Annotated in this window: 33 protein-coding genes and 1 tRNA gene (1 of these 34 running past the window's edge); 19 read left to right on the top strand and 15 right to left on the bottom strand. The window is 53.9% G+C overall.

What is annotated here, in order from left to right; translation table 11 throughout:
• The 5 genes from G506_RS0105225 to G506_RS18890 all read left to right on the top strand — a co-directional run.
• Positions 1 to 1,009, top strand: the 3' portion of a protein-coding gene (locus G506_RS0105225) for an HAL/PAL/TAL family ammonia-lyase (protein WP_028115944.1). The gene continues 638 nt to the left of window position 1, outside the view; the window shows 1,009 of its 1,647 coding nt (coding positions 639–1,647); its start codon lies beyond the left edge, outside the window; the stop codon is at positions 1,007 to 1,009.
• Positions 1,010 to 1,384: 375 nt separating this feature from the next.
• Complete coding sequence (locus G506_RS0105230) at positions 1,385 to 3,040, top strand: HAL/PAL/TAL family ammonia-lyase (protein WP_028115945.1); 1,656 nt, start codon at positions 1,385 to 1,387, stop codon at positions 3,038 to 3,040.
• 353 nt (positions 3,041 to 3,393) lie between these two features.
• Positions 3,394 to 4,953 carry a flavocytochrome c gene (locus tag G506_RS0105235; RefSeq protein ID WP_028115946.1) on the top strand — a complete coding sequence of 520 codons (1,560 nt, stop codon included), beginning with the start codon at positions 3,394 to 3,396 and terminating at the stop codon, positions 4,951 to 4,953.
• A 15-nt stretch (positions 4,954 to 4,968) separates the two neighbouring features.
• Entirely contained in the window at positions 4,969 to 5,364 is a 396-nt protein-coding gene (locus tag G506_RS0105240) for a cytochrome c3 family protein (RefSeq protein ID WP_028115947.1), read from the top strand.
• A 329-nt stretch (positions 5,365 to 5,693) separates the two neighbouring features.
• Positions 5,694 to 6,803: a porin gene (locus G506_RS18890; protein ID WP_051201916.1), complete on the top strand. Its 1,110-nt coding sequence runs from the start codon at positions 5,694 to 5,696 to the stop codon at positions 6,801 to 6,803.
• Positions 6,804 to 6,905: 102 nt separating this feature from the next.
• On the opposite strand, the gene recJ is transcribed toward G506_RS18890, so the two are convergent.
• The 3 genes from recJ to xerD form a co-directional block, all read right to left on the bottom strand.
• Positions 6,906 to 8,627, bottom strand: coding sequence for a single-stranded-DNA-specific exonuclease RecJ (gene recJ / locus G506_RS0105250; RefSeq protein WP_028115948.1), 1,722 nt, complete (start codon positions 8,625 to 8,627; stop codon positions 6,906 to 6,908).
• 122 nt (positions 8,628 to 8,749) lie between these two features.
• A complete protein-coding gene (gene dsbC / locus G506_RS0105255; RefSeq protein WP_028115949.1) occupies positions 8,750 to 9,472 on the bottom strand; it encodes a bifunctional protein-disulfide isomerase/oxidoreductase DsbC in 723 nt (240 codons plus the stop codon).
• A gap of 151 nt (positions 9,473 to 9,623) precedes the next feature.
• Positions 9,624 to 10,511, bottom strand: a complete 888-nt coding sequence (gene xerD, locus G506_RS0105260; protein ID WP_028115950.1) for a site-specific tyrosine recombinase XerD — start codon at positions 10,509 to 10,511, stop codon at positions 9,624 to 9,626.
• 159 nt (positions 10,512 to 10,670) lie between these two features.
• Here xerD and G506_RS0105265 point away from each other — a divergent pair, with 159 nt between their 5' ends.
• Complete coding sequence (locus G506_RS0105265; protein WP_028115951.1) at positions 10,671 to 11,867, top strand: efflux RND transporter periplasmic adaptor subunit; 1,197 nt, start codon at positions 10,671 to 10,673, stop codon at positions 11,865 to 11,867.
• Positions 11,867 to 15,046 (top strand): efflux RND transporter permease subunit, encoded by a 3,180-nt coding sequence (locus tag G506_RS18895; protein ID WP_035387015.1) that lies wholly within the window; start codon positions 11,867 to 11,869, stop codon positions 15,044 to 15,046. The genes G506_RS0105265 and G506_RS18895 overlap by 1 nt, the downstream gene beginning before the upstream one ends.
• Before the next feature lie 93 nt (positions 15,047 to 15,139).
• Here the strand turns inward: G506_RS18895 and G506_RS0105275 are convergent, their stop codons facing one another.
• Positions 15,140 to 16,381 carry an alginate lyase family protein gene (locus G506_RS0105275; RefSeq protein ID WP_051201917.1) on the bottom strand — a complete coding sequence of 414 codons (1,242 nt, stop codon included), beginning with the start codon at positions 16,379 to 16,381 and terminating at the stop codon, positions 15,140 to 15,142.
• Between the two features lie 270 nt (positions 16,382 to 16,651).
• Between G506_RS0105275 and G506_RS0105280 the strand changes: the two genes are divergently transcribed.
• Positions 16,652 to 18,805: a heparinase II/III domain-containing protein gene (locus G506_RS0105280; RefSeq protein ID WP_035387016.1), complete on the top strand. Its 2,154-nt coding sequence runs from the start codon at positions 16,652 to 16,654 to the stop codon at positions 18,803 to 18,805.
• A gap of 23 nt (positions 18,806 to 18,828) precedes the next feature.
• Positions 18,829 to 20,265, top strand: coding sequence for a pyruvate kinase (gene pyk / locus G506_RS0105285; protein WP_028115954.1), 1,437 nt, complete (start codon positions 18,829 to 18,831; stop codon positions 20,263 to 20,265).
• 207 nt (positions 20,266 to 20,472) lie between these two features.
• On the opposite strand, the gene G506_RS0105290 is transcribed toward pyk, so the two are convergent.
• From G506_RS0105290 to G506_RS0105300, 3 genes are all read right to left on the bottom strand, one after another.
• A complete protein-coding gene (locus G506_RS0105290; RefSeq protein ID WP_084631176.1) occupies positions 20,473 to 21,795 on the bottom strand; it encodes an MATE family efflux transporter in 1,323 nt (440 codons plus the stop codon).
• Positions 21,796 to 21,828: 33 nt separating this feature from the next.
• Positions 21,829 to 23,982, bottom strand: coding sequence for a heparinase II/III domain-containing protein (locus tag G506_RS0105295; protein ID WP_028115956.1), 2,154 nt, complete (start codon positions 23,980 to 23,982; stop codon positions 21,829 to 21,831).
• Between the two features lie 81 nt (positions 23,983 to 24,063).
• Positions 24,064 to 25,062: a hypothetical protein gene (locus tag G506_RS0105300; protein WP_156904805.1), complete on the bottom strand. Its 999-nt coding sequence runs from the start codon at positions 25,060 to 25,062 to the stop codon at positions 24,064 to 24,066.
• Between the two features lie 251 nt (positions 25,063 to 25,313).
• Between G506_RS0105300 and kdgR the strand changes: the two genes are divergently transcribed.
• A complete protein-coding gene (kdgR, locus tag G506_RS0105305; RefSeq protein ID WP_028115958.1) occupies positions 25,314 to 26,099 on the top strand; it encodes a DNA-binding transcriptional regulator KdgR in 786 nt (261 codons plus the stop codon).
• A 61-nt stretch (positions 26,100 to 26,160) separates the two neighbouring features.
• Here the strand turns inward: kdgR and kdgK are convergent, their stop codons facing one another.
• Both kdgK and G506_RS0105315 read right to left on the bottom strand, forming a co-directional pair.
• A complete protein-coding gene (gene kdgK / locus G506_RS0105310; protein WP_028115959.1) occupies positions 26,161 to 27,117 on the bottom strand; it encodes a 2-dehydro-3-deoxygluconokinase in 957 nt (318 codons plus the stop codon).
• A 183-nt stretch (positions 27,118 to 27,300) separates the two neighbouring features.
• Positions 27,301 to 28,092, bottom strand: coding sequence for an SDR family NAD(P)-dependent oxidoreductase (locus tag G506_RS0105315; RefSeq protein WP_035387017.1), 792 nt, complete (start codon positions 28,090 to 28,092; stop codon positions 27,301 to 27,303).
• Between the two features lie 143 nt (positions 28,093 to 28,235).
• Between G506_RS0105315 and G506_RS0105320 the strand changes: the two genes are divergently transcribed.
• From G506_RS0105320 to G506_RS18905, 7 genes are all read left to right on the top strand, one after another.
• Positions 28,236 to 28,586 (top strand): cupin domain-containing protein, encoded by a 351-nt coding sequence (locus tag G506_RS0105320; protein ID WP_028115961.1) that lies wholly within the window; start codon positions 28,236 to 28,238, stop codon positions 28,584 to 28,586.
• Positions 28,587 to 28,835: 249 nt separating this feature from the next.
• Entirely contained in the window at positions 28,836 to 30,179 is a 1,344-nt protein-coding gene (locus tag G506_RS20345; protein WP_028115962.1) for an Ig-like domain-containing protein, read from the top strand.
• A gap of 70 nt (positions 30,180 to 30,249) precedes the next feature.
• Positions 30,250 to 31,758 (top strand): polysaccharide lyase 6 family protein, encoded by a 1,509-nt coding sequence (locus G506_RS0105330; protein ID WP_028115963.1) that lies wholly within the window; start codon positions 30,250 to 30,252, stop codon positions 31,756 to 31,758.
• 189 nt (positions 31,759 to 31,947) lie between these two features.
• Positions 31,948 to 33,741: a sodium:solute symporter family transporter gene (locus G506_RS0105335; RefSeq protein WP_028115964.1), complete on the top strand. Its 1,794-nt coding sequence runs from the start codon at positions 31,948 to 31,950 to the stop codon at positions 33,739 to 33,741.
• An 80-nt stretch (positions 33,742 to 33,821) separates the two neighbouring features.
• Complete coding sequence (gene eda, locus G506_RS0105340; protein ID WP_028115965.1) at positions 33,822 to 34,445, top strand: bifunctional 4-hydroxy-2-oxoglutarate aldolase/2-dehydro-3-deoxy-phosphogluconate aldolase; 624 nt, start codon at positions 33,822 to 33,824, stop codon at positions 34,443 to 34,445.
• Positions 34,446 to 34,465: 20 nt separating this feature from the next.
• On the top strand, positions 34,466 to 36,328 hold the full coding sequence (locus tag G506_RS0105345; RefSeq protein ID WP_028115966.1) for a DUF294 nucleotidyltransferase-like domain-containing protein: 1,863 nt from the start codon (positions 34,466 to 34,468) through the stop codon (positions 36,326 to 36,328).
• Between the two features lie 4 nt (positions 36,329 to 36,332).
• On the top strand, positions 36,333 to 37,082 hold the full coding sequence (locus G506_RS18905; RefSeq protein WP_051201918.1) for an exonuclease domain-containing protein: 750 nt from the start codon (positions 36,333 to 36,335) through the stop codon (positions 37,080 to 37,082).
• A 195-nt stretch (positions 37,083 to 37,277) separates the two neighbouring features.
• Here G506_RS18905 and eno read toward each other — a convergent pair whose 3' ends face one another.
• From eno to rlmD, 5 genes are all read right to left on the bottom strand, one after another.
• Complete coding sequence (gene eno, locus G506_RS0105355; protein WP_028115967.1) at positions 37,278 to 38,573, bottom strand: phosphopyruvate hydratase; 1,296 nt, start codon at positions 38,571 to 38,573, stop codon at positions 37,278 to 37,280.
• Between the two features lie 70 nt (positions 38,574 to 38,643).
• Positions 38,644 to 40,281, bottom strand: a complete 1,638-nt coding sequence (locus tag G506_RS0105360; RefSeq protein ID WP_028115968.1) for a CTP synthase — start codon at positions 40,279 to 40,281, stop codon at positions 38,644 to 38,646.
• A gap of 198 nt (positions 40,282 to 40,479) precedes the next feature.
• Positions 40,480 to 41,298: a nucleoside triphosphate pyrophosphohydrolase gene (gene mazG, locus G506_RS0105365; RefSeq protein WP_084631178.1), complete on the bottom strand. Its 819-nt coding sequence runs from the start codon at positions 41,296 to 41,298 to the stop codon at positions 40,480 to 40,482.
• 151 nt (positions 41,299 to 41,449) lie between these two features.
• Entirely contained in the window at positions 41,450 to 43,642 is a 2,193-nt protein-coding gene (gene relA / locus G506_RS0105370) for a GTP diphosphokinase (protein WP_028115970.1), read from the bottom strand.
• A gap of 60 nt (positions 43,643 to 43,702) precedes the next feature.
• Entirely contained in the window at positions 43,703 to 45,034 is a 1,332-nt protein-coding gene (rlmD, locus tag G506_RS0105375; RefSeq protein ID WP_028115971.1) for a 23S rRNA (uracil(1939)-C(5))-methyltransferase RlmD, read from the bottom strand.
• Between the two features lie 95 nt (positions 45,035 to 45,129).
• Here rlmD and barA point away from each other — a divergent pair, with 95 nt between their 5' ends.
• Both barA and G506_RS0105385 read left to right on the top strand, forming a co-directional pair.
• Positions 45,130 to 47,865, top strand: a complete 2,736-nt coding sequence (gene barA, locus G506_RS0105380) for a two-component sensor histidine kinase BarA (RefSeq protein ID WP_028115972.1) — start codon at positions 45,130 to 45,132, stop codon at positions 47,863 to 47,865.
• An 11-nt stretch (positions 47,866 to 47,876) separates the two neighbouring features.
• Entirely contained in the window at positions 47,877 to 48,479 is a 603-nt protein-coding gene (locus tag G506_RS0105385; protein WP_028115973.1) for a YjaG family protein, read from the top strand.
• Between the two features lie 123 nt (positions 48,480 to 48,602).
• Here G506_RS0105385 and G506_RS0105390 read toward each other — a convergent pair.
• A tRNA-Glu gene (locus G506_RS0105390) sits at positions 48,603 to 48,678 on the bottom strand.
• Between the last annotated feature and the right edge of the window lie 13 nt (positions 48,679 to 48,691).

A 48,691-nucleotide genomic window follows, 5' to 3' on the forward strand; every position in this document is an offset into this window, starting at 1 on the left:
CAAGCCACTGAACCCAATCGGTAAAGATGCGCTGTCTATCCTGTCTAACAACGCTTTCTCTACCGCTTACACCATGAAAGGCTTTAAGCAGGCAGAACAGCTGCTGGAAGTGGCACCAACCACGTTCGCCCTGTCGCTGGAAGCGCTGAACGGCAACGTTTCACCGTACCTGCCACAAACCAACGACGTGCGCCCATTCCCTTCCGTACAAGCGATGTCTGAAACCATTCTGGAGCAGCTGGACGGTTCTTACCTATGGGATGCCAACGCTGAGCGTTCACTGCAGGATCCACTGTCCTACCGTACCTCTGGCTACACCTTCGCCATGGCCCAAAAAGCCGCTGACGAACTGGAAAAGATGCTGCTGATCCAAGTCAACGCATCCGATGACAACCCAGCGGTAGTGCTGGAGCCATCCAAGAAGTACCTGAAAGAATCTCAGCTGCAGCAATACTTGGTGGAAGGTAAAGGTGGCGTGTTCCCAACCGCTAACTTCAACCCTCTGCCAGTGGCGATGGCCGCGCAGCAGTTGAACATCGCCTTGGCTCAGGTATCTCACAACACTGCGATGCGTACTCTGCGTCTGTCTGATGATCAGTTCACCAAACTGCCACGCTTCCTAAGCGCTCCAGGTAACCCAGGCCACGCTTTTGGTGCCGTACAGAAGACCTTTGCTGATCTGCACACCCGCAACAAGCAACTGGCTCAGCCGGTAACCTTCGAAGGTCTGTCTATCGCTGGCAACATCGAAGACACCTTTACCAACCTGAAGCTGGTATCTGACAACCTGATCCAGATCACCGACAACATGTACACCATGTTCGGTGTGGAACTGCTGCACAGCACCCAAGCGATCGACCTGCGTCGCGCTAAAAACCCAGATCTGAAACTGGGTGAAGCGACCGAAGAGCTGTACGACGCTTACCGCGCTAAAGTACCGTTCGTGAAAGTTGACCGTCCATACACCCCAGATATCGCTGCGGGTAAACTGGTGGTAGAACAGTTCTAATACTGCTCTGAGCCCGCTAACTCTCTGGACTTAGCGACTCAATCAAAAATCCCCCTCGGGCAAAGCCCAAGGGGGATTTTGTTTTATGGGCGATTTACTGCCCCTATCGAATACAGCTTATTGCTCATCACGCTTTATTTAATCCGGATAATAAAGTTATTTCCCAATCAGCAAAAAACATTAAACAAAACACCAAATCACTTTATTTAAGAGAACTTCATTCAATAGCCGAAATATCGCAATATAAATTACGAAATACAGTTAATCGAACAACGATATCGCAATTAACCCATAAAGTGTCGGCAGCAACCTGGTTATTTAGCGTTGGCACAGCGATTGCTCTTTATTCATGGTCTACTAATCAGGAGTATTACCATGAATTGCATTTCCAAAATCGCCGTTGCCGTTGCCGGCCTGTTGGCTTCCAATTACAGCCTGGCTGCTGATGCCATTGAACTGAATGGCAAAAACATCACCCCAGAACAAATCGTTGCCATCGGCTATCAGGGCGAACAGGTTAGCTTATCGAAAGCTGGCGTAGAGCGGATGGAGCGCGGCCACCAAGTACTGCTGGCCAGTGCCGCTCAAGGTATGGGCGTGTACGGTCTGACCGTTGGCGTGGGCTGGAACAAAGACCAACCGGTATTTGGCAAAGACGGCAAGATGAGCCCAGAACTGCGCGGCAAATCAGAGTTATTTAACCGCGATCTAACCTACACCCATACTGCAGCGATTGGTCCATACGTCAGCGATGACATCGTGCGTATGGCAATGGCAATTCGATTAAATCAATTGATGACCGGCCATATCGGTATTCAGCCAGCTGTGGCTCAAATGTACGTAGATTTTCTTAACCACGACATCGTTCCACGTGTTCCTGCTCGTGGTTCTGTGGGCACTGCTGACATTCTGCCATCAGCGCACATCGCACTGGCGATGATGGGCGAGTGGGACGTAACCTATAAAGGCAAAGTAATGCCCGCGGCCGATGCGATGAAGCAGGCGGGCTTAACCCCGGTAAAACTGTACGCCAAAGACGCGCTGTCCATTTTCTCTAACTCTTCTATGGCTGTCGCCTACGCGGTTGATGTGGCCAACAAGACCGAACACCTGCTGGAAGCGGCACCAAAGGTTGTCGCGATGAGCTTAGAGGCTCTGAACGGCAACGTTTCCCCATACTTAGCGCAAACCGTAGAACTGCGCCCAATGCCTTACGTCGCTGAAGTCTCTGCCGACATCACTGCGCAACTGGATGGCTCGTACCTGTGGCAAGTTGACGACAAACGCGCGCTGCAAGATCCGCTGGCCTTCCGTGGCTCACAATGGTCACTGGCGTCGGCGTGGGATGAACTGCACGATCTGAAATCGATGATCAACACCCACCTAAACAGCTCTGACGATAACCCAGCTATCGTCCTGAACAGCAAAGACGCCCGCCAAACCTACGCCGATGCGCCACAGGTGCAAAAGTACTTCGTTGACGGCGAATACAGTGGTGCCGTGTTCTCTGCCTCTAACTTCGAGCCAGTACAATTGGCGGTTAAGATGCAAGGTCTAAGCATCGCCCTTGGCCACGTTAGCCGCGACTCGGTATTCCGTACTCTAAAACTGGCAGACCCTGCGTTTACCCACCTGACCCGCTTTATGAATGCACCGGAAAATCACGGCCACGGCTTCGGTGCCATCCAAAAGACCTTCGTAAACTTGTTCGCCGAGAGCAAAGCCCTGATCGATCCTGTCTCTTTGGAAGGGGTAGCGGTTGCTGGTTACATCGAAGATACCTTCACCCACATGATGCTGGTTGGCCAGCGCATGGATACGGTACTGGATAACCTCAGCTACATGTACGGCCTAGAGATGATGCACTCGGCACAAGGTATCGACATCCGTATGCGCGATGAAAAACGCGGCATCGGCGCCGGCACCTTAGAAGTCCACCAAAACTTCCGTAAACAGGTACCTTTCGTTGCCCAAGACCGCCCATTTACTAAAGATATCGAAGCCGCCAAACAATATATCGACCAACTCTAACTAATTAGTGTAAACATTTAACAAAAGCGCCCTTGAGCAACCCATTCAAGGGCGCTTTTTTATTGAGTTTTTGAAAAATAAAATTTCCATTCGCGGTAATTTAATACAGCCATTCACGACATTTCGTTAAGGGCGCTGCCAGATCCCTTTTAAAAGCAACAAAAACCAAGCGATCCGCTCAATAAAACCACACTACAAATCGGCAACACGAGGTTTCGTAGCGACATTCACGAAATCCCGTAATAGCTTTGTTGGCATCATAGTTTCACGGCATTTTACCCCTAAATTGGTAGTTGGCACGCCCCCTGCTCTTAGCTTGGCATAGTTCATCAAAACCCTAGTGGAGTAACTCCATGTCAAACGATATGCCAATGAATGTGTCGCGCCGCGCGATGCTGAAAAAGACCGCCGCTCTGGCTGCGGGCAGCGCGACCCTGATGGTTGCCGCACCAAGCCAAGCGGCTGAGTGCAAACCAGCTACCCCTAAATTCGACGAAATCTACGACATCATCGTGGTAGGTTCCGGCTTCGCTGGCATGGCTGCGGCCGTACAAGCAGCCGAAGACGGTGCCAAAGTACTGGTTATCGACAAGATGCCAGTATTCGGTGGTAACTCCACCATCAACGGTGGCGCAATGGCGGTTGCCGGCTCTAGCCTGCAAGCCAAAGAAGGCATCAAAGACAGCGTTGCTGTGATGGTTGAAGACATGCTGGCCGCTGGCCGTGGCATGAACGACAAGAAGATGCTGGAACTGGTATGTAACGGCACCGCTGAATCCGCCAAATGGCTGGAAGAGCGCGGCACCGAATGGAAGCCGTTCGTACAGCACTTCGGTGGTCACTCTATCCCTCGCGTACTGCAAACCAAGCAAAGCTCTGGCGCTGGCATCATTCGCCCACTGATCAAAGTGGCGAAAGAGAACGGCGTAACCATGTACACCCAGAACGATCTGCGTGGTTTCATCAAAGATGAAGCGGGCCGCGTAATCGGTATCGAAGTGCAAGCGGACTACTTCTGGCCGAAGAAGCGCTCTGGTACTCCGAAGCAGTACGGCGCTCGCAAAGGCGTGATCATGGCCACCGGTGGCTTCGGTCAAGATCTGGAGTTCCGTACCATCCAGCAGCCAAGCCTGACGGCTGATGTTGACTCCACCAACCACGGCGGCGCGACCGCTGATGCACTGAAACTGATGCTGCTGGCCGGCGCCAACCCAGTGCACCTGAACGAAATCCAGCTGGGCCCATGGGCGTCTCCAGACGAGAAAGGTTTCGGTACTGCATCGCAGTTCAACACCATCGGTACCTACATCAATGGTCTGGTAGTAGACGTGCGCACCGGTAAGCGTTTCTTCAACGAACTGGCTGACCGTAAAGCCCGTGCTGACGCGATCATGACCCGTCGTGATGAAAACGGCGCACCGGTATACCCAATTGGCTTTGTTAACCACAAAGGCGCTGAGCGTGCTCAGACTCTGGAGTGGGGCATGAAGTACAACGTAATCAAGAAAGCCGACACCTTGGAAGAACTGGCGGCGCTGTACGGCATGCCAGCCGACGCGCTGAAACAGACCGTAGCGGACTGGAACGAAGCGGTTCGCACCGGCGAAGACAAAGAGTTTGGCCGTCCACTGATGCAAGCGTTCGAGCTGACTGAAGGCCCATGGTACGCCGCACGCATGTGGCCAAAAGTACACTACTGCATGGGTGGCGTTCGCGTGAACACCAACTCTGAAGTACTGCACTTGGTTACCAACAAGCCAATCGATGGCCTGTACGCGGCTGGCGAAGCCACCGGTGGTATCCACGGCGCGTCTCGTCTGGGTGCCTGTGCGGTAGCGGAAGGCGTAGTAACTGGTCGTAACGCGGCGAAACACGCGGCAACCAGCACCCCTGTGTCTCTTGAACTGGCTTAATTAGGTATAACGATAATGATCAAACGTAATCTGACTGTACTGGCCGGTGTGGTTCTGGCTCTGGGCATGGCAAACGTAGCAGTCGCTGCAAAAATGCCGCTGAAATCCTACCACCAAGAGATGTTCACCGAAGCCGATGGCAGCGTTGACTGTTCCGGTTGTCATGGTGACCAGAAGAAGTACACCGCACCAGCGGTAGAAAACTGCACCACCTGTCACGGCAGCGTAGAAGAGTTGGCCGAGAGCACCGCTCGCCCAGATCACAGCCACAAGTACGAGCCGAACCCACACGACTCGCTGCACTACGGCACCGATCTGAACTGCTCTTACTGCCATGCTGAGCACAAGAAGCCAAAGGTTTACTGCAACCAGTGCCACGAGTTCGAATACCCAGAGATGCAGCGTAAGTAACAGCGCCGTCCATCGTGCGCTTTACCATCATCATCGATAAGGGGCCATTTGGCCCCTTAATTTCAGCTCGTCAGCGACCACGTAGCGCGATAACTGCCGCAGCCATTAATTTCACTATTTTTGGCACTTCCCCCCAACTTTGCGGCAGATCACTTTCCTTTCGCGCTATTTCGTAACCATTAACGACATTCCGTTAATGGTTACTACGCCATTTCGTTATTGCCACTGACGCTTCAAACAAATCCCCATATACGCCCCAATATCGGCCGTTGGCACGCCCTTCGCTCTGTCTTAGCCATCTAACCCAGAGTATTTTTAGGGAAATCCCAATGAAAAAATCGATTCTGTTCCTGTCCGTCGCGGCAGCACTGACCACCCAAGCGCAAGCCATTGAACTGCACAACGACGGCGTTAACAAAGTGACCCTCGGTGGCCACCTGACCGCGCAAATTGGCAACGTTGAGTGGTACCAAGGCGTGGATAAGAACACCCAACTGCGTGCTAACTCACCGCGTATCAACCTGAACCTGACCCGCGACATGGGCAACGGTTTTACCGCCGATGCCACCATCGAAAGCGGCTACAACATGATGAACGAAGGTAACTCTTGGAACACCCGTTTGGGTTTCATTGGTGTTAGCCACGCCGACTACGGCCGCATTTCGTTCGGTAAAGAGTGGTCAACCTACTATGACGCCGCGTGGTGGACCGATATGCCAGTGGTATTCAGCTCAGACCAACTGGGCATCTACACCGGCGACACTTCCGGCGAAGCGTCAGGCATGGGCCGTGCAGACCAAGCGGTTCAGTACCGTAAAGGTTTTGAACTGGGTGACTTCGGTAGCTTGAAAGTGGGCCTGCAGTGGCAGGGCGAAACCGCAAACCTAGCCGAACGTCTTGGTGGTAGCCTGATCTACCAGATCGCCGATTTCAAACTGGGCACCTCCTACGTGGGCGGCGACATCCTAAACGCTGATTACTTCACTGCAGCAAAACCAGCCGAATATGAAGATAAACTGGAATCTTGGCAGGTAAGCGCCGCCTACGGTCAATGGGGTCAAGGCTTGTACGTTGCGGCTTCTTACCAGCTGGGCACCAACACCGAAGCCAACATGCGCTTTATTGGTGACTCCAAAGGTTTTGAAGCGATCACCGCTTATGGCCTAGAGTGCGACACCACCGTATTTGTCTCCTACCGTCAGCTGGAAAGCGATGGTGAGATGATCGCCTCCTACCAAGGTAAAGACGACAAGGCTCCGAACTACCGCCCAGGCTTTGAAGGCAACGGTGACGACCAGTGGGAAGAGTCGTTTGTCTCTTTCGGCGCTCAGCACCAGCTGACCGAAAACGTAATGGTGTTTGCTGAATACAACCTCAGCACCGGCGAAGACCGTGATGGCGACAACCAGTACGCCATGGGTGTACGTCTGTTCCTGTAATCCGGACATACGCCGCAGGATGCAGACCGCCTAACCCTGCAGCTTGCAAACCATAAAAAATCGCCGCAATTGCGGCGATTTATCTATCTGCGAACCTTGCGGTTACGCCGAGGCTAAGTGCTCCACCATCAGTTGAACACTATCGCGACCGCGCCAATGGTTAACGTCTAGTTTGTAGACCAAGTTCAACCACTGCACGCTGGCGTCCGGCCACTGCTTGCGATCGACGTTAAAGGCGATGGCGTCAAATTGCTTGCTGCCACACTCGGTCTCAACCGTCATCTTTAAGTGTTTATCCGCCAGCAGTCGCTGATCCAATAACTTAAAGTGGCCATCAAACAGCGGCTCTGGGAAGTGCTGCCCCCACGGACCGGCGTTACGCAGCAGCTGGGCGGTTTCCAAACTCATCTGCTCGGCACGCAGTTCGCCATCGGATAACAGCTCGCCAGTTAACTGATGCTCCTCGATGGTGCTGCGCACTTCGTTATCGTACAACTCGGCAAAGCGGTCGTAGTCGGCCTCTTTCAGTGACAAGCCCGCCGCCATCGCGTGGCCGCCGAATTTCAAGATCAGCCCCGGATGCTGGGTATCGATCCGCTCCAGCAGATCACGCATATGCAGCCCTTCAATGGAACGCGCCGAGCCTTTGATTTCACCACCGCCCGCTTCAGCAAAGGCGATCACCGGGCGGTGGTATTGCTCTTTAATCCGCGACGCCAAAATGCCAATCACCCCTTGGTGCCAATCACTTTGATAGAGCGCCAATCCCCACGGCAGTTGCTGACCGCCAAGGTTTAACCTGGTTAACGCCGCTTGCGCCTCCTGTTGCATCCCTTGCTCAATCTCGCGTCGTTCGCGGTTCAAGCCGTCAAGGCTGGCGGCAATTTGCCGCGCTTCGTTGATGTCATCGGTGAGCAAACAGGCGATCCCCAACGCCATATCATCCAGACGGCCAGCGGCGTTCAGCCTTGGGCCAACGGTAAAGCCCAAGTCCGAAGCCACAATCCGTGGCAACTCTTTGTTGGCTACCTCCAGCAGCGCCTGGATCCCCGGACGACAACGACCAGCGCGAATGCGGCGCAGTCCTTGATGCACTAACACTCGATTGTTGTGATCCAGTGGCACCACATCGGCGACGGTGCCAAGCGCAACGATATCGAGCCAATCCGCTAAGTTGGGCATGGCGATCTGTTGCTGGGCAAACCAGTCGCGCTGGCGCAATTCTGCCCGCAGCGCCGACATTAAATAAAACGCCACACCAACGCCCGCCAGCGCCCGCGAGCCAAAACCGCACTCATCGCGGTTGGGGTTCACAATCACATCGGCGTCCGGCACGGTGCTGCCCGGTAAATGGTGATCGGTAACCAATACCTGCATCCCAGCGGCTTTAGCGGCATCAACCCCAGCGTGCGCCGAAATACCGTTATCGACGGTGATCAACACCTCGGCGCCACCCTGCTGCGCCAGAGCCACCAGCGGTGGACTGAGGCCGTAACCGTAGTCGAAACGGTTCGGCACGATGTAATCAACGAATCGCGCCCCCATCGAGCGCAGCGCCAGCATCACCACCGCGCTGGAGGTCGCGCCATCGGCATCGAAGTCACCAACAATCACCAGCCGCTTTTGTGCGGCAATGGCATCGGCCAGCAGCGTGGCGCCTTCGCGCAGCCCAAGCATCGAACTGGGGCTTAATATGTCGCTAAGTTCCAGCCCCAATTGATTGCTGTCGCTGATGCCACGGCGGGCATAAATCTGCGCCAGTAACGGATCTAAATGGGTCAAAGCGGAGGTGTCAGCGTCAGCGCGACGGGTAATGCGAACCATAGCGGGGGCCTATCAAGATGCAAGTCGGTTGATGGTAACGCGCCTGCCAACAAAAAGGCACCGCTGCCGCGATGCCTTGAAGCAAATCTGCACAACCATCTGACGATTGCGGAGATCGAAATTTAGCTGCGTTTAAGCGCTTCCAGCAGTTGCTGCGGCGGCATGTAACCTGGGATAAGATCGCCGTTTTGGGTAACAATCGCTGGCGTACCCGTTACCCCAAGGCCACCACCAACTTGGTAGTGGGTGGCAACGTGCTTAGCGGCAGCACAGTCGGTTTTCGACAGGCGCTGGCTGGTGGTCTTGCCATCGGTCATCGCCTGCTGCTGATCGGCGGCACACCAGATCGCTTCCATCTCGTCCCAAGTACCGGCGTTTTGGCCGTTACGCGGGAACGCTAAATAGCGCACGGTGATCCCCAGCTTGTTGTACTCGGCAATGTCGTCGTGCAGCTTACGGCAGTAGCCGCAGCTGATGTCGGTAAAGACCGAGATCACGTACTTTTCATTGTCTGCTGGAAAATCGATGGTGGTGCCATCCAACTTCGCCAGCTGATCACGACGAACTTCGGTCAACGCCGCATCGGTTAAGTTGGCCATGCGGTTATCAAGATCGTACAGGTTGCCGTGGAACAGGGTTTTACCATCCTCGCTGATGTAAAAAATCCCCTTATCGGTGTGCAGTTGCAACATCCCCGCCACCGGCGATGGCACCACTTTATCTACTTGTACACCTAAGGTGCTTTTCACTTTGGCTGCGATGGCGGCACTGTCGGTAACAGTGGCGGCGCTGACCGAGAACGCCATTAGCGCGCTCACCAGTACCGAGGCGACTGACTTTTTCATACTGCGAGGATCCAAATAATTGCTACGTCGGGCCAGTAGACCCATCAAATCGACAAAAAGTTGCCGCAATTGGCGATTAATTGCCAGCGACCAGTGCGTGATCAGTGAGTGATCGCGCTTTTTATGTGATTCAGCCAACACTTAGGTTCACTTAACCGCGGGGATGATGTTGCTGATGCAGCTGCTGCAAGCGCGCATTAGCTACATGGGTATAGATTTGCGTAGTGGATAAGTCACTGTGACCTAACAACAATTGCACCACTCGCAGATCCGCGCCGTGGTTAAGCAAATGAGTAGCAAACGCGTGCCGTAGGGTGTGCGGTGACAATGGCTTAGTGATCCCCGCAAGCACAGCATAATGCTTGATTCGATGCCAAAAAGTCTGCCGCGTCATCTGAGTACCACGCTTAGAGGGAAACACCACATCAGAGCGCCCAAGCCCCAACAATTCGCCACGGCCATGGCGCAGGTATTGCTCTAGCCGCTGCTGCGCGGCCTCGCCCATCGGTACTAACCGTTCTTTGCCACCTTTACCAACTACCCGGACAACCCCCTGCACTAAGCCAATCTGCTCCAACCGTAAACTCACCAATTCGGTGACCCGCAGACCGGTGGCGTACAACAGTTCCAACATCGCGCTGTCGCGAAGTTCTATCAATAGATCAAGGTTTGGCGCTGCCAGCAGCGCCTCAACATCGGCTTCGGATAGAGTATCCGGCAGATCTCGCGGCAATTTCGGTCGCACCAACTTGATGGTGGGATCGGCCTCAATCTGTTTGGTTGCACAGGCGTGACCATAAAACCGCTTTAAACTGGTTAACGCCCGCGCATTCGACGACGCCGCCAAGCCTTGTTGCTTGCGCAGACTGAAGTAGTGATCCAGATCGCTGGCGCTAAGCGTTAGCAGGCCACGCTCGCCGGCAAAGGCGCGATCCAGATGCAGCAGATCGTGGCGATAGGCGGCTAAGGTATTATCTGACAAACCACGCTGCGACCACAGTTGGTCACAAAACTGCTCGATAAGTTGTTCATTGCTCATGGCGTTTCAATCACAGTTAAGACGGCGCAGTTTTGGCATAGCTTGAAGATGATGGCAAACCCTGCCACAGCTTTTTACAATTAGTTAACCAAGCCCATCCGCCACCGTGTTAGCTTAAGCCCACTCATCGTAGGGCTTTAAATTAAAGGAATAAAAACAATGGGATTATGGCTTCGTCGGCTGCTGCCGATCCTTACCATCGTGATCACTATCATCGTCCTGTCTGCGGTGTTGGCTAAGTTTGCCCCCGAGCAACCAAAAAAACAGCCGCAGCAAAACCTACCGATTGTGGAGGTGGTCGAGGTCACGCCTCAATCCCATCAATTAAGCCTGCGCTCCTACGGCGTAGTGCAACCTAAGCGTCAGACCCAACTGGTGGCTGAAGTCAGCGGCCGCTTAGTGTCGTTGGCGACTGACTTCGAGGTCGGCCGCTTTGTCAAAGAGGGACAACTGTTGGCCACCATCGAACAGGCCGACTACCGTGCTGACTTAACCCAAGCCGAAGCCAACTTGGCGCAAGCGCAAGCGCAACTGCAAGAGGAGATCGCCCGTGGTGAGGTCGCCAAAGCCGAATGGCGCGGGGTGATTGAAGGCATTCCGCCGGAACTTGGCCTTCGCAAACCGCAGCTGGCGAAAGAGCAAGCCAATGTCCGCAGCGCCGAAGCGACGTTAGCCCGAGCCCAACGTAATCTTGAACGCACCGAAATTCGCGCCCCATTTGCCGGTATTATCGCCAGCCGCAGCGTCGATCTCGGCCAATACATCAATGTCAGCAATAACCTTGGCCAGATCAACGGCACCGACATTGCCCAGATCCGCTTGCCAGTTGCCCCAGCCGAGATGATGTTTCTGGGCGGTAACGATGCCAAGGTCAACTTAAGCTACCAAGTTGGCGCCAACACCCTGACATGGCAAGCGCAACTGGTGCGTAGCGAAGGGCAAATTGATGCCAACAACCGGATGATCTATCTGGTGGCCGAACTAAGCGATCCCTACAACCTTAAAGGGTTGCAAAACCAAGCCCTGCCCTACGGCGCTTTCGTTAATGCCGCCATCGACGGCATTAAGGTCGATAACTTAGTTAACCTACCCCGCCACGCGGTGCGCAGCCAACGGATCACCGTAGTCAAAGCCGACAACACCGTCGAATTGCGCCCAGTCGAGGTAGTTCGCAGCGATCTGGAGCAGATCTACATCCGCACCGAGCTCAACCCCGGCGAACGCTTAAGCCTAACCGCGCTAAATGGCGTCGATAACGGCCGCAAAGTGAAAGTGGCCGGCGAGGCGGTGCCCACCAGTCCCGACGCCAAAGCCCCAAGTAGCGCCGCCCAACTGGTTAGCGCAGGAGGTCAATAATGGCATCCTCGCAATACGGCGATTCTCGCCGCGATACCAAAGCTGGCATCATCGCCTGGTTTGCCCGCAATAACGTCGCCGCCAACCTGCTGATGTGGGTGCTGCTGATCGGCGGATTGATGTCGGCCTTTACCATCAACAAAGAGATCTTCCCCAAGTTTGAACTCAACCTAGTGCGGGTGTTTGTCGCCTACCCCGGCGCCGCGCCGCAAGAGATTGAGGAGGGGATCACCATCAAAATCGAAGAGGCGATCAAGAACATTGAGGGGATCAAAAAGATCCGCTCCAGCGCCAACGAAGGCAGTGGCACCGTCACCATTGAAGTGGAAGATGACTTTGAACCAAAAGACATTTTGGATGAGGTGAAGCTGCAGGTTGATGCGATCTCAACCTTCCCCGACAGCATCGAACAACCCAACATCTATCAGATCAAGCCGGAAGCCGAGGTGATGTGGGTCTCCATCGCCGGCGATAACCTCAGCGATACCGAACTGAAAGAGCTTGGCAAAGTAGTGCGAGATGAGATAACCGCCCTGCCGGGCGTCAGCCGTGCTCAGTTGCAAGGCGCCAAAGATTACGAAGTGGCGATCGAACTGTCGGAAGACAAACTGCGGGAGTTCGGCATCACCTTCGATGAGGTCGCCAACGCGGTCAATCGTTCTTCTTTGTTGCTGCCCGGCGGCGCGATCCGCGCCGAAGATGGCGATATCTCGCTGCGAATTGATGGCCAAGCGTATTATCAAGAGGACTTTGAACGGATCGTAGTGCGCACCCGCGCCGATGGCAGTCGCGTGCTGTTGGCCGATGTCGCCACGGTGATCGATGGCTTTGAAGAGCGCCTTGGCTATGCCCGCTTCGATAGCCAAAAATCGGTGGTGGTGGCGGTGCGCAGCATCGGTGACGAGGACGCGCTGGCGATCGCCAACACCGTCAAAGCCTACGTTGATGACAAACAGCAGCAGTTTGGTGACGAGTTAGTGATCGCCTACTGGGGCGATCTGTCACAGTTCCTCTCTGGCCGTCTCAACATGATGCTGGAAAACATGGCGATGGGGGCGCTGCTGGTGTTCATCGTGCTGGCGCTGTTTTTGCAGCTGAAAGTGGCCTTCTGGGTGATGTTGGGGCTGCCAATTGCCTTCTTAGCGGCAGTCCTGATGATGCCGTTCGATCCCTTTAATCTCTCCATCAACCTGATAACTCTCTTTGGTTTTATCTTGGTGCTGGGGATTGTGGTTGATGACGCCATCGTCATTGGCGAATCGGCTTACGCCCAAGTCGAAAAAGATGGCCACAGCATGGACGCGGTGATCAAAGGCGCTAAGAAGGTGGCGATGCCAGCCACCTTTGGGGTGCTGACCACCATCGCCGCCTTTATCCCGATGCTGATCATCACCGGTTTTCTTGGGGTGGTCGGCAAAGCCATCGCCCTGGTGGTGATCCTCTGTTTGGGCTTCTCATTGGTGGAATCGAAACTGATTTTGCCGGCCCACTTAGCGCATATGACGCCACCAAAACCTGGTCAGGGCTGGGGCCCGTGGGTGCGCTTTAAAGAGGCGTTTAACCGTGGTGTGCAACGGGTTATTCACCACGGTTACAAGCCAATGATCGGCACCATGATGGATTGGCGCTACAGCGTGCTAACTGGCTTTATCGGTTTGATGATCGTCTGTGGGGTGCTGCTGGGTACCGGCCACGTAAGGACCATTATCTTCCCCGATATCCCATCGGATTTCGTCCAAGTGCAATTGCAGATGGAACAAGGCAACTCCGAGCAAAGCACCCTTAACGTTGTCCAGCAGCTGGAACAATCGCTGTTTGATACCAACGCTCGCTTGGCCGAGGAAACCGGCCAAGAGGTGGTGCAACATTCGTTCGTGTTCCTAAGCTCGCGCACCAGCGCCGAAATGGTTATTGAGCTGGTCAAAGGCGAAGATCGCAACATCGATGCGGTGGCCATCGCCGCCGATTGGCGCGAACACATGCCAGAGTTAGTTGGGGTCAAAACCTTAGACGTGGTCGCCTCCACCAATGACTCCGGCTCTGATGTGGCGTTTCGCTTAAACAGCAACGACCTAGATCAACTGGTCGCCGCCGCCGATGAGCTTAAGCAACAACTGGCGACCTACGATGGCCTCTATGATATCCAAGATACCTTCTCCTCTGGTTCGCAGGAGATCCGCTTGGCCATTCGCCCTGAAGCCGAGGCGCTGGGGCTGACCCTATCGGATCTGGCACGGCAAGTTCGCTGGGGCTTTTACGGTTATGAAGCCCAGCGGATTTTGCGCAACAAAGAGGAGGTCAAAGTGATGGTGCGCTACCCACAAGAGCAGCGCCGCACCATTGGCCATCTTGAAAATATGCGAATTCGCACCCCCGATGGCCACGAAGTGCCGTTCTCGGCCGTGGCCACCGTCGAGCTGGCAAAGAGCTTCTCGACCATCAACCGCACCGATGGCGTCCGTTCCATCACCGTCCAAGCTCGCGCCGACAAGGCACGGATTGAGCCGGGTAAAGTCACTAAAGCGATCAACGATGAATTTATCCCCGATCTCAAACTGCGTTATCCGGGGATGACCAGTGCCCTCGATGGCTCTGCCGAAGAGGATGCCCGCAACACCGGCTTGATTATCCAAGGCACCTTCTTTGCCCTATTCACCATCTACGCGTTGATGGCGATCCCACTGCGCAGCTACAGCCAACCGCTGATCATTATGTCGGTGATCCCATTCGGGATGATTGGGGCGGTGTTCGGCCACGTGTTGCTGGGGCTGGATATCTCCATGCTCAGTGTGTTTGGGATCATTGCCCTAGCTGGGGTGGTGGTTAACGATTCACTGATTATGGTCGATTTCGTCAACCAAGCTCGCGCCCAAGGCTTACCGCTACGGGCAGCAGTGCAGCAAGCGGGTACCGAGCGTTTCCGCGCCATTATCCTGACCTCGCTGACCACCTTCCTCGGATTGGTGCCAATCACCTTGGAAACCAGCTTGCAGGCGCAGATCGTCATTCCGATGGCGGTATCGCTGGCGTTTGGGATCTTATTCGCCACCACCGTAACCCTGATTTTGGTGCCAGCGCTTTACATGATTTTGGATGACTTCAAACGGCTGCTGCGCTGGTGGTGGCGCCCCGGCGGCGTCGCCGTACCACTGCGACGCCGCGATGAAGCCGAAAGTTAACCGACCATCAACAACAATGCCGAGCAGTTATGCTCGGCATCATCTATTTCACTAAGCGCCGCCATTGTTGTTGCGGCGCCAGTGCGACGCTAACTACAAGCGTGGGTACAACAGGTAGACATCACGCTCGGCCCAGATCTGCGCCAAGTTTTTGGTATCCAGCTTAGGATCGGTAAAGCCAATTTTATCGATGGTGGCTTGGTAGCGTGGCTCGCCCAAGGCCAAGTCCGCTTTGCGGTAAACCGACAGCATTCGGAAGGTTTGGAAACGGCCTTTCTTGATGTCGCGGTCTTTTTTGCGCCACTTCCACTCTTTTGGCTTCATCGCCGACGCCATCAGATCCACGCCTTTAAGCATGCTGCGATCTTTGTACTGGTGCTCCCAGATCTCAACATCCAGTTTGTCGCCTAACTGCGCTAGGTAGGCCAGCGCATCCAAGTTAAAGAAGCTGTACCAGTAGCCACGGGTACGCTCTAGCTCTTCGGGTTGGCTGCCATCGGATTTAAACTGGTCACGAATACGCCACTTGGCTTTGGCCACCATGCTGCGCGCCAAGTCCTCACGCCCCAGATAGTAAGCAATGCCTGCTACCTGCGCTTGCATCCACGTACCGTGGTTATTCTCAGAGAACATCTCGGCGGTGCCCTGTTCAGAGGTCACCAACCAGTCAAGGAACTCCCCAAGCCAAGCGCGCATCTGCTGATCATCTTGCTCGGTCCACGCCTTGGAGGTTTCCAGCAGCGCCAGCGCGTCCACTAGACGATCAGAGAAACTGCGAGAATCGATCATCCCAGAACGACGCTGGTTATCCACCCCAGGTACCGCTTGGGCGTAACGCAGGTTAGGGTTCATCTTGGTGTCTGGATTGAAGAACCAATGGCGCAGCATCTTACTGGCCTGCTCGGCGTACTTTTCATCGCCGCTGAAGTAGTAAGCTAATGCCAGCGCCCGTACCGAACGAGTAAATAAGCCAATGCGGCGTGAATCGGTGGCGTCAGTTTTCGAATCAGGGTTGGTTTTGCCGTCTTTGCGAACCCAAGGCAAACCGTCGTCGGTCTTCTTGTTTGGCCACCAGTAGGGGCTTATCGAGAAGTAATCGTGCATATCTCCTGATGGCGGCACTAGGGTCTTATCGGTTACCGCTAACAGCCCAACTTGCATCGCTTCATCGGCCTCTTGCAGCAGCTTCTGGTAGCTGGCCATCGCCTCTGGGCTAGCGGTTTGCTGTTGCACCCGCTGTTTACTCTCAGCGATTAACTCTGCATCAAAAAACACCGTTTTCGGTAGCCCTTCTGCCGCCCATGCCGACGCCGAAAGAGCCATACCGATGGCCATTGCTGATAGAACATTCCTTACTGATTTCAACATATAGGGCTCCAATTCCTAGTACGTTTAGTCGCGACTAACAAAACCATTGAAACGACGTTTCAATTTGTAAAACACCTTAACTACAGTTGCGCTGAATTGACGTGAGCGGACTCACAGTTCTAAGCCAAAAATATCCGACTGAGAACCTTAAATCAATTTTTATGAAATGACGTTTTGAAATTAAAAAACAGTGTGCTTACACTGGACAGCAATTGAACACAGATAGGTAATAGGCAGATGGAAGCGATCCAGTCGGTGTTAATGACCGCGCAGGAGGCACGGCAACTGGCGATACAGTTGTCACAGGACACGCTACTGGGCCAAAGTTTACGGGCCGAGCAGCAACAACTAGACCGCTATTTGGCACAACCGTTAGAGTGCCCAGGGCCAGGCCCCGCTAACGGCTACGAGCACAATCGCCACAAGCAAAACTACATTCACATGGACTTGGCTGGGCGCTTTTTTCTGATCAGCGGTGATGAACGTTACGCCAACTGGCTGCGACAACTGCTGCTGTTGTACGCCGACCGCTACCTTAGCTTTCCTTACCATCAACAACTCAACACCAACCCCACTGGCCGTCTGTTTCATCAAATACTGAATGAACACAACTGGCTGCTGTATGCCAGCCTTGGCTACAGCGGCATTCGTCATTGGCTTAGCGACAGTGATCGCCAGCAGATCGAACAGCAACTGTTTGAACCGATGCTGGAGATGTTCACCGTCAAATACGCTCATGATTTTGATTGGATCCACAACCACGGTATTTGGGCGGTCGCTGCGGTAGGGATCTGCGGCCTAGCGATCAACCAACCTCGCTACGTGGACTTGTGCATTCACGGCCAGCACAACGACGACGTCAGTGCCGGGTTTCTGGCACAGATCAGCCAACTGTTTGCCCCCAGCGGCTACTACATTGAAGGCCCCTACTACCACCGCTATGCGATTCGACCGCTGTGTTTGTTCGCTGAAGCACTGGCGCGCCATCGCCCCGAACTGAACATCTTTGAATTCAATAACCGGGTAATTAAAACCACCTTGGATGCGCTGCTGGCCTGCACCTATCCCAACGGAAGGCTACCGGCGCTGAACGATGCCTCGCAAACCATGGACGTTAACGACGAAGGGATCGTAATCGCCACCGCCATCAGCTTTGCCCGCTATGGCCACGACGCCAAACTGCTGGGGCTAGCGCAGCTGCAACAGCAAGTGTTTACTCACCCTGCCGGTGCCGCCTTGTCAGCCGCCGTAAGCGCCGCAGCGGATCACACTTGTGCCCCCCATTGGCCCAGCGTCGAACTGAACGAAGGCCCCAACGGCGATCGCGGCGCCCAAGGCTTTTTGCGGATCCAAGGCCATGATGGCCAGCAAAGCATGGCAGTGATGAATTACGGCCAACATGGCATGGGACACGGCCACTTCGACACCCTTGGGATCACGTTTTTCAACCGTGGCCAAGAGGTACTGACCGAATACGGCTTTGGCCGCTGGGTCAACGTTGAACCGAAGTTCGGCGGCCGCTACCTGGATGAAAACAAAAGCTACGCCCGCCAAACCATTGCCCACAATGCGGTAACCATCGACGGTCAATGCCAAAATGGCTTTGATGTTGAGCGGGCTGATGCCGTTTGCGGCACACCGCACTTCTTTATCGCCGACGATCCCAACCTGCAAGGGATGAGCGCTTTTGCCAATGACCACCACCACGGGGTGCGGCAACAACGCACGGTACTGCTGGTTAATCATCCGCAGCTTCAACAGCCACTGTTGGTGGATCTATTCCGGCTAATTGCCACCGATCAACAACGCCACCGCTACGATTACGCCATTCAATACCAAGGCCAGATCATCCGCACCGACTTTGACTACCACTACCATCAGCAAGGCTGGTCGGTATTGGGGCAAGACAACGGTTATCAGCATCTGCTGCGGGTGGCCGATGCCCACATCGCGCAACCCTCAACCTTGGTGAGTTGGCTTGCAGGGCAACACTATTGCAGCTTGATCACCAGCGCGAACGCCGATGCCGAGGTGATCTTCAGCCGCACTGGTGGCGCCGATCCGAGCTTCAATCTGCGCAGCACGCCGTCGCTGATCTTCCGCCAGTACGGCGGTGACCACCTGATCGCCAGCGTATTAGAAAGCCACGGCCTGTTTGATGAAGCCAAAGAGGTATCGGTCGAAGCCCGTGGCCAAATCCAACAACTGCTGGTGCGTCACCACAGTGATGACGCCTCGATCATCGACATCATCGGCAGTCAATTTACCCTGACGGTGATGATCAACAACCACCCGCAAGTGAACGCCGACAGCCACTGCCAAGTCACGTTAGCGCATGACAGTTACCAATGGCGTGGGCCGGTGGCGATCCGCACAACCGATTTGAATTAACTATTTGCAGGCAGGAGTATCGCATGCAACGCAGAACCAAAATTGTCGCCACCCTAGGTCCCGCCACCGACAGCGCCGAAAGTTTGGAGCAGTTGATCTTGGCCGGAGCCAATGTGGTGCGGCTGAACTTTTCCCACGGCAGTGCCGACGATCACATAAAACGCGCGCAATTGGTGCGTGAGTTAGCCGCCAAGCACCACTGTCATGTCGCAATCTTAGGCGATCTGCAAGGCCCCAAGATCCGCGTTTCCACCTTTGCCGATGGCCCAATTGTGCTGGCTGAAGGTGACCACTTTGTGCTCGACAGCGAGCTGGCACCAGGTTGTGGCAATCAGCAACAGGTGGGGCTGGACTACAAAGCGTTGCCGCAGGATGTCAGCGCCGGTGATGTGTTGATGCTGGATGATGGTCGTGTGCAACTTGAGGTAACTGCCGTTGCCGGCAGCCAAGTGCACACCAAGGTCTTGGTCGGTGGCAAGCTATCCAACAACAAAGGGATCAACAAGCGCGGTGGCGGCTTGTCAGCCCCGGCGCTAACCGACAAAGATAAAGCCGATATTATTACCGCCGCACAGATCCAAGTTGACTACCTTGCGGTCTCTTTCCCACGCTCTGGTGCCGACTTGGAATACGCCAGAAAGCTGGCTGTGGAAGCTGGACTCAATACCCACATTGTCGCCAAAGTGGAACGGGCCGAGGCCGTTGCCAGCGACGAGGCCATTGACGACATCATTATGGCCGCCGATGTGGTGATGGTGGCGCGCGGCGATCTTGGGGTTGAGATCGGTGACAGTGAATTGATGGGGGTACAAAAGAAGCTGATCCTGCGCAGCCGCCAACTGAATAAGGTGGTGATCACCGCCACCCAGATGATGGAGTCGATGATTGAGAGCCCAATGCCGACACGGGCTGAGGTGATGGATGTCGCCAACGCGGTATTAGATGGCACCGATGCGGTGATGCTGTCAGCGGAAACCGCCGCTGGCCGTTACCCGATTGCGACCGTAAAAGCGATGGCAAACGTGTGTGTTGGCGCCGAAAAGCAGCCATCGCTGATCAGTTCCAAGCATCGCTTGCAGTATCAGTTCGACAACATTGAAGAGACGGTGGCAATGGCCACCATGTATGCCGCAAACCACCTGGTTGGCTTAAAAGGGATCGTAACCCTGACCGAATCTGGGGTCACCCCGCTACTGATGAGCCGGATCTCCTCGGCGCTGCCGATCATCGCCCTATCACGCCATCAACCAACGTTAAGTTCGATGGCGTTGATCCGGGGGGTGATGCCTGTGCGCTTTGATTCCACCACCTACGGACGCGATGAACTGATCCCCGCCGCACTGGAGCTGGTCAAACAGGTCAGTCAGTTGCAATCTGGCGATCTGATTATCCTAACCAAAGGCGATGCGATGGAAACCGTTGGCGGCACCAACACCAGCAAAGTATTGATGATCCCCTAAACGATCACCACTGTCCTAGCCAGCCGAAGCCCCGCGCTTCGGCTTTTTTTTAAATATTTAACGGTCAATTTTTCGTGGCTTGATATTCATAACTCGCTGCTCTTGCTCTTGCTCTTGCTCTTGCTCTGCACTAACAACTAATAGCTGCCAACTAACCACTAATCACTGCCAACGACCAACTGACAACGACCCACTAACCACTACCAACTAACAACCAGCCCCACCAGCTATCTTCGCCAGCTCTCGCCGTGCCAAATAACGAAACGGCAGCAGTTTGATTAGCTCCTCCAGCGGCTGAATTGCAAACGCCCACCAAACCCCAACATCCCACACCAAAACACCCAGCGCGCACAACGGTAGCGAGATCAGCCATTGGCCGCCGAAGTTAATTTTAAATACCGCAGTGGTCTTGCCCAGCGCCCGCAACAGATGGCCATGCACGGTGTTGTAGCCGCGCAGCAGCGGCAACAAGATGTATAGCGGTGCCAGCCATTGCAACGCCTGATAAGTCGCTGCTTGCAGCGATGGGTAAAGCCACTGTATCGCTAGGCTCAACAGGGCGAATGCCAACGCGACCAGCGCCGATAGACAGATACTGATCCGAATGCTGCTGGCAAACTGATGTGGCAATTGCTGTAAGCGCTGCGCCCCCAAACTGTGGCTGGTAACGATGGCGCAGGCGTGCGCCCAGGCGGTGACAAACTGGCCTCCGATCCGCAGCCATGGCATCAAAATGGCGATCGCCACGTAGGCTGACAGCGCCAACTGCGAATAGATAAGCTGATACAGCATCACCCCAGTTTGCAGCAAACCAACGTTAGCCGCTACCGGCCACACCTCTTGCAGATGCGTCATGATGGCATGGCGACGCCATGGCAACCTCAGCGCCATATTGCCGCGCCATTGCCACCACAGATAAGCCAATCGCAGTGTCAGACCCAGTAAACTGCCCCAAGCGGCACCCGCCAATCCCAGCGCCGGTACACCAGCAAAACCATGGATCAACAGCAGTGACAACCCCGCGTTAACCGGCAGTTCCAGCAGATAGCCTTTTAGGGGGATCCGGCTTTGTCGCTGGGCGTTAAACTGGGCGATGGCGGTTTGACTAACGCCGTTCAACAGCGGCAGCCACAGCCCAATCTGCAGGTATTCAAGCAGCAGCTGCTGTTGCTCCGGTTCACTGGTTAACAGCGGCGCCAGTGACGGCAGTAGCAACCACAAGCCAAGCGTCAGCAACAGCGCAAATGCCAACGCAATAAGCAGACCATCGGCTACCGCTTGGGGCAAACCATCACCCCGCCCAACCGCCCGACTAAACAGCAACTGGCTGCCGTTCGCTAACGCCATCTGCAGCCCAAACACAAACCCCAGCAAGGCACTGGCGATCCCCAACGCCGCTAACGGCAATTCGCCCAGCGGTGCCACTAGCAGGGTGTCAATCAGCAGCATCGATTGCATCAGCAAGGCGTTAAGCGCCAACGGCCACGCCAATGACATGGTGGAACGGGTAAATTCGCGGCTCATAAACATGATGAAGCCGCCCGAAGGCGGCCTATTGTTACCTTAATTTGACTCAATCAGCGCCAGCGGTCCGCGCCAGCTAAAGATCTCGCCAGCAAAGCTCAGTTGATGCTCACAGTCGGCGGTTACATCAGCACGGTTGGAGACCATCACCGTTAACTGCCAATCGTGGCCATGGATCCGCACCACCGAACCTTGCTCGTTATGTCCAACGGTTTCGATGCGCTCAACTTGCCCCCGTGCTTCGGTAGAGGCCTCCAGCGCCTCGTTAAAGTAACCATGGCTTTCAATGACACTGGCAAACAGTTCGGTGGCACCGTGGCGACGCACGATAATGCAAGGTTCACTGCGCAGATTGAAATCTGGATCATTGGCGCCAGTGCGGGCAAAGATCAGTTCATCATCGGCAGCAACTGCGGTGATCAAACTGTGATAGCTGTGGTCATGCAACCAGCTAACCAAAGCGCTGCCGTCGGCGCTGCGGGCGCGCGCAACGTCGTATAGATGCTGATAGCCGTGCTGCTCACCCAACACCGCTACGCCACCAACATAGCTGCGCTCGCAGTCAGTGCGCACTAACTGACCGTGATAGTGGTACGGCAAATCATATTGATGGGCATCATTGCTGGTTACTCGCAACAGATCCAGCAGCAACGGATGACGGCAATTAGGCTGACGGATCAACAGCACCGACCGCTGTTGCTGTACCCCCGGCCAATAGTCATTGCAGATGGCGCTCATCCCTTGCAGATCGCCATCGCTAACAAAGAAGTGGCTGCGACCAAAATTGGCTTCGGCCAAGGCGGTGTTGAATTGATGCTGGCAACCTTGATCGACCACCAAGGTATTGTGCGCCACGGTCTGCTTGCAGTAACTGTCGTTCTCTTTGATGTAGCGGCCACCAAACTTCGGTTCAACATTAACCCAACGGCCAAAACCATAGTCACTTAAGGTTTCGTGGTCGCGATTAAACAAGGTCAGCGCTAGGCCATCATAATGGCCGTGGTCCAGCGCTTTATGCAGTTGATGATCAGAGCCGTGCTGACCGTAGTACAGCAGCGCCATCATCGGCGTGTTATCGCCATCGCGTTGGCGCAAAATCGATAGACCCCCACGGTCGCCGTTGGCACCGTCAGTTAACTGCACACTGCCCCAATCACCATCAACCGTCGGATTCGCCGCCAACGCAGCCGACAGTTGCGCGCCAAATGGATGTACCCATACGGTGGCTTGTTGTTGCGCCAGCCCTAACAACTGCGGATCGCTACCATAGCGGCCACAATAGATGCTGGCCGCCACGATCATCCCCTCATCAATCACCCCCATGGTTTTCGATGAATCGTTGATCGCCGGCCAGGTGCCATCGGGAAACGCTAACTTCATCAGCGCTTGGGTGGTGGTTTGGATCATCCGCCGCTGATGTTCAAAAATCTTCAGCTCTGGCTGACGGCGTTCAATCACTTCGGCAAACAGCACCAGCGGTCGCAGTGCAAAACGATGGTAGTAAGGGCCTTCCAGATAGTAACCGTCCGGTGAAAACAGCTTGGATAGCTGCGCTAAGAAGCCACCGGTTTCGCCGTCACCATTGAGGCCATAGATCGCTTTATTTACCGTCGCCTGATCTCCGATGGCATAGGCGGCAATACCAACCCCACAGGTGGCCCACACGCCATGGTTGTGAATAATGTCGAAATCATGGGCGTGATCAATCACAAACAGATCGATCATCGGCCGAAACAGATCATCAATAATCTGCTGTCGCTGCGCCGCGCTAAGGCGATGTTGAATGCAGCTGTAGGCATCGGCAGCGTACATCAGCCACATGTTCTCATTTAAGGTTTGATGAAACAGTCGTCCCGGCGGATTACTGTCCTTGGATACGTGGTTAGCCAAGGTCGGGTACTTAACCGCATAGCCCAACAGCATCTGTTCGATAAACTCGGCATAACGGCGCTCTTCGGTGATCAAAAACAGCCGCCCGGCGATGTGCATATGGATGTAGTTTTGTTTGTGACGGTTGTGCTGATAACCGCCGCCTTCGCCCTGGCCGGGGATCTCGATGCCCACCTCGGCAAGGTAGCGCTCTAATTGCTGGATTTCCGAATCAATGGCACAACCGATCAAGCTTGCTTGCCCTAGCTGTTGCTGCAATTGCTTACCTTCATCAAAGGTCATAAATAAGGGTTGATAAGACATGATGGTTCTCCTTGAACTCGCGATATAAATAAGGCAAATGCGACCGCAAGGGTCGCATCTGCTTAGTACTTGTGGGCGCGCCTACCAGCGCATCCGATAACCCACTTCAATGCCGTCACGGTTGCCAACCGGATCTTCTAGGCTGTTGTCATAAGGACGAGCTTTATAGGCAATAAGGAAACTACCCCAATCCAGCGTTTGGTATTCCACCCCAAATTCAAAGGCCGGTTTCCAACTCTTGCCGGTTTCTTTATAGCTATCATCCGGCTTGTATTTTTTCGCGCTCTCAGCCTCGATCTTTTGATAGATAGTGCTCTTTAGATGCAGTTTCAAATCGCGATCAAAATATTCTGGGGTGTAGTAGATATAAAAGTTAGTTTCCGAACTAATGCCATCTTGAACATAATCAAAGGTTTCACCAACGCCGTTTTCGTACTCGGTAATTTGATGATCGATGGTGTACATGTAGCGGTAGCGCAGACGAATTCGCCACTCGCGATCAAAACGGTAAGCCACCGCAAAGCCCGGTTTGATCCGTTCGTAACTTTGCAGTTCGTCCTTATCATCATTACAGCCACTGGTTTGTCCAACTGCACAATTCGGAGTACGACCACGTTGACGCCATTGGTACTCTAAGATTGGGCCATATTCCAAACCATCAATGGCATCGGATTTAATGTTGTAGGAACTCTTTAATGCGAAGTTTACGTTTTTCTTGCCATTGGTTTTTTCAAAATAGTTTTCAAAACCCAAAGTCAAGCCATCGGTCCACTCAAAAGTATCGCCACGAAACTTGTGAGCGTATTCCATTTTTAGTTGATAATTATTGGCCTGCCCATCCGGGGTACGATCCAGATTTTGTTCATGCAGAAAACGTTCATACTTCAATGACAACGAATTGTTCGTTGCCTGAGCCGAAACACTGACAGCAGCCAACAAGGCCAAGCTTACAACCGACAGTTTGCGCATAGTTAACATCCTTTTCACAAATTCCGACGGGACCCTGTCTACTACCGATGCGGCTTGCTCAGGTGCCCGACTGCTCGAAAACAGCTCCACTATAGCAAAATGAAACGGCATTTCACCTAAAAAGATACGGCATTTCCTTGAGTTTGCGCACAAATTTTACACTCATCTAGGCCCCGCCTAATCGTTCCTAAAAGCCGTGTTCTAGCTGCCTCCGAAAAGATTCTGAAAATTTTGAAATGACATTTCATATATTCTGCTAAACAGTTTGTGTTTGCCTAAAGCAAACACTACTATCGGCTACAAAGGCTGATCCGCTTCAGGGTCAGTAGTGCATATAAGTATCCTTATGACGGAGAGCTGCAATGACCGAGTCTAAAAACGAATTAGTCTCTTCAGTTCAAAAAGTGTTCGGACTGCTGGAGTGCCTTGGGGCAGAAAAAGAGTGGGGGATCACCGAGATTGCCCAAAGCCTGATGATGTCCAAAAGCACCGTCTATCGTTTTTTGCAAACCATGAAAAGCTTGGGGTATGTCGAGCAAGATGAAGACAACGACAAATACACCCTAACCATGAAGTTGTTTGAGCTGGGCAGTAAAGCGTTGGAGCATCGCGATCTGATCCAGATTGCCGCCAAGCCGATGCAACAACTATCTGAACTGCTTGGTGAAACCACCCACTTGGCGGTGCTTAAGCAAAACACCATTGTGTATGTACACAAAATTGATGCCGTACAAACCATCGGTATCTATTCACGCATTGGCCGTGAAGCACCACTGTATTGCACCGGCATTGGCAAATGTCTGATGGCCTACCGTGAAGCAGAGGTGGTTGAAGCACTGATGGCGGATGTCGAGTTCAACCGCTTTACTGACAATACCCATGCGGATTTTGCCTCCTACCGCAACGAGCTGGAGCTGGTGAAGCAACAAGGCTTTGCCGAAGATAAAGAGGAGTTCGAGCAACATATCCGCTGCTTGAGCGCGCCGATTTTTGATCACCTAGGTAATGTGGTTGCAGGCCTATCGGTATCCTGGCTGATTCTGCGTTTTAATGAGGCCGATAAAGCCGCTTACGTAGAGAAGATCCAAGCGGTAGCCAAGCGTATCTCGCTGGGATTGGGCTGCAGTACCTACCCTCCAGTGCAGTAATCTACCTTTAAACAAAATGGCCTCGATAATATCGAGGCCATTTTTGTGGCAGATAACGGCATCAGCGGGCAAACGGGGCAGGCAGTGCCTCGGTTGGGATCAATGCCCCCGGATATTGGATCACTGCAGCCGCCACTTGATGGGCATAATGCGCCGCCTCAACCGCACTGCCGCCGGCCAACCGCACTGCCAAATAACCAGCGTTAAAGCTGTCCCCAGCCGATGTGGTATCAACCACCTTAGCCACTCGCCGGGCCGCCACCGCAGCCACGCTGTGACCATCGCTAATCAGGCAGTCGGCCGCGCCGCGCTTCAATACCACCTCACTGACACCAAGACCGTGATAACGGCTAAATACCGATTCAGGGGTATCGTCAGCATACAGCAACTGCTCATCTTCAAAGGTCAATAACGCGATATCACAATGGCTTAGCAACCGCTGATAGTGCTGCTTGGTTTGCGCAACCGACTGCCACAGTGTCGGCCGATAATTACTATCAAACACCACCTGCGCGCCACGACTGCGGGCATCAGCCAACGCCTGATACAACCGTTCGCGGCTGCCATCATCCAATATCGCCACCGAGATCCCACTAAGATAGAGCAGATCAAACTGCTGCAATTGCGCTAGCAGCTGCTCGCTGCCTTGACAGCAAAGTAGTTCCCGCGCTGCGGAATTTTCACGCCAGTAATAGAAACTGCGCTCGCCTTCTTGATCGACATTAATGTTATACAGTCCCGGCAACTTATGCGGTAACTGCAATACATAGGAGCAATCGATCCCCTCTGCCCGCCACTGTGACAACATCTGTTCGGAAAAACGGTCGGTACCTAACGCGGTAACATAGTGACAAGCCACCTGCTGCGGGTTTGTTAAGCGGGCCAAGTAAACCGCTGTATTTAGTGTGTCGCCACCAAATCCCTGGCGCAGTAATCCCGATTCAGCTTGGCTTAGCTCGATCATACACTCACCGATTAAAGCAACACGCTGCGGTGATTTACTGTTTAAATGCAACATTAAAATAGAACACCTAAATAATTAAAACGCCGTTTCATTGTAAACCAATGAACCTTGAATGGAATCGAAATACGCCACTATTTTTCGATATTTGTGCGACCACAAGCGCAGAAAAGAAAGGCCGTGCTGGGAAACCAAGCACGGCCTTTAACGTTCAAACGATAGGGAATCGACCCGGTGCCGTTATGGGCACATTTGACCGCCATTCACATCCAGCACTTGGCCGGTGATGTAGCCAGAGATATCCGAGGCTAAGAACACAAACGCCGGGGCGACCTCTTCGATGGTGCCGAATCGTCCCATGGCGATGGTACCGGCGATCTTCTCTTTCAGTTCATCGCTTTTGTCGGCATGGAAGGCGGTATCAATGGTACCAGGGGCAACAATATTGAAACGGATACCATCTTTGGTGAACTCTTTCACCCAGTTGCGGTGAATGTCATGTACCCATGCTTTGGCTGCAGCATACACCCCAGCGCCGATGCCGCCACCTTCGCGGGCTGCAATCGAACCGGTGGAGATCACCGATGCGGTTTTGCCACGTTCGGCAGCAGAGGCTCGCAGGTAAGGGATCGCAAAGCGAGTCACCATCAGTTTGCTGCGACAGTTAAGATCCATCACACGGTCGTAGAACGCATCATCAATCGCTTCCAAACCACTGCGACCACCAAGGCCACCGCCGTTGTTCACCAACACATCGATGCCACCGAAATGCTGAACAAACTCCGCCACCAGCTTTTCGCACTGGCTGGACTCCATCAAGTTGGCTTCAATAAAGATCGCTTCGCCGCCACTCTCTTGGCCCAAAGCGTTCAGTTCCGCCACCAGTTCGGTTGCTGCCGCATCGGTCACATGGCTGTTTACCCCAACCTTGGCGCCCAATTTGACAAACTCACGGGCAGATGCCGCGCCCATGCCGGCGGTAGAACCGGTAATGAGTACGCGTTTGCCCTTGATATCACTGAAGTCCAGCATCTTTCATTCCTCTTGCATCGATGTAGCCGGCACTCCCAGTACCAGCAGTTAGCAGCCAATGTAGAGTATCCATTTTGACTTTGCAATTAGCATTTTGTATTTTTTGAAACATCGGTTCATAAAAACCAGTTTGGAGTATCAAGATGACTAATCTGTTCCACAACCAAGAGCACCCCTTTGAACACTTAGGTGGCGGTATCAAGCGTAAGATTGTTGCCTACACCAACGACTTGATGGCGGTTTACGTACACTTTGATAAAGGTGCAATCGGCACCCCCCACGCCCACGATGCCCACGACCAGATCGGTTTCTGCCATGCCGGTTCATTCGAAGTGGTGCTGGGCGAAGGCGACCAACAAACCAAGACCGTAATCAAAGCCGGCGATGCTTTTCTGGCACCAAAACAGCTATGGCACGGCGCAGTCGCACTGGAGGATGGCAGCGTACTGCTGGACATTTTTACGCCGATGCGGATCGACTTTATCGACCAGTAATTGCCATCAACCCTCTGTAACCAAGGTTGCTAACTTACTGTTTAGCAACCTTTTTTATGCATTGGCGTTATGCAAATCGCGGGACAGAGCTCCCCTTTACAGCGTTTACCTAAATCAACACGCGCAAAATGTGACCTAGGTTATGGTCTTCATCAAAAAAGTTTCGGTAAGATATTTTTGAATTAATAAAACGCCGTTCCAATTTCCACCTTAGGGCCGGCAACATCAACGATAAATGGACTTTTGGTTATGAAAACGAAACTTTCTCCATTAGCACTGATCTGCTCGGCCCTGTTGTTTTCTGGATGCTCTTGGGATGGCGGCAATGATCCAACACCACCGCCACCACAAGAAAACCAAGCGCCAGTTGCTGGCGATAAAGAAGGTCTTAACGTAGAACAAGGTCAATCTCTTGAAATTGACTTAGCGTTGTACGCTTCCGACCCTGACGGCGATACGCTGCAATACACCATCACCGTAATGCCAACCAAAGGGACTTTGGTGCCGAAAGATGGCACGACTTCGGTGTTTGTCTACACCCCGAATGATGGCGTACTTGATGCTGACAACTTTACCTACCAAGTTGCTGATGAAGAATTTAGCGATGAGGGCGTGATCTCACTAACCGTAATCCCCGAGGGAAGCGGCGAAGATCTGATCGATACCGTAGACAAATTGAACGCGGCCATTCAAAGCGCGACCGCCGGTGATGTGATTGAACTAGCAGCATCGGGAACCTTTAATTCAGGGGTGATCGAACTGAATAAAGCGGTCACTATTGACGGCTTAGAGCAAGCTGTTATTTCTGGCAGTGCTTGTTTCCGCGTTGCCGCTGCTGGTGCGGTAATCCAAAACCTAACCATGAAAAATGACATGATTGGTTTTGATGAGACCGACGACAAACTGATCGAGGCAACTAAAAATGATAAGGTTTTAACCGATGAGGAGAAGTCGGCCATCTACGCACCGCTGTACGATAAGGTCTGCTCTAAAGCGGAAAGCTTAGGTAAGCCGGTAAATTCTGATGGACAAATGGGCGCCATTACCATTCTTGCTACCCTTGATGACGATGCTGCCGATTACGATTCCCAACTTGCCGCCCTTGAGCCGGTTGAGCTTATTAACATCACTTTTGATGCCTCGGCAAATACTGAACAAAGCAACTACGGCAACACCAAAGCCAGTTGGGTTACATCATTTAGTAAGTTTGCAATGTCTGGTAGTGAATTTATTGGCCTGCAATCCACCATTCAGAACAATGGTATCTACGTAAACTGCACCAGTTCAGATGAAGGACGGGCAGGTTCAAGCATTACCACTACCAGTTTTTCAATGGTCAGCGGTGGCGATAAAGAGACTGCCGCAATCAAAATGGGTGACTCTAGCGGCGGCAAAATTAAAGGTGATGCAACTGGTGGTAACGCTACTTGTAATGTCACCGTTGAGGGCAACACCTTCAATGACTATCTAGGTTTACAAACCCAAGATATGTCTGTTGCCAGCAACCGCCCTGTTGCAATCCATTCTTGGACTTCGGCCATCACCAACACCGATTTTGCAAGCAACAACACCCTGATCACACCAACCAATTAATCTGTTGCGAACGTTCATACGGCGCCTTGCCTTTGCTAGGCGCCTTTTTTATTTCCAGCAAGGAGGCGTTATGCCCAGTTTATTGCGTCCAGTGGCGGTGTTAATTAGCGTGTTGCTGTGCGGCCAATTGGTGGCCTGTGGTGGTGGTGGCGGTGGCGACGTGGTTGACCCGACTCCTGATCTACCCGATCTGCCGGATCCGGAGCAGCCCAACCCGAATCTGCCTGCGCCGGATTTGGCGCCGATCCCCAGCAGCGGCATTGTGGTTAACACTATCGATGAGCTTAACGCTGAGCTTGGCAAAGCCAATCACGGTGAGGTGATCTTGTTGGCCGATGGCGAATGGCCCAATCTGCAACTGACGATTGATAGAGACAATCTGATTATCGCCGCGCAAACCGTTGGCCAAGTGCGGATAACCGGTGACAGCACCGTCGAAGTTAACGGCGATAACGTCCGCCTTGATGGTCTGTATTGGGATAACGCCACCCCAGAGCAAAGCAATGGCCTGGTGGTGCTTAATGGCAACAACAACACGCTAAGTAACAGCACCATAGTCGGCGCTGGAGTCAACAACAACCCCAGTTGCACCGGTGGCGATCATCGCTGGGTCAGCCTAAAAGGCAAACAGCATCAGGTGGTCAGCAATCGTTTTGATGGTAAGTGCGGCAAAGGGGTATTGCTGACGGTATGGCGCCAATCCGGCAAAACCGATGAGCATCTCATTAGCCATAACCTGTTTCGTGATTACCACCGCCGCCACAATGAAACGAACGGCTTTGAGGGGATCCGCATCGGCACCAGTGACAGTTCCCAATCCGATTCCAACACCGTGGTGCAGTACAACCTGTTTGAACGGATCAACGGCGAGATTGAAATTATCTCCAGCAAATCCGGCGGCAACCACTATCGCTTCAATACTTTTCGCAACAGCGACGGCTTACTAACCCTGCGCCACGGCAAAGACAATGTTGTTGAAAACAATCTGTTTTTGCAATCTGGCAGCGAAGGCGGTGGTGGCATTCGTGTGTTTGATTCGGGGCACCGCATTAGCAACAACTACATCAGCGGCGTTGATACGACCTCCAACAGTCGCGGCGGCATTGTCCTGCATGCGGGGCTGAATAAAAAAGGCAGTGAACCAAGCTACAGCAGTGAGCTAAACAAGCAGTGGACCGCCAATAACATCAGCGTCAGCAACAATACGGTGATCGACAGTGACCACGGCCTCTATCACAACGCCTATCTCGCCAGTTCCACCGCTTGCGAAAATGGCGCCGGCAAAGATGTTCCCTGTAATCCAAGTTGGAATGTCCGCTTTAGCGGCAACTGGGTTTATCACCGCCATGGCGTCGCCGTTAAAAAAGACAACGGCACAGCGATTATCGATGGCCAGTATCAAGGCGAGCGTTATTGGGGCAGCAGTGGCGCAGGCCACAGCGGCGCGGGCATCAATACCAGCAAACCGCCAGTTCAGCAAGATCCGACCAGCGGCTTGCTGTCCAGTCTCGGGGCCGGTGCCGATCTAACCAAAATCGTGCCACTTTTCGCCGCTGACGTTGGCCCGCGGGCGCGTTAACCGCCTTAAAGCGACGCCACCGAAGCCGATTGATAAGTTGCTTTAACCAAGCTTAAGTGGCTAAACGCATGCGGCCTCGCAAAAATAGAGAAACGTTGTTTCAATTTTCTATTGACGTGAAAGTTCTCACATCTATTATTGGAACAACGTTTCATAATAAGCAAAAACGTGCTTCGCAAGGATTGAACGATGTCCATCGATTTAGCTGTTCTGGTCGCCTACTTTGCCTTTCTGATCGCCATTGGATGGATGTTCAGAAACTTCAGTAGCTCTTCAACTGCCGACTACTTCCGCGGTGGCGGCAAAATGCTGTGGTGGATGGTCGGCGCCACCGCTTTTATGACTCAATTCTCCGCTTGGACCTTCACCGGTGCCGCCGGTAAGGCCTATAACGACGGCCTGCAAGTGGTGATCATCTTCTTAGCCAACGCGTTCGGCTATCTGATGAACTACCTCTACTTTGCGCCGAAGTTCCGGCAGTTGCGAGTAACCACCGTGATTCAGGCGATCCGCCAACGCTTTGGTAACACCAACGAGCAGGTGTTCACCTGGGCAGGGATGCCCACCTCGGTTGTGAACGCTGGGATCTGGCTTAATGGTCTGGCGATTATCGCCTCTACCATGTTTGGCTTTGATATGACCTGGACCATCGTCGCCACCGGCTTAGTGGTGTTGGTGATGTCGGTTACCGGTGGGGCCTGGGCAGTGATCGCCTCTGACTTTATGCAGATGCTGGTGATCATGGCGGTTACCGTTACCGTGGCGGTGGTGGCCATCGTTAAAGGCGGCGGCCCGGTGAACATCATCGAACAGTTCCCACGCGACTTCGTGATTGGCGAAGATATGAACTACCTAAGCATCTTTGCGATGTGGGGCTTCTTCATCTTTCTTAAGCAGTTCGCCATCAACAACAACATGCTTAACTCCTACCGCTATCTGTCGGCCAAAGATTCCGAGAACGCCAAAAAAGCTGCCTTGCTGGCCTGCGTATTGATGGTTTGTGGGCCGCTGATCTGGTTCTTCCCAAGCTGGTTTATGGCTAGCCAAGGTCTTGATTTGGCCGCTCTGCATCCAGAGATGGGCGCCAAAGCCGCCGATACCGCCTATCTGACCTTTGTCGAGCTGTACATGCCAGCGGGAATGGTTGGCTTGTTGGTTGCGGCGATGTTTGCCGCCACTATGAGTTCAATGGACTCTGGCCTCAATAAGAACTCGGGGATCTTCGTTAAGAACTTCTACGAACCGGTAGTTCGCCAACACCAAGCCAGTGAAACCGAATTGGTGTTTGTATCCAAAATTACCTCAACCGTGTTTGGCGTGCTGATCATCCTGACCGCGCTGTTTATCCAGTCGCTAAAAGGGATGAGCCTATTTGACACCATGATGTACGTCGGCGCGCTGCTGAGCTTCCCGATGCTGATCCCAGCGTTTATGGGCTTCTTCATCAAAAAGACCCCAGACTGGGCCGGTTGGTCAACGCTGGTAGTCGGCGCGTTGGTGTCCTACGTGGTTGGCTTTGTGATCACCCCAGATCACGTACAAGCGGCGTTCGGTCTGGATGAGGCACTAAGCAAACGCGAATGGAGCGACTTTAAGGTGGTGATGGGACTGTGCGCCCACGTGGTGTTCACCGGTGGCTACTTTGCGCTAACTTGCCTGTTCTACAAACCATTGACCGCCGATCGTCAGCAGCAAGTCGATAAGTTCTTCCGCAACTTGGCAACGCCGCTGTACAACGAAAGCGCTGCGCAACAAGAGTTGGATAACAAGCAACGACTGATGCTGGGGCGGTTGATCACCGTTGCCGGGGTTGGGGTGATGACCATGATCGCCATCGACAATCCACTGTGGGGACGGGCGGTGTTTGCCCTGTGCGGCGGCATCATCCTGGTAGTCGGATTGGCCTTGGTCAAATCGGCCGAACCGAGCCCGCAACCAGAACCTAACCGCGACGCGCTCGCCAGCGCCGACAGCAATCAATAACCGTTAAATTCCCCTCGTCGCGTGCTGCGACGAGGGGAACATGCCGTTTTATCGGCCGTTCCCCAACTTGGAAAAGCACCATGTCGCAATTTACCCCTGAGCAGATCTTCTCTCGTAGCCCGGTGATCCCGGTGTTGATCATAAAGCGTCTTGAAGATGCACTACCGCTGGCGTCGGCGCTGTTGCGCGGCGGCATCGACATCATTGAAATTACCCTTCGCAGCGAATGCGCCCTAGCGGCAATCAGCCTAATTCGCGAGCAACTGCCACAAATGTTGGTGGGTGCAGGTACGGTGTTGACCAGCGCCGACATCGATGCGGTTGTTAACGCTGGTGGCCAATTTATTGTCACCCCTGGCGCCACCGAGCCACTGCTGGATCAACTGCGGCAGTGTCCGATTGCGGTGATCCCTGGGATCTCGACGGTCTCCGAAGCGATGACCGCCCGTGCCAAAGGGTTTTACCATCTGAAGTTTTTCCCTGCCGAAGCCTGTGGCGGCGCGAGCACCCTAGCGGCGCTTGCCGGTCCACTTAGCGACATTCAGTTTTGCGCCACTGGCGGCATTCGCCCGAGCAACAAACAGGACTATCTGGCGTTAGCGCATGTGCCATGCATTGGTGGCACTTGGTTAACGCCCCAAGCGGCCATCGACGCCCAAGACTGGCAACAGATCAGTCAACTTGCTGCCGCCGCGATACAATAACCACTTTTGAACTAGCCGCCATGCCTAACGCCCTACTGCCCAACATTGTCGATTTTATCTCGAAGGTTGACCCGTTCGATAAGCTGCCAACCGAGTTGCAGCAGCAAGTCGCAGGGATGATCAAAATCAGTTATCTGGCAAAGGGGGAGCGGTTGCAACTGGATGGCGAACCGGACGGCCATTACTTACATATCGTCCACACTGGCGCAATGGAACAGCGCCATCACGATGGCAGTTTGCGCGCCAAGCTGGGGCCAGAAGACTCATTCGGCTTCACCTTTTTAGAACCAGTCAAAGAGCTGTTTCGCGGCTACAGTGCCGTCGCCATCGCCAATACTCTGCTGTATTCGGTGCCGCATCAGCAACTGCAACCATTGCTGGCGGATCATCCCGACAGCGCCCTGCACTTTGCCGCCAGTGCCCAAGAGCGCCTCTTCAGCGCGATTCGGGTGAAATGGAGCAGCCGCGACAAAGGCCTGTTTGTACGCAAAGTCAGTGACATCGCCAGCAATCAAGTGGTCACGGTCGACGCCAACGACAGCATTCAACAGGTGGCACAGCAGATGCGCCAACAGGGCCGAGCGGCGATGGCGGTAGTGCTTGAACAGCAACAGATCGTCGGGGTGATCACCGATGGCGATATGACCAAACGGGTGGTGGCCGCCGCAACCGATATCCAGCAGCCAGTCCGCGTGGTGATGACGAGCAAACCCCATCTGGTTGACCCAGACGAACTGGTGATCAGTGCCGTATCGGTAATGATGGAGCACAACCTGCGCTGCCTGCCGGTAGTACGCGATAACCAAGTGGTGGGCCAGCTAAGCAGCAGCCACCTTGTGCAAAACCATCGGGTGCAAGCGCTGTTTTTGCTGGAGAAAATGAAAACCATCGACAATCGCCAGCAGTTAATTGCACTCGCCATTGAACGGCAAGCGGTGTTTGAAGCGCTGGTTGAGGGCAAGGTCAATGCGCCGGTGATCGGCAAAGTGATGGCGCTGCTGATGGATGGCTTTAATCGGCGTTTGATTGAACTGGCAATCGAACAACTCGGTCCGCCACCCTGTGAGTTCGCTTGGCTAGTCGCCGGCTCCCACGCCCGCCAGGAGGTGCACTACGCCTCTGATCAGGACAGCGCCATTGTCTTTAGCGACGATGCCAGCGACGCCGATCGAGACTATTTCCTCGCACTTGGCCAATGGGTTTGCAGTGCCATGGCCGAATGCGGCTACGCCAGTTGCGATGGCGACTTTATGGCCAGCAACCCTAAATGGTGCCAACCACTGGCAAGCTGGCAGCAGTACTATCGCGAGTGGGTCGAGGAACCAGAACAGAATCAACTGCTAAACGCCACGGTCTTCTTGGAAGTTCGCAGCCTTTATGGCCAAGCTAACTTCTGCGAACAGCTGCAGACACTGCTGTTTGACCAAATCGCCAGCAACAGTGGCTTCTTGCCAGCACTGGTGCAAACGGCAGTCGCGGTGCAACCGCCACTGGGGATCTTCAATAAACTGGTACTGGAAAAAGGCGGCGAGCACTCCAACACCCTTAACATCAAAAAACACGCCTTAAGCCTGCTTATCGACCTAGCGCGGATCTACGGTCTGGCGGTCGGTTGTCGCCGCTTAGACACCGAGCAACGGTTTGTCAGCGCCCGCCGTGGTGGTCGCTTGGACAAAGGCAGTTGCAAAGACGTGATTGGCGCACTGCGATTTATCAGCCAAGTCCGCTACGAATACCAACTAAAGCGGCTAAAACAGGGATTGCCGGTGGGCAATCACATCAGCCCAGATGCCATCGGCAGTTTTGATCGCAGCCATCTAAAAGACGCTTTTCGGATCATCGCCACTTTCCAAGAAAGCGCCAAACTGCGCTTTTTAGGCTAGCCCCATGAGCCTAAAAGCCAGCTTGGGGCAACTGCGGCAATGGCTGCAACCACAACCCTTATTGCAACTGCAACAGCAGCGCCAGCAACTGCTAGATCGGCGCGATCTGCCGCCGCAACTGTTGGCGTTACTGCAAAGCCCACTGCCCGCCCCAACCACCGCCTTAACCGAACTACCGTTGCTGGCGCTTGATCTGGAAACCAGCGGCTTAGATGCTAACTGCGATCACATTCTTAGTCTGGGCTATTTGCCCCTGAATCAGCGCCGTTGGTGCCTTAATAAGGCGCAGCTGCAACACGTTGCCGCTGCGGATAAAGTGTGCGCAGACAGTGCAGTGATCAATCACATCACCCCAGAGATGCTAAGCCACGCGCAACCGTTGCGCCAATGCCTGCTGGCGTTGTTTGAACAGATGATCGGTCGCGCCGTGGTGGTTCATGGCCGCTGTATTGAGCAGCAGTTTATCGAGCACTGGCTGTGGCAACACTACCGCATCAAACAGCTGCCAATTCTGTGGTTTGATACCCTACATATAGAAAAGGCGCGGCAACTCGATCCCGAGCGTCAGCTCAATGGCGACTTCAGCTTAGCGGCAGTGCGAAGTGACTATCAGCTGCCCAGCTATCCGAGCCATCACCCCACCACCGACGCCCTCGCCTGTGGCGAACTGTTGCTGGCGCAGTGGCACAAGCTATACGGCCAGTCACGGCCAACCCTAGGTCAGTTCTGCCGCAGCAATTACTATCAGTTGTAGCCGCTAGCGATAAGCGATTAGCTGTCAGTTATCAGTTACCAGTTGTCAGTTGTCAGTTGTCAGTTGTCAGTTGTCAGTTGTCAGTTGTCAGTTTGCAGTTATTAGTGGTCAGTAGGTAGTTAACGGTCTTTGGCGCAAACAAAAGCCCCAGTCGGTTTCCCGACTGGGGCTTGTTTTATCTGCGCAGGGCTGAAATTAACGCTTACCGTTTACTTCCGCCAGACCACGGTATGGTGCCTGTGCACCCAGCGCTTCTTCGATACGCAGCAGCTGGTTGTACTTGGCAACACGGTCAGAGCGACACAGTGAACCGGTCTTGATCTGGCCAGCCGCAGTACCTACCGCCAAATCAGCGATGGTGGCATCTTCGGTTTCACCAGAGCGGTGTGAGATAACCGCGGTGAAACCGGCGTCTTTGGCCATCTTGATCGCATCCAGAGTCTCGGACAGAGAACCGATCTGGTTGAACTTGATCAGGATCGAGTTGCCAATGCCGTTGTCGATGCCGCGCTTCAAAATCTTGGTGTTGGTTACGAACAGATCGTCGCCGACCAACTGGATCTTGTCGCCCAGCAGCTTGGTCTTGTAGGCCCAACCGTCCCAATCGGACTCATCCAGACCGTCCTCGATGGAAACGATTGGGTACTGCGCTACCAGCTCCGCCAGGTAGTCAGAGAAACCGTTAGAATCGAACGATTTGCCTTCGCCAGACAGTACGTATTGACCGTCTTTGTAGAACTCCGACGCGGCGCAATCCAGCGCCAAAGTCACGTCTTTGCCCAGCTCGTAACCGGCTTTTGCAACCGCGTCTTTGATCACTGCCAGCGCATCGGCGTTGGAGGCCAAGTTTGGTGCAAAGCCACCTTCATCACCCACCGCAGTGTTGAGGCCTTTGCCTTTCAGTACTGCTTTTAGCGCGTGGAAAATTTCAGCGCCCATGCGCAGACCTTCACGGAAGTTGGCTGCGCCAACTGGCTGCACCATGAACTCTTGGATATCAACGTTGTTATCCGCGTGCTCACCGCCGTTCAAGATGTTCATCATCGGCAGAGGCATGGAGTAAACGCCTGGGGTGCCGTTGAGCTCGGCAATGTGAGCGTACAGTGGTATGCCTTTGGCTACCGCAGCCGCTTTAGCCGCCGCCAGAGATACCGCCAAAATCGCGTTGGCGCCCAGTTTGTCTTTGTTTTCGGTACCATCCAGATCGATCATGATCTGATCCAGTTGCCGCTGTTCACGGGCGTCTTGACCAATCAGTGCCGGCGCGATGATGTCGTTAACGTTAGCAACGGCTTTCAACACCCCTTTACCTAGGTAACGGCTGTTATCGCCGTCACGCAGTTCCAAGGCTTCGCGGGTACCGGTAGAAGCGCCTGATGGGGCACATGCCATGCCCATAAAGCCGCCTTCTAGGTGTACTTCGGCCTCGACGGTAGGGTTACCGCGTGAGTCCATCACTTCACGACCAAGTACTTTAACGATTTTTGCCATGATGGCTTCCTTTCATTAGTGATTACAAAAACAAAAAAGCCGAACCCAATGGGTTCGGCTAGGAACTGGCTTAGTTCAGCTGCCCTTTAGCAGCGGCTGCGGAGGCTTTCACGAAACCTTCAAACAGCGGGTGACCATCGCGTGGGGTCGAAGTAAATTCTGGGTGGAACTGACCAGCGACGAAGAATGGGTGGGATGGGATCTCAATCATCTCAACCAGCTTCTTGTCGGCAGACAGACCAGAGAACACCAGACCGGCCTTTTCCAAGGTATCGCGGTAGTTGTTGTTCACTTCGTAACGGTGACGGTGACGCTCGATGCAGGTGTCGTTGCCGTACAGCTCACGGGCTTTAGAGCCTTCAACCAGGTGACACAGCTGCGCGCCCAGACGCATGGTGCCGCCCAGATCGGAAGTGGCGCTGCGCTCTTCAACGTTACCTTCGTTATCCAACCACTCGGTGATCAGACCCACGACTTGGTGTGGCGAGTTGCTGTCGAACTCAGAAGAGTGCGCGCCAGCCAGACCAGCAACGTTACGAGCGTAATCGATCAGTGCAACCTGCATCCCCAGACAGATACCGAAGTACGGTACGCCGTTTTCACGAGCGTAAGCGGCAGCGGCAATCTTACCTTCTACGCCACGCTCACCGAAGCCGCCAGGTACCAGAATGCCATCGATGCCTTCCAGTACTTCAACGCCACGGGTTTCAACGTCTTGCGAGTCGATGTATTTGATCTTCACCTGTACGCGGTTTTTCAGGCCAGCGTGCTTCAGTGCTTCGTTCACTGACTTGTAAGCGTCTGGCAGTTCCACGTACTTACCAACCATACCGATGGTTACTTCACCAGTTGGGTTGGCTTCTTGGTAGATTACGTTTTCCCATTCGGTCAGATCCGCTTCTGGTGCGGTCAGGCCGAAACGGCGAATAAACAGATCGTCCAGGCCTTGGGACTTCAGCAGTGCTGGGATCTTGTAGATGGAATCTACGTCCTTCATCGACACTACCGCTTGCTCTTGTACGTTACAGAACAGCGCGATCTTCTTACGCTCGTTGGCTGGGATTGCGCGATCAGAACGACACACCAGTACGTCAGGCTGAATACCGATAGACAGCAGCTCTTTAACGCTGTGCTGGGTTGGCTTGGTTTTCACTTCACCGGCAGCGGCCAGGTAAGGAACCAGAGTCAGGTGCATAAACATCGCACGCTCACGGCCCAGCTCTACCGCCAACTGGCGCAGTGCTTCCAAAAATGGCAAGGATTCGATATCACCAACGGTGCCGCCAACTTCAACGATGGCAACGTCGTGGCCTTCAGCGCCGGCGAGAACGCGTTCTTTGATGGCGTTAGTGATGTGTGGGATCACCTGAATGGTGGCGCCCAAGTAATCACCACGGCGCTCTTTACGCAGAACGTCAGAGTAGATTTTGCCGGTGGTGAAGTTGTTGCGCTTGCTCATCTTGGTGCGGATGAAGCGCTCGTAGTGACCCAAGTCCAGATCGGTCTCGGCGCCGTCTTCGGTAACGAATACTTCACCGTGCTGAGTCGGGCTCATGGTGCCTGGATCTACGTTGATGTAGGGATCCAGCTTCATCATGGTGACATTTAGGCCGCGAGCCTCAAGCAGTGCCGCAACCGATGCCGCTGCAATGCCTTTACCCAACGAGGAGACAACCCCGCCCGTAACGAAGATATAGTTAGTTGTCATGCTGAACCTGAACAAAATAGGGATTTTCATTGTCCGGCAGCAATAGAAGAAGGGCCGCCAACAATGACAAATAGGACGGGACAATAGTTTACTCGATTCACCCAGGACCGGCAATCGAATAGACCTTCAAAAAGGCTTAAATGCTTGCGTTTGCGCAAACAATCCACAACCACCCTACTACTGAACAAATCACGACCCTTAGTTGCGTTTTTTCTCGGCAATTTTAACCTGCTGCCAAAACTGCTCCAAGCGATCTAGCCCCGCTTTTTCGATATCAATGCTGGCATCACGGCAATGTTGTTCGACCCCACGAAAACGCCGCTCAAATTTGGCGTTGGCCAAGCGCAGTGCTTGTTCCGGTTCCACCTCTAAGTGGCGGGCTAAATTCACTACTGCAAACAGCAGATCGCCGATCTCCTCTTGCACCAGCTCCTGACGACTGTCGGCATGCAAGGCTTCGGTCATCACCTCGCCCAGCTCTTCGGTGACCTTATCGGCAACCGGCCCTAAGCTGTCCCAGTCAAAGCCAACCCGCGCCGCCCGTTTTTGCAATTTGGCACTGCGCGACAACGCTGGCAGATTCAGCGGCACGTTAGCCAGCGCACTGACCGGCTTACCGGCCAGCGCGTTATCGGCACGCTCTGCGGCTTTGAGCGCTTCCCACTGCCCAGCCACCACTTCGGTACCGGCAAACACGTGGGGATGACGTTGCTCCAGCTTGGCATTGAGTCGTTTGACCACCTCAATAAAATCAAACTGGCCCTGCTCTTGCCCAAGACGGGCATAAAACACCACTTGAAACAGCAGATCACCCAGTTCACTGCTGAGCTCTTGGTAGTCACCACGCTCAATCGCATCGGCCACTTCATAGGCTTCCTCTAGGGTATGCGGCACGATCGAGGCAAAGTCCTGCTTAAGATCCCACGGACAACCGTGTTCGGGGTGACGCAGACGCTCCATGATCGCCAACATCCGGGCAATGGGTTCCAGTGGCAGTGGCGGCAAACAAGTGGTCATAGCAATGCTTATTAATATCTAAAAAATTGGTTAAGGCTGAGGATAGCGGCTGTCAATCAAGGAGAGCGATTGAAGACCCTCACTTCGGAGATCAAAATCAGGGCTCTACGTCGAAATCATTCGACGTAGAGTGGCAGCGACTAGACCAGCCTTAAAGTCGACGGGCTTCGATGACGCCGGACAACTGCCCCAGTCGTGACAAGATCCGGCTTAATGACGCCATATTGTAGAGCTCCATTTTCAGCTCGACGGTGGCGGTCTGCTGCTTGGTGTCAGAGCTTGAGCGCATCTCCAGCACGTTGCTTTTCTCATTGGCCAGCACCGTGGTGACGTCCCGCAGTAAGCCGGAACGGTCGTTGGCCATTACCCGCAAGGTAACATGGTAACCACCGCTGTAGTTCTCGCCCCAGATCACCTCGACCCCACGCTCAGGGTGTTGGCTCAACAGATTGGCAAGTTGCTCACAGCCTTCGCGGTGCACCGATACGCCGCGGCCTTGGGTGATGTAACCTTCGATGGCATCCCCCGGCAGTGGTTGGCAGCAGTTGGCGATGTGAGTCAGCAAATTACCAACGCCGTTAACCTCGACGTGACCTTGGTTTTTCTTCGGTCGGTTTAGCCCCTGCTTGGCCACCAGATCCTCGACCGCTTGTTGCTCGTCGAAGTTCTCGCGAGCACTGCGGCTTTGAATGTGATTAATCACCTGCGTCAGACGGACATCGCCACCACCAATGGCAGCCAACAGATCGTCAATACTGTGCAGGTTAAAGCGCTCGACCGCACTAGCCAGATCACTCTGCTCCAACCCCAGCTTATTCAGTTCGGCATCGAGGATCTCTCGCCCAGCGGCGAGGTTCTTATCGCGATCTTGGGCTTTAAACCAGGTGTGGATTTTGGCCCGCGCCCGGCTGGTATGGATGTAACCGGCGTTGGGATTAAGCCAATCGCGTTTCGGGTTCGGCTGCTTGGCGGTGATGATCTCGACCCGTTGGCCGGTCTCCACCACGGTGGTGAACGGCGAGATCCGCCCATCAATCTTGGCACCGATACAACGGTGGCCAACCTGCGAGTGGATGTAATAGGCAAAATCGAGCACGGTTGCGCCGGCGGGCAAGTCAACCACATCGCCGTTAGGGGTAAACACGTAGACCCGATCTTCAAAGACCTGCGAGCGAACCTCTTCCACCAGACTGCCGGACTCGGCGACATCTTCCTGCCACGCCAAAATCTTGCGCAGCCAGTTGATCTTGTTTTCAAAGCCCGAGCTCTTGCCGGTACTGCCCTCTTTGTACTTCCAGTGGGCGGCCACCCCAAGCTCAGCGTCATCGTGCATCTGCCGGGTGCGGATCTGGATCTCCACGGTTTTACCCTGTGGCCCCATCACCACGGTGTGGATCGACTGGTAGCCATTGGGTTTCGGAGTCGCAACGTAATCGTCAAATTCATTGGGCAGGTGACGCCACAAGGTGTGCACCGCCCCTAACGCAGCATAACAGTCCTGCAGCCGTTCGGCGATAATCCGCACCGCACGCACGTCGAACAACTCGTCAAAGGCGAGGTTCTTCTTCTGCATTTTGCGCCAGATGCTATAGATGTGCTTAGGACGGCCATAAACCTCGGCCTTGATGCCCTCATCGTCCAGATGCTGTTGCAAGGAGCTAACGAACTGCTCCATGTACTGTTCACGGTCGATGCGTTTGCCATCAAGCCAATGGGCAATCTGCTTGTAGGTGTCTGGGTGCAGATAGCGAAACGCCAGATCTTCCAGTTCCCATTTGAGCTGACCGATCCCCAAGCGGTTGGCCAGCGGGGCATAGATGTCCCGCACCTCGCGGGCCAAAATCACCCGCGTCTCTTCATCGGCGGTTTTCACTTCCCGCAGCAATACCACCGCCTCGGCCAGTTTGATCACCACCGCGCGCACGTCTTCGACCATCGCCAAGAGCATCTTACGAATGGTGTCGACTTGATTACCGTCGGGGTTGGCGTTACGCAGCGTGCGGATCGCCCCCATCACCTGCACCGCTTGCACTAAATTGCGCATCGCCATGCCCTGCTGCGCTTCCAGCGCATCGAGGGTCAACAGGCCAGAGTCAACAAATACGTAGAACAGGGTCGCCCGCAGGGTTTCCATATCCATATTCAGCGGCAGGAGGATCTCGACCATCTCTCGGCCACGGCTAAGCCGCGCGGTTTTTAGCGCCTCATCGCCGCTAACCATCCGGCAGGTGGCAAAGGTATCCTGCAGTTGCTGCGACAGTTCGGCACTAAGGTGCAACTGCGCCAGCCACTGCTCGACATTATGTTCTGCGTCGCCAAAATGAATGTGTCTTACCGAAACCATGGGGGGCGATCCTCCTCCTGAACTCGCCGCCGAAGCGTGATTTTTATAATCTTTTTGCGATTAAGCGCGCACGAATAGCGCCATCGATTCCAGATGGCCAGTATGCGGGAACATATCCACCAGACCAAGCTTGGTCAGCTGATAACCATGCTGGCTGAGCAATTTTGCATCTTGTGCCAACGACAATGGGTTACAAGAGACATACAGCACCCGCTTTGGCGCCAGCTTTGGCAACCACGCCAACGCGCCACCGGCACCGGCACGAGCCGGATCCAACAACGCCCAATCGATGGTGGTCTTAGCCCAGTTAGCCTGCGGCACTTCACCGTTCAGATCGGCGCTGTAAAACTCAACATTGGCAAGACCCAGCTCTGCTGCACGGGCACGGCCGCGCTCGGCCATCGCTTCGATGCCCTCAACCCCAATCACCTGCTTAGCGCGAGTCGCCAACGGCAAGGTAAAGTTACCGCCGCCGCAGAACAGATCGAGGCCCACTTCATCGGCGGTCGGTGCCAGCCACTCAAGCGCCTGCGCCACCATCTGCTGGTTGACCTGATCGTTAACCTGATAAAAATCCCCCGGCAGCATTGCCGCCGCCGGTAACTGGTTGCCAGTTTGGTAATGCAGTGGTGCACTTGGTTTGCCATCGAGATCAATGATCTGCTGGCCGTTATCAAGCCGCAGCAGACAGCCTTGTTTATCAGCAAAATCGGTCAAGCGGGTGCGTTCTTTATCGTTGATGGCACGCATCAGACGCAGCACCACCACTGCGCCTTCATCAACCAACAGCAGATCGATGTGGCCGAGGGCTTTAGCTAGCGCCATCGGCCCTAGACAGGCGGCCAACGGCGCGATCAACGCTTGCAATGACGGCGCTAATACTGGGCATTCACGTAGCGCAATCACCTCATTGCTTTGCGCTTTACGAAAACCCAATTGCAACTGCCCTTGATGAAAAGCGGTGCCTAGGCGCGCGCGGCGACGGTAGTGCCACTCGCCCGCGGCGATCGGTGCCGTCAATGGTGGCAGCGGTTGTTTCAGGTGATGACTTAGCAAGGTAGTCAGTGCTTGTTGTTTCCACTGACGCTGCGCTGGCGCATTGGCATACTGCAACTGACAACCACCACAAACGCCAAAATGGCGACAACGCGGGGCGCAGCGTTCTGGGCTGTCGCTCAACCGTTTTAGCACTTTGCCAGTCGCAAAACGGCCTTTATCTTTGGTCAGCTGCACCTTGGCGCGCTCTTCTGGCAACAGCCCAGCGACGAACACCCGTTTGCCATCGACACTGGCCACCGCCTGCGCTTGATGATCAAGGGCGTCTGCGGTTAGCTCAATGGATTTTGCTAACGGCTTCTTTTTGCTGGATTTGGGAGAGAAGAACTGGGCCATAACTGCTCGATATGCTTACAATGTGCGGATAAATTGCTGATGCCAGAGGCAATGTGCCTAAGGCAGCAATCGTGTATCGAGCTATTGTCCCATAGATGAAAACCGCGACCAAATACAGCCTGCGCAGTTGGGTAATGGTACTGGCGCTCGCGCCAACCATTTTAGTCGGCACCATGCTGGCGCTCTACTTTACCAACAGTCGCTTTGCCGAATTGGACCAAACTCTGCTCAAGCAGGGGGTCAACCTAACGGCGCCACTGGCGATTGCCGCTGAATATGGGCTGCAATACCATGACCGCGAACACACCAAACGACTGCTCGATACCACTCATCAACAAAACGCCGGGTTAATTGAGACCATTACGGTATTTGACCGTGACCATCACCCGTTTGTTAGTAGCAACTATCATCACGACCTTGAGTTGCTGATGCTGGATGACAGCAGCTCTATGCCCAACGGCATCGATGTCCAACATTTTGGCGACACCGTGGTGATGTGGGCACCGATCCGCAGCAATCTCACCTTGTATGGCAACCAACAACAGATGGAGCCACAAGGCTATGTGGCGGTGCAACTGAACAAACACGAAGCGCTGCTGACCCAATATCGTGCTGGTGTGGCCGCCTTTATTATCGTGTTGATTGGGGTTCAACTAAATCTGCTGTTTACCTTCCGGCTGCTGAAAAACGTGACGCAACCGATTACCGCTATGGTTAGCGCGGTAGCGAAGATCCGCGAAGGCAAATTGGATACCCGTCTCAGCGGTGATCTGATCGGTGAACTGGATGATCTTAAGCGAGGCATCAATGCCATGGCGGCGTCGCTGGCCGAATACCACGATGAGATGCAGCAAAATATCGATCAGGCCACCTCGGATCTGCGTGAAACCCTCGAACAGATTGAGATCCAAAACGTCGAGCTGGATATCGCCAAGAAGCGAGCACTGGAGGCCAGCCGAATTAAATCGGAGTTCTTGGCCAACATGAGTCATGAGCTACGAACTCCGCTCAATGGCGTGATTGGCTTTACCCGACAGCTGCTGAAATCACCTCTGCAAGATAACCAGCGTGATCAACTGCAGACCATTGAACGCAGCGCTGCCAATCTGCTGGCGATCATCAACGATATTCTCGACTTTTCTAAGCTTGAAGCGGGCAAAATGACCTTAGATAAGGTGCCGTTCTCGCTGCGCGACAATGTCGATGAAACTCTACAACTGCTGTCCCATAGCGCCCATGAAAAGGGCTTAGAGTTGGTGCTAGACATCGATCCGGCGCTGCCGGATAACCTCAATGGCGATGCGATGCGGGTACAGCAGATCCTCACCAACTTAGTTGGCAACGCCATTAAGTTCACTGAGACCGGCAGCGTCAACGTGCGCTTGGATCTGGCCGATGAAAGCGACCAGCATGTACAGCTTCGTGGCGAGATTAGCGATACCGGCATCGGCATCAATGAAGAGCAAAAACCGTTGCTGTTCCAAGCGTTTGCACAGGCCGACAGTTCAATCACCCGGCGCTTTGGTGGTACCGGGCTGGGGTTGGTGATCACCAAACGGTTGGTGGGACAAATGGAAGGCCAAATTGGCTTTAGCTCGCAGCAACAGCAAGGCTCCACCTTCTGGTTTACCTTGAAACTGGAAAAGGGGTTGTTCCAGATGAACCAAGATTTAAACCAGCAAAGCTTGGCCGGACAATCGGTACTGCTGATCGAGCCACACAACAGCAGCCGCCAAACCCTGACGCGGCTGCTGCGCAATTGGAAGATGGACGTCGAGGCGGTGGCGCAGCTTAGCCAAGTGCGTGGCAAACAGTTCTACCACCTATTACTGACCAACGAGATCTGCGACGACGGCGAACAGTTGCAGCAGTTGCAGCGCCAATATCGCAGCAATAAAGTGCTGTTCTTGTGCAACAGCAAACCGCAACCATGGCAGCAACAGTGGTGCCAGCAAGGGCTGGCGCAATATATTGGCAAGCCGGTAAGCCAGCGTCGCTTGGCCGGATTGTTGATGAAGCCGCCAGTGGCAGTGCAAACGCCGATTACTGAACCGCAACCTGCGCCGACAGCCATCGAAGCCATTAAAAAGCCCAACGACAACAAACTGCTGCCGCTGCGTGTATTGGCGGTGGATGACAACCTCGCCAATCTGAAACTGATCTCGTCGTTGCTGGGTGAAATGGTGGCACAAGTCGATATTGCCAGTGGCGGTCGCCAAGCGTTAACGCTATGCCAGCAACACAGCTACGATGCGGTATTTATGGACATTCAGATGCCCGATCTGGATGGCCTAAGAACCACCGAACTGATACGTAAAAGCTCTCGCAGTCGACACTGTCCTATTATTGCGGTGACAGCGCACGTGCTTGGCCAAGAACGCCAACAATTGTTAGCCGCAGGGATGGACGACTACCTGACCAAGCCGATCGATGAAGCGATGCTGCAAGAGCGCCTAAACCGCTGGACTAAAGCGCCGAATCAGGGTCTTAGCGATGTGATCGATTGGCCACTGGCACTAACGCAAGCCGGCGGCAATGAGGCTCTTGCGAAGGAGATGCTCAGTCTGCTGGTCGATAGCCTGCCTGAAACACGACAAGGGCTGGATCAAGCGATGGCGATCAACGACAATGCCGCCCTGCAACAACAGATCCATAAGCTTCATGGCGCTACTTGTTACTCTGGAGTGCCGGCGCTACAGAAACTCTGTGCGCAATTGGAGAGCAGTTTAAAGCAGGGCCAAACCATGGCCGAGCTCGAACCTGAGCTGCTGGAACTGCAAGACCAATTGGATCAAATCACTACCGCCGCTAAGCACTTCTTAGCCGCCTAATGGAAGCAACAATGACCGCCAAACCTGGTTTCTTTACTCGCATTAAAACTCTTGAACTGTGGCAGAAGACTCTGTTTGCCACCGCCCTTACCGAGCGCATGCTGCCAAACTACCAACTGTTTGCCGAGATGACCGAACAGGAAGATGGCGAGAAACCTCAGGTCGCGCTGGATCTGCTGTGGCAATCGCTGTACGACCGTAAGTTCAAGCTGAATCTGGAACGTCTGATCAACCAAATGGAAGAGTTGATGCCAGATGAAGAAGCGCACGACACCTACGCGGTATACCCAGCGATGGACATGCTGACCTCACTGATCACCATCTTCAGTGCCATTCAGCAAAAGATTGAGACCGATCTGATCAACATCTCCAAACTGTCCTCCTCCACCGTTGCTGCTTTTATTGAAGCCAGCGAGCAACCGGATGTCGACAGCGAAGATGCCCTGGACGACTATGTGTTTGAGCACGAGCTGATGCAGCAAGAGCGCGAGATCCAAGAGCAGCTACTGGATTACATTGAGTCACTGGAAAAACCATTCCCAGATGAGATCAAGGGACTGCGCAAAGAGATGCGTGATGCTGGGATCTCCAACATCGGTGTTAGCCTGGACTAAACGGCGACTTCTCAATGCAACCGAGCCCTCTGATCAGAGGGCTTTTTAATATCTATCGGTTGGCGTAATTGGCCAAACGCAGAAAAGCAAAAAGCCACTCAGTGAGTGGCTTTTTGCTTAATATGGCGTCCCCTAGGGGATTCGAACCCCTGTTACCGCCGTGAAAGGGCGGTGTCCTAGGCCTCTAGACGAAGGGGACTTAGGACGTATCA

The organism is Ferrimonas senticii DSM 18821 (assembly GCF_000422665.1).
Classification (GTDB): Bacteria; Pseudomonadota; Gammaproteobacteria; order Enterobacterales; family Shewanellaceae; genus Ferrimonas; species Ferrimonas senticii.

Coding starts and splice junctions, on each gene's coding strand:
- G506_RS0105230 (WP_028115945.1), top strand. CDS start 1,385: ATGAATTGCATTTCCAAAATCGCCGTTGCCGTTGCCGGCCTGTTGGCT.
- G506_RS0105235 (WP_028115946.1), top strand. CDS start 3,394: ATGTCAAACGATATGCCAATGAATGTGTCGCGCCGCGCGATGCTGAAA.
- G506_RS0105240 (WP_028115947.1), top strand. CDS start 4,969: ATGATCAAACGTAATCTGACTGTACTGGCCGGTGTGGTTCTGGCTCTG.
- G506_RS18890 (WP_051201916.1), top strand. CDS start 5,694: ATGAAAAAATCGATTCTGTTCCTGTCCGTCGCGGCAGCACTGACCACC.
- recJ (WP_028115948.1), bottom strand. CDS start 8,627: ATGGTTCGCATTACCCGTCGCGCTGACGCTGACACCTCCGCTTTGACC.
- dsbC (WP_028115949.1), bottom strand. CDS start 9,472: ATGAAAAAGTCAGTCGCCTCGGTACTGGTGAGCGCGCTAATGGCGTTC.
- xerD (WP_028115950.1), bottom strand. CDS start 10,511: ATGAGCAATGAACAACTTATCGAGCAGTTTTGTGACCAACTGTGGTCG.
- G506_RS0105265 (WP_028115951.1), top strand. CDS start 10,671: ATGGGATTATGGCTTCGTCGGCTGCTGCCGATCCTTACCATCGTGATC.
- G506_RS18895 (WP_035387015.1), top strand. CDS start 11,867: ATGGCATCCTCGCAATACGGCGATTCTCGCCGCGATACCAAAGCTGGC.
- G506_RS0105275 (WP_051201917.1), bottom strand. CDS start 16,381: ATGGCCATCGGTATGGCTCTTTCGGCGTCGGCATGGGCGGCAGAAGGG.
- G506_RS0105280 (WP_035387016.1), top strand. CDS start 16,652: ATGGAAGCGATCCAGTCGGTGTTAATGACCGCGCAGGAGGCACGGCAA.
- pyk (WP_028115954.1), top strand. CDS start 18,829: ATGCAACGCAGAACCAAAATTGTCGCCACCCTAGGTCCCGCCACCGAC.
- G506_RS0105290 (WP_084631176.1), bottom strand. CDS start 21,795: ATGTTTATGAGCCGCGAATTTACCCGTTCCACCATGTCATTGGCGTGG.
- G506_RS0105295 (WP_028115956.1), bottom strand. CDS start 23,982: ATGTCTTATCAACCCTTATTTATGACCTTTGATGAAGGTAAGCAATTG.
- G506_RS0105300 (WP_156904805.1), bottom strand. CDS start 25,062: ATGCCGTTTCATTTTGCTATAGTGGAGCTGTTTTCGAGCAGTCGGGCA.
- kdgR (WP_028115958.1), top strand. CDS start 25,314: ATGACCGAGTCTAAAAACGAATTAGTCTCTTCAGTTCAAAAAGTGTTC.
- kdgK (WP_028115959.1), bottom strand. CDS start 27,117: ATGTTGCATTTAAACAGTAAATCACCGCAGCGTGTTGCTTTAATCGGT.
- G506_RS0105315 (WP_035387017.1), bottom strand. CDS start 28,092: ATGCTGGACTTCAGTGATATCAAGGGCAAACGCGTACTCATTACCGGT.
- G506_RS0105320 (WP_028115961.1), top strand. CDS start 28,236: ATGACTAATCTGTTCCACAACCAAGAGCACCCCTTTGAACACTTAGGT.
- G506_RS20345 (WP_028115962.1), top strand. CDS start 28,836: ATGAAAACGAAACTTTCTCCATTAGCACTGATCTGCTCGGCCCTGTTG.
- G506_RS0105330 (WP_028115963.1), top strand. CDS start 30,250: ATGCCCAGTTTATTGCGTCCAGTGGCGGTGTTAATTAGCGTGTTGCTG.
- G506_RS0105335 (WP_028115964.1), top strand. CDS start 31,948: ATGTCCATCGATTTAGCTGTTCTGGTCGCCTACTTTGCCTTTCTGATC.
- eda (WP_028115965.1), top strand. CDS start 33,822: ATGTCGCAATTTACCCCTGAGCAGATCTTCTCTCGTAGCCCGGTGATC.
- G506_RS0105345 (WP_028115966.1), top strand. CDS start 34,466: ATGCCTAACGCCCTACTGCCCAACATTGTCGATTTTATCTCGAAGGTT.
- G506_RS18905 (WP_051201918.1), top strand. CDS start 36,333: ATGAGCCTAAAAGCCAGCTTGGGGCAACTGCGGCAATGGCTGCAACCA.
- eno (WP_028115967.1), bottom strand. CDS start 38,573: ATGGCAAAAATCGTTAAAGTACTTGGTCGTGAAGTGATGGACTCACGC.
- G506_RS0105360 (WP_028115968.1), bottom strand. CDS start 40,281: ATGACAACTAACTATATCTTCGTTACGGGCGGGGTTGTCTCCTCGTTG.
- mazG (WP_084631178.1), bottom strand. CDS start 41,298: ATGACCACTTGTTTGCCGCCACTGCCACTGGAACCCATTGCCCGGATG.
- relA (WP_028115970.1), bottom strand. CDS start 43,642: ATGGTTTCGGTAAGACACATTCATTTTGGCGACGCAGAACATAATGTC.
- rlmD (WP_028115971.1), bottom strand. CDS start 45,034: ATGGCCCAGTTCTTCTCTCCCAAATCCAGCAAAAAGAAGCCGTTAGCA.
- barA (WP_028115972.1), top strand. CDS start 45,130: ATGAAAACCGCGACCAAATACAGCCTGCGCAGTTGGGTAATGGTACTG.
- G506_RS0105385 (WP_028115973.1), top strand. CDS start 47,877: ATGACCGCCAAACCTGGTTTCTTTACTCGCATTAAAACTCTTGAACTG.